Annotated in this window: 56 protein-coding genes and 3 tRNA genes (1 of these 59 running past the window's edge); 27 read left to right on the top strand and 32 right to left on the bottom strand. The window is 72.0% G+C overall.

From position 1 onward, the window contains the following. The 3 genes from ABZU46_RS13790 to ABZU46_RS13780 form a co-directional block, all read right to left on the bottom strand. Nucleotides 1–619: the 5' end (the start) of a cation acetate symporter gene (locus tag ABZU46_RS13790; protein WP_354857360.1), read on the bottom strand. It extends 1,073 nt beyond the left edge of the window; 619 of the gene's 1,692 nt are visible here — the first part of the coding sequence; it begins with the start codon at nt 617–619; the stop codon falls past the left edge of the window. After that, complete coding sequence (locus tag ABZU46_RS13785; RefSeq protein ID WP_234582629.1) at nt 597–962, bottom strand: DUF485 domain-containing protein; 366 nt, start codon at nt 960–962, stop codon at nt 597–599. The genes ABZU46_RS13790 and ABZU46_RS13785 overlap by 23 nt, the downstream gene beginning before the upstream one ends. 177 nt (nt 963–1,139) lie before the next feature. Beyond that, on the bottom strand, nt 1,140–1,892 hold the full coding sequence (locus ABZU46_RS13780; RefSeq protein WP_354857369.1) for a flavin reductase family protein: 753 nt from the start codon (nt 1,890–1,892) through the stop codon (nt 1,140–1,142). Nucleotides 1,893–2,354: 462 nt separating this feature from the next. Between ABZU46_RS13780 and ABZU46_RS13775 the strand changes: the two genes are divergently transcribed. Both ABZU46_RS13775 and ABZU46_RS13770 read left to right on the top strand, forming a co-directional pair. Then, complete coding sequence (locus ABZU46_RS13775; protein WP_354857357.1) at nt 2,355–3,140, top strand: helix-turn-helix transcriptional regulator; 786 nt, start codon at nt 2,355–2,357, stop codon at nt 3,138–3,140. After that, the gene (locus tag ABZU46_RS13770; RefSeq protein WP_354857355.1) at nt 3,137–3,352 is read left to right on the top strand and encodes a DUF397 domain-containing protein; all 216 of its coding nucleotides are present in this window, start codon (nt 3,137–3,139) and stop codon (nt 3,350–3,352) included. The genes ABZU46_RS13775 and ABZU46_RS13770 overlap by 4 nt, the downstream gene beginning before the upstream one ends. Here ABZU46_RS13770 and ABZU46_RS13765 read toward each other — a convergent pair. From ABZU46_RS13765 to ABZU46_RS13745, 5 genes are all read right to left on the bottom strand, one after another. Next, a complete protein-coding gene (locus ABZU46_RS13765) occupies nt 3,349–5,052 on the bottom strand; it encodes an ABC transporter permease (protein ID WP_354857353.1) in 1,704 nt (567 codons plus the stop codon). The genes ABZU46_RS13770 and ABZU46_RS13765 overlap by 4 nt on opposite strands. Then, on the bottom strand, nt 5,037–5,801 hold the full coding sequence (locus tag ABZU46_RS13760) for an ABC transporter ATP-binding protein (RefSeq protein WP_266247300.1): 765 nt from the start codon (nt 5,799–5,801) through the stop codon (nt 5,037–5,039). Before ABZU46_RS13760 ends, ABZU46_RS13765 begins: the two co-directional genes overlap by 16 nt. Nucleotides 5,802–6,008: 207 nt before the next feature. Continuing rightward, complete coding sequence (locus tag ABZU46_RS13755) at nt 6,009–7,649, bottom strand: cation acetate symporter (protein ID WP_354857351.1); 1,641 nt, start codon at nt 7,647–7,649, stop codon at nt 6,009–6,011. 1 nt (nt 7,650) lies between these two features. Then, nucleotides 7,651–8,064, bottom strand: coding sequence for a hypothetical protein (locus tag ABZU46_RS13750; protein WP_354857349.1), 414 nt, complete (start codon nt 8,062–8,064; stop codon nt 7,651–7,653). Between the two features lie 44 nt (nt 8,065–8,108). Continuing rightward, nucleotides 8,109–9,452, bottom strand: a complete 1,344-nt coding sequence (locus tag ABZU46_RS13745; protein WP_354857346.1) for a DUF4173 domain-containing protein — start codon at nt 9,450–9,452, stop codon at nt 8,109–8,111. Nucleotides 9,453–9,534: 82 nt separating this feature from the next. Between ABZU46_RS13745 and ABZU46_RS13740 the strand changes: the two genes are divergently transcribed. Continuing rightward, a complete protein-coding gene (locus ABZU46_RS13740) occupies nt 9,535–10,161 on the top strand; it encodes a hypothetical protein (RefSeq protein ID WP_354857343.1) in 627 nt (208 codons plus the stop codon). A gap of 91 nt (nt 10,162–10,252) precedes the next feature. Here the strand turns inward: ABZU46_RS13740 and ABZU46_RS13735 are convergent, their stop codons facing one another. From ABZU46_RS13735 to ABZU46_RS13705, 7 genes are all read right to left on the bottom strand, one after another. Beyond that, entirely contained in the window at nt 10,253–11,329 is a 1,077-nt protein-coding gene (locus tag ABZU46_RS13735; RefSeq protein ID WP_354857341.1) for a HAMP domain-containing sensor histidine kinase, read from the bottom strand. Further along, complete coding sequence (locus ABZU46_RS13730; RefSeq protein WP_266247291.1) at nt 11,326–12,003, bottom strand: response regulator transcription factor; 678 nt, start codon at nt 12,001–12,003, stop codon at nt 11,326–11,328. The genes ABZU46_RS13735 and ABZU46_RS13730 overlap by 4 nt, the downstream gene beginning before the upstream one ends. 172 nt (nt 12,004–12,175) lie before the next feature. Further along, complete coding sequence (locus tag ABZU46_RS13725; protein WP_354857339.1) at nt 12,176–12,838, bottom strand: DUF5701 family protein; 663 nt, start codon at nt 12,836–12,838, stop codon at nt 12,176–12,178. A 65-nt stretch (nt 12,839–12,903) separates the two neighbouring features. Beyond that, nucleotides 12,904–13,662, bottom strand: a complete 759-nt coding sequence (locus ABZU46_RS13720; protein ID WP_053651534.1) for a LytTR family DNA-binding domain-containing protein — start codon at nt 13,660–13,662, stop codon at nt 12,904–12,906. Further along, the gene (locus ABZU46_RS13715; protein WP_354857335.1) at nt 13,659–14,885 is read right to left on the bottom strand and encodes a histidine kinase; all 1,227 of its coding nucleotides are present in this window, start codon (nt 14,883–14,885) and stop codon (nt 13,659–13,661) included. Before ABZU46_RS13715 ends, ABZU46_RS13720 begins: the two co-directional genes overlap by 4 nt. Before the next feature lie 32 nt (nt 14,886–14,917). After that, nucleotides 14,918–16,489, bottom strand: coding sequence for a sugar transferase (locus ABZU46_RS13710; protein ID WP_354857367.1), 1,572 nt, complete (start codon nt 16,487–16,489; stop codon nt 14,918–14,920). Between the two features lie 264 nt (nt 16,490–16,753). Continuing rightward, the gene (locus tag ABZU46_RS13705) at nt 16,754–17,614 is read right to left on the bottom strand and encodes a DNA-formamidopyrimidine glycosylase family protein (RefSeq protein ID WP_354857333.1); all 861 of its coding nucleotides are present in this window, start codon (nt 17,612–17,614) and stop codon (nt 16,754–16,756) included. A 24-nt stretch (nt 17,615–17,638) separates the two neighbouring features. On the opposite strand from ABZU46_RS13705, the gene ABZU46_RS13700 reads away from it, so the two are divergent. Beyond that, the gene (locus ABZU46_RS13700) at nt 17,639–18,904 is read left to right on the top strand and encodes a glycosyltransferase (protein ID WP_354857330.1); all 1,266 of its coding nucleotides are present in this window, start codon (nt 17,639–17,641) and stop codon (nt 18,902–18,904) included. Between the two features lie 169 nt (nt 18,905–19,073). Here ABZU46_RS13700 and ABZU46_RS13695 read toward each other — a convergent pair whose 3' ends face one another. From ABZU46_RS13695 to ABZU46_RS13675, 5 genes are all read right to left on the bottom strand, one after another. After that, entirely contained in the window at nt 19,074–19,796 is a 723-nt protein-coding gene (locus ABZU46_RS13695; protein ID WP_354857328.1) for a CDP-alcohol phosphatidyltransferase family protein, read from the bottom strand. After that, on the bottom strand, nt 19,771–20,838 hold the full coding sequence (locus tag ABZU46_RS13690) for an iron-containing alcohol dehydrogenase family protein (RefSeq protein ID WP_354857326.1): 1,068 nt from the start codon (nt 20,836–20,838) through the stop codon (nt 19,771–19,773). Before ABZU46_RS13690 ends, ABZU46_RS13695 begins: the two co-directional genes overlap by 26 nt. Further along, nucleotides 20,826–21,557 (bottom strand): phosphocholine cytidylyltransferase family protein, encoded by a 732-nt coding sequence (locus tag ABZU46_RS13685; protein ID WP_007453659.1) that lies wholly within the window; start codon nt 21,555–21,557, stop codon nt 20,826–20,828. The genes ABZU46_RS13690 and ABZU46_RS13685 overlap by 13 nt, the downstream gene beginning before the upstream one ends. 79 nt (nt 21,558–21,636) lie before the next feature. Then, complete coding sequence (locus tag ABZU46_RS13680; RefSeq protein WP_354857323.1) at nt 21,637–22,404, bottom strand: hypothetical protein; 768 nt, start codon at nt 22,402–22,404, stop codon at nt 21,637–21,639. Next, entirely contained in the window at nt 22,401–22,850 is a 450-nt protein-coding gene (locus tag ABZU46_RS13675) for an NUDIX domain-containing protein (protein WP_354857320.1), read from the bottom strand. Before ABZU46_RS13675 ends, ABZU46_RS13680 begins: the two co-directional genes overlap by 4 nt. 114 nt (nt 22,851–22,964) lie before the next feature. On the opposite strand from ABZU46_RS13675, the gene ABZU46_RS13670 reads away from it, so the two are divergent. From ABZU46_RS13670 to corA, 4 genes are all read left to right on the top strand, one after another. Continuing rightward, on the top strand, nt 22,965–23,357 hold the full coding sequence (locus tag ABZU46_RS13670; RefSeq protein ID WP_354857317.1) for a CBS domain-containing protein: 393 nt from the start codon (nt 22,965–22,967) through the stop codon (nt 23,355–23,357). Nucleotides 23,358–23,440: 83 nt separating this feature from the next. Beyond that, a complete protein-coding gene (locus tag ABZU46_RS13665; protein WP_354857315.1) occupies nt 23,441–23,899 on the top strand; it encodes an ester cyclase in 459 nt (152 codons plus the stop codon). Between the two features lie 106 nt (nt 23,900–24,005). Continuing rightward, the gene (locus ABZU46_RS13660; RefSeq protein ID WP_354857312.1) at nt 24,006–25,100 is read left to right on the top strand and encodes a PLP-dependent aminotransferase family protein; all 1,095 of its coding nucleotides are present in this window, start codon (nt 24,006–24,008) and stop codon (nt 25,098–25,100) included. Nucleotides 25,101–25,403: 303 nt separating this feature from the next. Beyond that, a complete protein-coding gene (corA, locus tag ABZU46_RS13655; RefSeq protein ID WP_354857309.1) occupies nt 25,404–26,552 on the top strand; it encodes a magnesium/cobalt transporter CorA in 1,149 nt (382 codons plus the stop codon). 102 nt (nt 26,553–26,654) lie between these two features. Here corA and ABZU46_RS13650 read toward each other — a convergent pair whose 3' ends face one another. After that, nucleotides 26,655–27,431, bottom strand: a complete 777-nt coding sequence (locus ABZU46_RS13650) for a hypothetical protein (RefSeq protein WP_354857307.1) — start codon at nt 27,429–27,431, stop codon at nt 26,655–26,657. Nucleotides 27,432–27,515: 84 nt separating this feature from the next. Between ABZU46_RS13650 and ABZU46_RS13645 the strand changes: the two genes are divergently transcribed. Continuing rightward, on the top strand, nt 27,516–28,046 hold the full coding sequence (locus tag ABZU46_RS13645; RefSeq protein ID WP_354857306.1) for a peptidylprolyl isomerase: 531 nt from the start codon (nt 27,516–27,518) through the stop codon (nt 28,044–28,046). Between the two features lie 100 nt (nt 28,047–28,146). Beyond that, a complete protein-coding gene (locus ABZU46_RS13640) occupies nt 28,147–29,058 on the top strand; it encodes a rhomboid family intramembrane serine protease (RefSeq protein ID WP_354857304.1) in 912 nt (303 codons plus the stop codon). Between the two features lie 4 nt (nt 29,059–29,062). Here ABZU46_RS13640 and ABZU46_RS13635 read toward each other — a convergent pair whose 3' ends face one another. Continuing rightward, nucleotides 29,063–29,491: a PH domain-containing protein gene (locus ABZU46_RS13635; RefSeq protein WP_354857302.1), complete on the bottom strand. Its 429-nt coding sequence runs from the start codon at nt 29,489–29,491 to the stop codon at nt 29,063–29,065. A 118-nt stretch (nt 29,492–29,609) separates the two neighbouring features. Here ABZU46_RS13635 and ABZU46_RS13630 point away from each other — a divergent pair, with 118 nt between their 5' ends. The 6 genes from ABZU46_RS13630 (at nt 29,610) to ABZU46_RS13605 (ending at nt 35,402) form a co-directional block, all read left to right on the top strand. Continuing rightward, complete coding sequence (locus tag ABZU46_RS13630; RefSeq protein ID WP_354857300.1) at nt 29,610–30,782, top strand: acetyl-CoA C-acyltransferase; 1,173 nt, start codon at nt 29,610–29,612, stop codon at nt 30,780–30,782. 80 nt (nt 30,783–30,862) lie between these two features. After that, nucleotides 30,863–31,876, top strand: a complete 1,014-nt coding sequence (locus ABZU46_RS13625) for an aminoglycoside phosphotransferase family protein (protein ID WP_354857298.1) — start codon at nt 30,863–30,865, stop codon at nt 31,874–31,876. A gap of 112 nt (nt 31,877–31,988) precedes the next feature. Further along, nucleotides 31,989–32,501: a hypothetical protein gene (locus ABZU46_RS13620; protein ID WP_354857365.1), complete on the top strand. Its 513-nt coding sequence runs from the start codon at nt 31,989–31,991 to the stop codon at nt 32,499–32,501. Nucleotides 32,502–32,594: 93 nt separating this feature from the next. After that, entirely contained in the window at nt 32,595–33,287 is a 693-nt protein-coding gene (locus ABZU46_RS13615; protein ID WP_354857295.1) for a response regulator transcription factor, read from the top strand. Next, a complete protein-coding gene (locus ABZU46_RS13610; RefSeq protein ID WP_354857293.1) occupies nt 33,280–34,746 on the top strand; it encodes a histidine kinase dimerization/phospho-acceptor domain-containing protein in 1,467 nt (488 codons plus the stop codon). The genes ABZU46_RS13615 and ABZU46_RS13610 overlap by 8 nt, the downstream gene beginning before the upstream one ends. Nucleotides 34,747–34,802: 56 nt before the next feature. Next, entirely contained in the window at nt 34,803–35,402 is a 600-nt protein-coding gene (locus ABZU46_RS13605) for a hypothetical protein (protein ID WP_354857291.1), read from the top strand. A gap of 42 nt (nt 35,403–35,444) precedes the next feature. On the opposite strand, the gene ABZU46_RS13600 is transcribed toward ABZU46_RS13605, so the two are convergent. Next, a complete protein-coding gene (locus tag ABZU46_RS13600; protein WP_354857289.1) occupies nt 35,445–37,046 on the bottom strand; it encodes a ricin-type beta-trefoil lectin domain protein in 1,602 nt (533 codons plus the stop codon). A gap of 201 nt (nt 37,047–37,247) precedes the next feature. Beyond that, nucleotides 37,248–39,434: a glycosyltransferase family 39 protein gene (locus ABZU46_RS13595; protein ID WP_354857287.1), complete on the bottom strand. Its 2,187-nt coding sequence runs from the start codon at nt 39,432–39,434 to the stop codon at nt 37,248–37,250. 124 nt (nt 39,435–39,558) lie between these two features. Between ABZU46_RS13595 and ABZU46_RS13590 the strand changes: the two genes are divergently transcribed. Together ABZU46_RS13590 and soxR are read left to right on the top strand one after the other, a co-directional pair. Continuing rightward, nucleotides 39,559–40,263 carry a glycosyltransferase family 2 protein gene (locus ABZU46_RS13590; protein WP_354857285.1) on the top strand — a complete coding sequence of 235 codons (705 nt, stop codon included), beginning with the start codon at nt 39,559–39,561 and terminating at the stop codon, nt 40,261–40,263. A 59-nt stretch (nt 40,264–40,322) separates the two neighbouring features. After that, the gene (soxR, locus tag ABZU46_RS13585; protein WP_354857283.1) at nt 40,323–40,778 is read left to right on the top strand and encodes a redox-sensitive transcriptional activator SoxR; all 456 of its coding nucleotides are present in this window, start codon (nt 40,323–40,325) and stop codon (nt 40,776–40,778) included. Here soxR and ABZU46_RS13580 read toward each other — a convergent pair. Beyond that, on the bottom strand, nt 40,761–41,738 hold the full coding sequence (locus ABZU46_RS13580; protein WP_354857280.1) for an NAD(P)H-quinone oxidoreductase: 978 nt from the start codon (nt 41,736–41,738) through the stop codon (nt 40,761–40,763). The genes soxR and ABZU46_RS13580 overlap by 18 nt on opposite strands. A gap of 301 nt (nt 41,739–42,039) precedes the next feature. On the opposite strand from ABZU46_RS13580, the gene ABZU46_RS13575 reads away from it, so the two are divergent. Beyond that, a tRNA-Ser gene (locus tag ABZU46_RS13575) sits at nt 42,040–42,126 on the top strand. 29 nt (nt 42,127–42,155) lie between these two features. On the opposite strand, the gene ABZU46_RS13570 is transcribed toward ABZU46_RS13575, so the two are convergent. Both ABZU46_RS13570 and ABZU46_RS13565 read right to left on the bottom strand, forming a co-directional pair. Further along, nucleotides 42,156–42,329 carry a hypothetical protein gene (locus tag ABZU46_RS13570; RefSeq protein ID WP_354857278.1) on the bottom strand — a complete coding sequence of 58 codons (174 nt, stop codon included), beginning with the start codon at nt 42,327–42,329 and terminating at the stop codon, nt 42,156–42,158. 119 nt (nt 42,330–42,448) lie between these two features. Further along, nucleotides 42,449–42,955 carry a helix-turn-helix domain-containing protein gene (locus ABZU46_RS13565; protein WP_354857276.1) on the bottom strand — a complete coding sequence of 169 codons (507 nt, stop codon included), beginning with the start codon at nt 42,953–42,955 and terminating at the stop codon, nt 42,449–42,451. Nucleotides 42,956–43,248: 293 nt separating this feature from the next. Between ABZU46_RS13565 and ABZU46_RS13560 the strand changes: the two genes are divergently transcribed. After that, on the top strand, nt 43,249–44,460 hold the full coding sequence (locus ABZU46_RS13560; protein WP_354857274.1) for a helix-turn-helix transcriptional regulator: 1,212 nt from the start codon (nt 43,249–43,251) through the stop codon (nt 44,458–44,460). Nucleotides 44,461–44,800: 340 nt separating this feature from the next. Next, nucleotides 44,801–45,106 carry a hypothetical protein gene (locus tag ABZU46_RS13555; RefSeq protein ID WP_354857271.1) on the top strand — a complete coding sequence of 102 codons (306 nt, stop codon included), beginning with the start codon at nt 44,801–44,803 and terminating at the stop codon, nt 45,104–45,106. 10 nt (nt 45,107–45,116) lie between these two features. Here ABZU46_RS13555 and ABZU46_RS13550 read toward each other — a convergent pair whose 3' ends face one another. Continuing rightward, nucleotides 45,117–45,272 carry a hypothetical protein gene (locus tag ABZU46_RS13550; RefSeq protein WP_354857269.1) on the bottom strand — a complete coding sequence of 52 codons (156 nt, stop codon included), beginning with the start codon at nt 45,270–45,272 and terminating at the stop codon, nt 45,117–45,119. 143 nt (nt 45,273–45,415) lie between these two features. On the opposite strand from ABZU46_RS13550, the gene ABZU46_RS13545 reads away from it, so the two are divergent. Further along, complete coding sequence (locus ABZU46_RS13545) at nt 45,416–45,958, top strand: YbhB/YbcL family Raf kinase inhibitor-like protein (protein ID WP_354857267.1); 543 nt, start codon at nt 45,416–45,418, stop codon at nt 45,956–45,958. Nucleotides 45,959–46,022: 64 nt separating this feature from the next. On the opposite strand, the gene ABZU46_RS13540 is transcribed toward ABZU46_RS13545, so the two are convergent. Further along, complete coding sequence (locus tag ABZU46_RS13540) at nt 46,023–46,733, bottom strand: class I SAM-dependent methyltransferase (protein ID WP_354857265.1); 711 nt, start codon at nt 46,731–46,733, stop codon at nt 46,023–46,025. Between the two features lie 211 nt (nt 46,734–46,944). Here ABZU46_RS13540 and ABZU46_RS13535 point away from each other — a divergent pair, with 211 nt between their 5' ends. After that, complete coding sequence (locus ABZU46_RS13535) at nt 46,945–48,774, top strand: hypothetical protein (RefSeq protein WP_354857262.1); 1,830 nt, start codon at nt 46,945–46,947, stop codon at nt 48,772–48,774. A gap of 32 nt (nt 48,775–48,806) precedes the next feature. Here ABZU46_RS13535 and ABZU46_RS13530 read toward each other — a convergent pair whose 3' ends face one another. Then, nucleotides 48,807–49,589, bottom strand: a complete 783-nt coding sequence (locus tag ABZU46_RS13530) for an IucA/IucC family C-terminal-domain containing protein (RefSeq protein ID WP_354857362.1) — start codon at nt 49,587–49,589, stop codon at nt 48,807–48,809. Between the two features lie 330 nt (nt 49,590–49,919). Between ABZU46_RS13530 and ABZU46_RS13525 the strand changes: the two genes are divergently transcribed. Next, a complete protein-coding gene (locus ABZU46_RS13525; protein ID WP_354857261.1) occupies nt 49,920–51,449 on the top strand; it encodes a peptide deformylase in 1,530 nt (509 codons plus the stop codon). A 69-nt stretch (nt 51,450–51,518) separates the two neighbouring features. On the opposite strand, the gene ABZU46_RS13520 is transcribed toward ABZU46_RS13525, so the two are convergent. Continuing rightward, nucleotides 51,519–52,634, bottom strand: a complete 1,116-nt coding sequence (locus ABZU46_RS13520; protein ID WP_354857260.1) for a globin domain-containing protein — start codon at nt 52,632–52,634, stop codon at nt 51,519–51,521. A gap of 144 nt (nt 52,635–52,778) precedes the next feature. Here ABZU46_RS13520 and ABZU46_RS13515 point away from each other — a divergent pair, with 144 nt between their 5' ends. Next, a complete protein-coding gene (locus ABZU46_RS13515; protein ID WP_354857257.1) occupies nt 52,779–53,549 on the top strand; it encodes a CPBP family intramembrane glutamic endopeptidase in 771 nt (256 codons plus the stop codon). Between the two features lie 3 nt (nt 53,550–53,552). On the opposite strand, the gene ABZU46_RS13510 is transcribed toward ABZU46_RS13515, so the two are convergent. After that, complete coding sequence (locus ABZU46_RS13510; RefSeq protein WP_354857254.1) at nt 53,553–54,929, bottom strand: hypothetical protein; 1,377 nt, start codon at nt 54,927–54,929, stop codon at nt 53,553–53,555. 134 nt (nt 54,930–55,063) lie between these two features. Here ABZU46_RS13510 and ABZU46_RS13505 point away from each other — a divergent pair. Together ABZU46_RS13505 and ABZU46_RS13500 are read left to right on the top strand one after the other, a co-directional pair. After that, nucleotides 55,064–55,154 (top strand) — tRNA-Ser (locus ABZU46_RS13505). Between the two features lie 35 nt (nt 55,155–55,189). Continuing rightward, nucleotides 55,190–55,262, top strand: a tRNA-Arg gene (locus tag ABZU46_RS13500). The last annotated feature ends 252 nt before the right edge of the window (nt 55,263–55,514 follow it).

The raw sequence follows: 55,514 nt of genomic DNA, 5'->3' as shown, positions 1-55,514 counted from the left end.
TGGTGCCCTTCATGCCACCCACGGTCACGTAGATGATCATCAGAGCGCCGACCATGATGATGGTCGCCACCTTGGCGGTGGCCGCGTCCATGCCGAGGAAGGTCGTTCCCGGCTTGATGCCGAGCAGCAGCGCGACCAGCGCGCCGGCGCCCACCATCTGGGCCAGCAGGTAGAAGATCGACACCGTGATGGTGGAGACCGCCGCCGCCGTCCGCACCGGACGCTGACGCATCCGGAAGGCCAGCACGTCGGCCATCGTGTACCGGCCGGAGTTGCGCAGCAGTTCGGCGACCAGCAGGAGCGCCACCAGCCAGGCGACCAGGAAGCCGATCGAGTAGAGGAAGCCGTCGTAGCCGTAGAGGGCGATGATGCCGGCGATGCCGAGGAACGAGGCGGCGGACATGTAGTCGCCGCCGATCGCCATGCCGTTCTGGAAGCCGGAGAAGGAACGACCGCCCGCGTAGAAGTCGGTCGCCGTCTTCGTCTGCCGGCTGGCCCAGATGGTGATGCCCAGGGTCACCGCCACGAACACCAGGAACAACGTGATCGTCAGGTTGCGGGCCGTGTGGTTGCCGGCCTCGGCCGCGAGGAGCGGATTAGCCACGAGGACCGTCTTCATGGGTCACCTCCCCGATCTCGGCACGGATCCGGTCGGCGACCGGGTCGATCTTCCGGTCCGCGTACCGGGAGTAGAGCCAGGCGATCACGAACGTGGAGACGAACTGGAGCAGGCCGAAGACCAGCGCGACATTGATGTTGCTGCCGAACAGCTTCGTGCCCATGAAGTCCCGGGCGTACGCGGAGAGAATGACGTAGAGCGCATACCACAGGAAGAACGCGACGGTCATCGGGAAGACGAAGCCGCGTAGCGCGCGGCGCAGCCCGGCGAACTCGTCCGACCGTTGCACGGCCAGGTACTTGTCCGGCTGGGAAGCGGTCGGCGCGGGTGTGTCCGTGGACATCTGTGGATCACCACCTTCACAGGCGTCGGGGGTAGTTTCGCGCACCGTAGAGAGCACGCTCCCCGACGGGGAAGGCCGAGATCGACCCTGGTCGTCGAGTGCGCCGAGCGGTTGGCTGGCTGCGCCGAGTGACCCAGGTCACTCCGGTGACCGGTCGGTCCGGATGAGCCGCTCAGGTCAGCCCGGCAGCTCGTGGTAGCGCCCCCGGTAGTGCAGCAGCGGCGTGGCCTCCTCGGCCAGGTCGACGACCTCGATGGTGGCCTCCACCAGCAGACCCCAGCCGTACTCTCGGGCGGTGTCCAGGCGGCAGCCCACCCAGCCGCCGGCGTCGGTCGGCACCGGCCCGTAGGGCGTCTCGGTCCACGTGCCGGTGGCGAACAGCCCACCCGGGGCGGGAAAGAGGCCGGCGAACCGGTCGGCGAGCTGGCGGTGCGCCGGGCCGAGCGGCGCGACCGCGAACCGTCCCGCCTCCTCGACAGCGGCCCAGAGGTCGGACTCGGCGTCGATCAACCCGAGCAGCCGGTCCGGCTCCCCCTCGGCGACCAGGGTGGACGAGACGGTCAGGCCCGCCGGGCCGGGCGCCGTCCAGAGGGTCACCGGCGCGGCGAGCCGGCCCCGCAGCCGGCGGACCGGCGACCGCTGCCCGGTCGGCACCGCGAACGGGTCGGTGTGGTGGATCTCGGCACCCGGCTCATGATTCACGTGAAACATTGTGCCGCCCCGGCCCCGCGCCCAACCCAGGAAGCGCTCGTGCAGGTCGGCGGGTCGCCCGTTGAGCCGGGCCAGCTGATCGCCCGCCTCCACCATCAGAGTGCCCAGGTAGACCAGCAGCGCGGTGCGGTCGTACCGGTAGTCGGCGAGCAGCGCCAGCCGCGCCGGCTGGCACGGCCAAGGCGCGCCGCAGCCCCGACACCGCCACAGCGGCCGCATCGGCACGTGCGGCCGACTCACCACGGCCCTCCGTTCGCCAGCACCGGCAGCACCCGCCGGCCTTCGCGCGCTCTGGGCGGAGGACGGCTCGCTGTGGTGTCCGGCGTCGGGGCGCGACATGCCGCGCCCCGGCCCGCGCCGCCCCGGGCGCCGCCCGTCGGCCGCGCGCCCGCCGGTGGCCGATCCGGCACGGCCGTCGACACCACGGCCTTCCTCCTGAAGTACGACCACCGCGCCCCGTTCCCACCGAGGACTGACCCGATCATGAGCGATCCCCTCCCAGTCGACGAGGGCCGCCCCGATCGGGGGATGACCGGGGCGGCCCGACGCAGGACCGACCGCCGGGACGTCGCCTCCACCGGCCGGGCCGCGCGTTCTCCACCCTGGACTCCCGGCTGCGGGCAGGGGAGGATTCCAGGGCTTACTACGCAGCGCGGTCACGTACTTACCGGGAAGGTAAGGATGAACATCGAGATGTGGGTACGGGCGTTGAAGGCCGCCCGGGCGGGTGCCGAGGTTTCCCAGGAAGCACTGGCGACCGTGATCAGGTGGAGTCCGTCCACGGTGGCCGCCATCGAGACCGGCCGACGCCGGCCGACCATGGAGTTCGCGGTCGCCGCGGACGACGCTCTCGCCACCGGCGGCCTCCTCGCCGAACTCCTCAGGGCCGCCGACCAGGAACGCGGTCCGTCCTGGTTCGCGCAGTGGCGCGAATACGAGCAGCGAGCCCTGCGCTTGCGCGCCTTCGAGGCGTGCCTGGTCCCCGGACTGCTCCAGACCGAGGCGTATGCCCGCGCCGTTATCTCGGCGGGTGGACTACATCCGCCGAACATGGTCGACGAGCTTGTTGCAGTCCGGCTGGAACGTCAGAAGCTGCTGGTCCGGGAGGTGCCGCCGCACTGCGTCTTCCTGGTGGACGAGACGGGCCTTCGTCGCCCCGTCGGTGGGCCTGCGGTGCTCGACGCCCAGCTCGGTCGACTGCAGGAAGTGGCAGACCTGCCATTCGTCCGGCTGCACGTCATTCCACTGGCGGTGGGCGAGCATGTCGGGCTCGGTGGTGGCTTTGTGCTCGCCGATCTGCCGGACCGGGACAGGGCGCTCTACCTGGAGAATGCCGTCCGGGGACACGTCATGGACGACCCGGAAATGATCGCCTTGATCGATCGCAAGTGGGATAGCCTGCTCGGCGAAGCACTGTCCACCGGCGCCTCGCTGGATTTGATCCGGAAGCTGAAGGTGACGCAATGACGATGAGCGAGCCAGGCTGGCGCACGTCGACCCGGTCGACCGACTCCGGCGGCAACTGCGTCGAGGTGGCGGACAATCTGCCCGGAGTCGTGCTGGTCCGGGACAGCAAGGATCGCTCCGGTCCGGCGCTCACCTTCGCTCCGGCCGCCTGGCGTGACTTCGTCGCCCAGGCCGCCCAGAGGGCCCACGGCACCGGTCGAAACGCCGGTTAACGACGCGGGGTGACCATGGCCAGCAGTTCCGGCTGACGGCGGTCCAGCACGTCACCGGCCAGGTACGCGCCCAGCAGCGCCGCCCCCAGCCCGTACGCCGCGCCGACCGGGAGGGCCAGCCAGAGCCAGGCGTCGCCGAGCAGCGCGGCGGCCACCACCATCGGCACCGCGACCACCGCCGTGGTGATCATGGACAGCAGGGTGAGCAGGCCCTTCGCCACGCCCGCGCCACTGTTCATCGCGAACGGGTTGCTCGTCTCCGGCAGCGCGTACGCCGCGAGCACCGAGACGAAACTGTTCACCGCCAACCCGACACCGTAGGTGGCGGCCAGGCTGCCCACCATCAGCCCGATCCATGCCGGTCGAGCGAGCAGCGCCGACAGCACCACCGCGACGACCGCCAGCATCGGCAGGACGTACAGCGAGAACGCGGTCATCCGCGCGCGCAGCTCGACCCGGCCGGGCACGCCGGCCACGACGTTCGCCGCGTACGCGTTGCCGTCGAAGCCGAACTGGTTGGCCAGGGTGACCGACGCGAGCACGCCGACGAAGAGCAGCGAGATGGTGACCACGACCGGCGAGCTGTCGCTGGTGGCCGCCGTGAACCCCGCGCCGTCCTCGGCCGCGAAGTCCCCGCCCGTGACATTGATCAACACGGGTACGAAGATGCCGACCACCGCGATCGTGATCAGGCTGGCCCGGCGACGGGCGTCCCGCCACCAGTAACGGGCCTCCCGGGCGACCAGCGCGCCGAACCGGTCCCGTCGGGCCCAGCCCGCGGCCCGGGGAAACAGTTGGGCGACCGCCCCACCGGTGACGCCGCGCTGGGCGGGGGCCTTGCCGGTGCTCGCCGTGCCCACCATCGCCGACTCCAGCGAGCGGGACCACCAGGCCAGCAGGGCGACGATCGCCGCCACCGTGATCAGCAGCTTGAGCGGGGCGGCCCACACCCGTCCCTGCGCCACGTCGATGCCGGCGGTCCAGGGTGCCCCGAACGGCGTCCACCCGAGCACCGTCGCGGCACCGGTCAGCCGGGTCCAGTCCGTCTCGCGCAGCGCCGCCAGGCCGAAGACCTGCAACGGACCGAGCAGCGCGGCGGCCACCGCCAGCAGCACGGCCGCCAGATCCCGCACCCGGCGGGACCGCAACATACTGGCGAATGCGCTGGTCACCGCCCGGCTGGCGGCCACGCAGAGCAACAACCCGGCGAGTACGCCGACCAGGGCCACCAGGCCGGCGGACCAGCCGCCCAACGCCCACGCGGTTAGCACCAACCCCAGCACGGCGACCGACATCGCCAGCACCGGCACGCTGACCAGCGCGGCGGCGAACAGGCCGGTGACCAGCGTGCGGCGCGGCAGCGGCAGCAGCGCGAACCGGGCCGGGTCCAGGGTCTCGTCCACGCCGAAGAAGACCAGGGGCAGCAGCAGCCAACCGAGCACCAGCAGGCCACCGCCGGCGGCCGCGACCAGCACCGCGTACCTGCCGTTGCCGGCCAGGCCCGGCGCGGCGAAGAGGAAGAAGGCGCTGGCCGCGAACCACAGCCCGACCAGCGCGCCACCGATGAACAGCGCGATCCGCCAGCCCTGACCCCGGAAGTTGTTGCCCATCACCCGCAGCTTGAGCCGCACGAAGTGCCGGGCGGAGACCGTCCGCGCCGGACCGGCGGGCGCGGCGGCGACGTTCACCGGGAGAGCCATGACAGCTCGTCACCGGTCGCGGTGCGCCCGCCGACCACCTCGACGAAGACCTGCTCCAGCGACCGGCCGCCGCGGACGTCAGCGATCGTGCCGACCCGCTTGATGGCCCCCTGGGCGAGGATAGCCACGTGCGAGCACAGCCGCTCGACGACCTCCATCACGTGACTGGAGAAGATCACCGTGCCACCGCCGGCCGCGTACCGGGTGAGGATGTCGCGGATCAGCGCCGCCGACACCGGGTCGACCGCCTCGAACGGCTCGTCCAGCACCAGCACCCGGGGGCCGTGCAGCAGCGCGCAGGCCAGGCCGATCTTCTTCTTCATGCCCGCCGAGTAGTCCACCACCAGCGTCCGGCCGGCGTCGCCGAGCGCCAGCACGTCGAGCAGTTCCGCAGCCCGCTGGTCGACCACGGCCGGGTCCATCCCCCGCAGCAGTCCGTGGTACGCCAGCAGCTCCGCACCGGTCAGCCGGTCGAACAGCCGTACCCCGTCGGGCATCACGCCGAGCAGCCGCTTGGCCGCGACCGGATCGCGCCAGACGTCCTGGCCGAGCACCCACGCCGAACCGGCGTCCGGCCGCAACAGCCCGACCGCCATCGACAGGGTGGTGGTCTTGCCGGCGCCGTTCGGGCCGAGCAGACCGTAGAAGGAGCCGGCCGGTACGTCCAGATCGACGCCCGCCACCGCGATCGTGCCGTCGAACCGCTTCGCCAGGCCACGCAGCGCGAGCGCGGGGTGCTCACCAGTCATGGGCCCGACGTTATCCGTCGATCGCCAGTTCCGCCGTCCGGCGGCGGATGGACCCGGGGTCATCCCCGAGTCGGAGTTCGTAGCCTTACAGCGCCGCCACCCCGCCCCGGTGAGCGTTGCCGTCGCCATATCGCCGAGGTGGGGCTGTGCAGACGTCCGGATGCCCCCACCTCGCCGATCTGGAGTGGATCAACTAGGCGCGCTGCCTCACAGGCGCAACGCTTCGGGGGTGTGCAGGCGCAGCATGGTGGCGGCGACGTCGGCCGGCGCCCGTCGGCGGGTCGCCATGGACACCGCGACCATCACGGTGAACGCCAGCGGCACCGTCCAGGCGGCAGGCTGCGCGGTGAGCGTGGCGGGCCAGCCCGACAGCGGCGGGCCGAGCACGGTGACCAGCACCGCCCCGATCGCCGCCCCGCCGCCGGCCAGCACACCGGCGGCGGCGCCCAGGTCGGTCAGCCCTCGCCACCAGATGCCGAGCACCAGCAGCGGGCAGAAGCTCGACGCGGCGACCGCGAAGGCCAACCCGACCACCTGGGACACGTCCAGCCCGGAGACGTGCAGGGCCAGCGCCGTCGGCACGCCCCCGGCGATGATGGTGGCCAGCCGGAAGCCGCGCACCGAGCCCCGGCCGAGCACGTCCGTCGAGATCACCCCGGCGACGCTGGTCAGCAGCCCCGACGAGGTGGAGAGGAAAGCCGCGAACGCTCCCGCCGCGACCAGCGCGGCGAGCAGCCGCCCGACCAGCCCGTCACCGAGGGCCGCGCCGGGCAGCAACACCACCACCGCGTCGGTCTGCCCGCTGACGAGCAGCTGCGGTGTGTAGATCCGGCCCAGCACCCCGTACAGGGTGGGCAGCAGATAGAAGGCACCGACCAGGGCCAGGACCACAAGCGTCGTCCGCCGCGCCGCCGCGCCGTCGGGGTTGGTGTAGAAACGGACCAGCACATGCGGCAGGCCCATCGTGCCGAGGAACGTGGCCAGGATCAGGGAGTACGTCCCGAACAGGCCCCGGTCGTCGTCGCCGGCCGCGCTGGGCAGCAACCAGTCCCCCGCGTCGGTGGCCACCCCGGACACCTCCGGCACCGGGTCACCGGCGGCGAAGGACAGCTCGTCGCCGGGGCGTACCTCTCGGATGTCGCCGTCGGCCAGGGTGAGGGTCGCGCGGTGCTCGACCACGACTGTGGTCGCGGCCCGGAACGTCGGCCCGTCGGGCGGCGTCACCGCCGGGCGGCCGTCGGCCTGCCACTGCAACGCCAGGAAGATCACCGGTACGGCGAGAGCGGTCAACTTGAGCCAGTACTGGAACGCCTGGACGAAGGTGATCGCCCGCATCCCGCCGAGCGCCACGTTCGCGGTGACCACGGCGGCCACCAGAAGGGCGCCCACGGGGTACGGGGAGCCGGCCACCGTGGCCAGGGTGAGCCCGGCGCCCTGCAACTGCGGCACCAGGTAGAGCCAGCCGATGAAGATCACGAAAGCCGTGGCGAGGATGCGCAGGCGACGGGACCCCAGCCGCAGCTCGCAGAAGTCGGGCAGCGTGAACGCGCCGGAGCGGCGCAGCGGCGCGGCCACGAACAGCAGCAGGGCCAGGTAGCCGGCGGCGAACCCAACCGGATACCAGAGGACGTCCACGCCGTACTTGAGGACGAGGCCGGCGATGCCGAGGAAGCTCGCGGCCGACAGGTACTCCCCGCCGATGGCGGCGGCGTTCCAGGTCGGACTGATCGCCCGGGACGCGACCAGGAAGTCGGACGTGGTCCGTGCCAGCCGCAGCCCGTAGAAGCCGATCCCGACGGTGACCAGCGTGACCGCGACGATGGCCGGAACCACGTAGTCGTTGCCCACGTCAGCGCTCCGGCCGCTGCACCAGGTCGGTGAAGTCCTGCTCGTTGCGCTCGGCCAGCCGCACGTACGCCCAACCCACGGCGATCAGGAACGGGAACGAGACCAAGCCGAGCAGCAGCCAGGGCAGGTTGACGCCGGCCACGGTGGTCCGGCCGAGCGACGGTGCGATGGCGAACAGCCAGGGCAGCCCGCCCAGCCCGATGACGACCACCAGCGACAGCCGCAACGCCAGCGCGAGCTGGGCACGGACCAGGCCGCGAACCAGCGCCTCGCCGACCTGGGTCTGCTGGGCCAACTCGGCGCGGGTCCGCTCGGAGCGGGTGTCCCGCCGGGTGATGTCGGCCAACACGATCCGGGCGCGCCGGGGCGGCGGTACCGCACCGCCCGACCCCACGTCAGACAGTTGCTCGGCCACCCCGGCAGTCTTGCCCGCCCAGCGCGATTGTCAAGCGTTCGCGCTCACCAGCGCAGCTGAGCGGCACAGTTCGCCGCGCTGCTGGTCACCTGGGTCGCGTCCAGGACGGACCGGGCCCGTTCCCGGCCGAGGTTCGTCGCCCAAAAGCCGTCCTCGGGCAGCTCGAAGGCGATCCCCCGAAGCGCGCACGTCCGCATCGGCTCGGGCAGCCGGGCCAGGGCCGGTACGGCATCGGCCGACAGCCCGGAGAGGTAGGTGAGGTCGAGGCGGCCGGTTTCGAGGTACCTGTCGACGTTCCGGTCCGCGATCAGTCGGTCCGGGTTGACCAGGGCCAACCCCAGCAGCGCCAGCACCGCGGTGCCGATCACCAGTCGGGGCAGCCAGTCGGCCCGTAGCCGCGCCACCGCCACGCCGACCAGGACGAAGAGCACTCCGAGCGACAGCTCGACGGTCGCCACGAAGAGCCGCAGACGGGTGGCGCCGTACGCGTCGGCATAGACCTGCATGCGGTAGAGCGACGAGGCGACGACGACCAGGCTGAGTGCCGTGAGCACACCGAGCAGCACCCGGACCAGCAGCCGGTCGGCACCGGTGGCCTTCGGTGCCCGGCGGGCCGCGACGGCGATCACCAGCAGGGTGAGCGCGGTGACGGCGAGCAGTTGCCAGAACCCGCTCCGGGCGTACTCGGCGTAGGTGAGGCCGGCCGTACGCAACACGTGCCCCGCGCCTCCGAAGAACACGGTCAACTGCACCAGTACGAAGGCGGCGAACAGGGCGTCGAGCAGCACCAGCGGCAGGGCCCACTCCAGCCGGTGCACCGGCCGGCCCGGCTTCGCGCGCAGACTGTCCAGGTCGGGCGGCCGGCTGACCAGGTACGCGCCGCCGAGCAGGCCCAGGCCGATCAGCCCGAGGCGTACCACCCAGCCGACCACACCGCCCGGCGAGATGTCCGGCAGGAGGCCCGCCAGCAGATCGGCGAAGACCGCGTCGGCGGAGGAGAACAGCAGGCCGAACAGTGTCAGCAGACCGACCGAGATCGCCAGGCTGGTCACGATCCGCCCGATCCCGGGCCCGGACGAGCGGGTGCGGTGCAGCCCGCGTACCGCCCAGGGGAGCGCTCGGACCGTCGCGGCCGGCGGCAGCGTCACGGCCAGCAGCATCCCGAACGGGGTCCGGCCACCGGTCACCGCGAGCGTCGCGGTCACCGCGGCGGCGAGCAGGCAGAGCACGAAGAGCCAACCGGCGGCCCGGACCGTGCCGACGGCGATCAGCGCGACCGTCGCGGCAGCCCAGGCGACCTGCGCCGCCCGCCCCGGTGCCCCCGTGGCACCGGGACGGACGGTGGTCGCGGCCCCTGACGAAGCCGCCGCCGGGGTCGGACCCGGCACGGCGGTTGGAGCCGCCGGAGCGGTTGGACCCGGTGCAGCGGTTGCAGCCGGCACGGCGGTTGCAGCCGGTGCAGCGGTTGGCGTGGCCGCGGAGGGAGTCGGCGCAGCCGTCGCGGCTGGCGGGGCCGGCGTGGCCGCCGGTGGCCGTGCGGCGCTGGTGGCGGCAGTCGTGGCGGCGTCCGGAGTCGACGCGAGGGTGGTGGCTCCCGCAGTTGCGGCTGGCGTGCCGGCGGAGGTCGACTCGGCGGTGGCCGCAGCGGGCGCAGTGGTCAGCGGCGGTGCGCCCGGTGCGCTGGGCGGCAGTCCCGGTCGGGGATCCGGTGCAGGGGACGCGGCGCGTTCGGTCAGGTCGGTTGCGGCGGACGGCGTGCCGGACCGGACGACGACTTTGGCGGTGGCGAGCGCGGCGGTGGCCGCCAATGCGGCGACCAGCCAGCCCAATCCGGGCCGGACCACAGTCAGCACCGAGGCGCCGACGACCGCCGCCGCCGTCAACACGCCCAGGAGCAGCGGATGGGCGGTGCCGGTCGGCCCCGGCCAGCACCGCGCGAGCAGCGACGGTGGCCGTGGTCGGACGGGCTGGGCCGGCCAGGGTTGCGGTGGCCAGGGTTGGGGCCGGCCGGCCGTCGGCGGAGGCGTCGGCCCGGGGCCGACCCAGGCCTGGCCGGGCTGGGCGGCCTGGCCGGGCTGGGCGGCCTGGCCGGGCTGAGCGGGCTGGCCGGGCTGGGAGGCCTGGGCGGGCGGGGTGGGCTGCGGTCCGGTCGGTCCGGTGGCCGGTGCGGACGTGCTGCCGGGGCTGGTCATGCGGCCTCTTCTCGGTGTGGCCCGTTGCTCGGGATGGTGACCCGGATGCGGCAACCGGGCTGGGAGTTTCTGGCGGCTCCGGTCGGGTCGAGGACCCCGATCTGACCGCCGTGCAGTTCGACGACCCAGCGGGCGATGGCCAGGCCCAGGCCGGTCCCACCGCCGGCCGCCCGGTCGCCGCGGGTGAACCGCTCGAACACCCGGGAACGCTCGGCCGTTGGAATGCCCTGCCCCTCGTCGCTCACCTCGACGTGGAGTTGGCCGGCGTGTTCCTCGGCGCTCACCCGCACGGTGCCGCCGGGTGGGCTGTGCCGCGCCGCGTTGTCCAGCAGGTTCGCGAACACCTGGTGCAGCCGCCACGGGTCCGCGCGCACGGTCAGCGGCACCGCCAACTCGCGGAGTCGGAAGTCCACGTCGAGCCCCGCTCCGGCGGCGCTGGCGGTGGCGTGCTCCACCGCCTCGTCCAGGAAGTCCCCCACGTCAATGCGGACCCGGCGCAGCGGCACCACCCCGGCGTCGAGACGGGACAGGTCGAGCAGGTCGGCGACGAGATGGCCGAGCCGTTCGGTCTGGGACAGCGCCGCGCGCAGGGCCGCCGGCTCCGGCTCGGCCACCCCGTCCACCATGTTCTCCAGTACGCCCTGCAAGGCGGTGATCGGCGTACGCAGCTCGTGGGAGACGTTGGCGATCAGCTCGCGCCGGCGCTGGTCCGCCGCGTGCAGGTCCTCGGCCATCTTGTTGAACGCCTGGGCCAGCTCACCCACCTCGTCGCGGGAGGTGGCGCGCACCCGACGGGTGTAGTCGCCGCGGGCCATCGCCCCGGCGGCCGCCGTCATCTCGCGCAGCGGCGAGGTCATCCCGTGGGCGAGCACCTGCGAGGTGACCAGCGCGATGCAGATGACGGTGATCGACGTGCCCGGCGGGAGCCAGCCGATGCCGTACCAGAAGTAGCCGATGGCCACCGCCCAGGAGGCGACCAGCAGGACGCCGAGCTTCATCTTGATCGAGCGGACCGGGTCCAGCGGGCGAGGCAGCGCCCGGTCCAGCCAGTCCACCACCCGGTGGTTGGTCACGCGGGCACCTCCAGGGCGTACCCGACGCCGTGCACGGTCCGGATGAGATCGGCGCCGAGCTTGCGCCGCAGGGCCTTGACGTGGCTGTCCACGGTGCGGGTGCCGGTGCCTTCGGCCCAGCCCCACACGTCGGCGAGCAGCCGCTCCCGGGGAAGCACGGTGCGGGGCCGACCGGCGAGGTGGATCAGGAGGTCGAACTCGGTCGGTGTGAGGTGCACGTCCGCGCCGGAGCGCCGAACCCGCCGCTCGGCCTCGTTGATTTCGATGTCGCCGAGCCGGATGGCGGGTGGCGCGGGGGTCGCGGCCCGTTCCATCCGGCGCAGCAGCACGTGTACGCGGGCAGCCAGCTCGCGCATCGAGAACGGCTTGGTGAGGTAGTCGTCCGCGCCGACCGCGAGCCCGACCAGCAGATCGGTCTCGTCGTCGCGGGCGGTGAGCATCAGCACCGGCACCGGCCGGACGGCCTGGATCCGCCGGCACACCTCCAGGCCGTCGAAGCCGGGCAGCATCACGTCGAGGACGACGAGGTCCGGCTGGCCGGTCCGGAACCGCTCGACCGCGCTGGGGCCGTCCGTGGCGATCTCCACGGCGAAACCCTCGGCGCGGAGTCGGGCGGCGACCGACTCGGCGATGGTGCGTTCGTCCTCGACGACCAGGACCCGGCGTTCCTTCATGGGGTCTGACTGTAGGGAGCCACCGTGGAGATCAGTGGGTGGCATTGTGAATAACCTGTGGAGAACGGTTCACCCCTGTGGATAACCCGAGGGCCATGACAGGTGGCCTCGGCGAACCCCCGAGCCTCCTTGTGGACGACCGAGCGAGCCGTCGGGGTGGCCCGTGCGCCGGTTACTCCAGGCCGACGCGTACCGGGCGGGCCGAGGCGGAGCCGAGCCAGGTGTGCGGATTGCCGTACCAGCACCAGCCCAGCTTCGGGGCGCCCTGGCTGATCCACAGGGCGGGCACCCGCTTGTCACCGCACCGGGAGCCGACCAGCGAGAAGCACCTGTTGCTGGCCAGCGCCTCCGGATGAAGCGTGATGAAGGCGAGCCCCTCGTCGATGGTGAGCGGCAGCCGATCCTGGGCGGTCATGCCCTCCATCGCCGCGGCCGGGGCGAGGTTGCGGAACTCCTCGCCCCGGTCGACGTCGAAGAGCAGGTACGCCGGCCCGGCGGGCACCTCCAGCTCCTTGATCGGGTCGAAGCGCGGCAGGTCGCCCTCGGCGTAGTGCCGGTCGAGGAAGCCGGGCTTGCGCTTGCCGGCCAGGGTGGTGAGCGCGAGCCGGGGCTCCACCCCGACCAGGTCCCGCGTGACGACCAGCAGGAACGGCACCTGGGCGTCGGTGGGCGCGGGCAGGCCGGCGGCGCCGTCGACCGCGCGGGCCCGCAGCGGCGCGACCAGGTCACGGAAGGCGCTCTCGGGCATCCCGGCCAGGGCCGGATAGCCCAGTCGCACCAGGTGGTCGAGTTGGCGGTCGAACTCGGTCTCGGCGTCGAACGGAGTCTCGTGCACGGCGGCCTCCCGGTTGTCGTATCGGCTATCGTACAACGTACGGGAGGGCCGGGAGCTTTCCCGCCTCAGCGACTCCAGTCCTGCTTCGCCGCCCTGACCAGCTTGTCCTTCAGCTCCCGGGTGTGCCGTCGGCTCACCGGCAGCTCGGTGGAGTCGACCACCACCACGTACCCGGAGTTCACCAGGCGCAGCTCCGCGATCAACTTCAACTGCACCAGGTACGACCGGTGCACCCGGACGAAACCGGCGTCCGCCCACCGCTCGGCGAGCGTGGCCAGCGAAACCCGCACCAGGTGCGACCCCTCGGCGGTGTGCAGCCGGGCGTAATCGCCCTGCGCCTCCACCCAGCGCACCGCCGAGCGCGGCAGCATCCGGGTGGTGCCGGCCAACTCGATCGGGATGGTCGGGTCCTCCTCGGCCCGGGCCAGCGCCGCCGGATGCGACGGCACCACCCGCGAGCCGATCACCCGGCGCAGCGACTCGGCCAGCCGTTCGGCGCGTACCGGTTTGCGCACGTAGTCCGTGGCACCCAGGTCGAACGCGTCCACCGCCCCGTCGTCGTACGCGGTCACGAACACGATCGCCGGCGGCCGGGCGAACCGGCGCAGCACCCGGGCCAGCTCCATGCCGTCCAGGCCGGGCATCCGGATGTCCAGGAAGACCACGTCCACGTCACCGTCGCGTAGCAGCCGCAGCGCCTCGGTGGCGTCCCCGGCGGTGTGCAGGCGGGCCACCCGGGGGTCGGCCCGCAGGTGGTACGCCAACTCGTCGAGCGCGGGCGGCTCGTCGTCCACCGCCAGCACCCGCAGGAAGCCGGTGGTCACGAGCCGGCCCGTACGCCCGGGTGGAACTTCGGCACCCGCATGCTCACCCGGGTGCCCGAGCCCAGCCCGGTCTCGACGACCAGACCGAAGCGGTCCCCGAAGACCGACCGCAGTCGCTCGTCGACGTTGGAGAGGCCGACGTGCTGACCCGGGTCGTCCCCCGGGTCGCCGGTGCTGCGGGCCAGCTCGGCGATGCCGGCGGTAAGCGTGGTCGGATCCATTCCCACCCCGTCGTCCTCCACCGTGATGTGGCATTCGGCGCCCGCGTCCCGGGCCTCGATGCTCACCATGCCCGTGCCCGGCTTGCGGGACAACCCGTGCCGGACGGCGTTCTCCACCAGCGGCTGAAGGCAGAGGAACGGGAGCGTCACCGGCAGCACCTCCGGGGCGATCTGCAACCGCACCTGCAACCGGTCCCCGAACCGGGCCCGCTCGATCGTCAGGTACCGGTCGATCGACCGCAGCTCCTCGGCCAGCGTGGTGAACTCCCCGTGCGCCCGGAACGAGTACCTGGTGAACTCCGCGAACTCCAGGATCAACTCCCGGGCCCGCTCCGGGTCGGTGCGGACGAACGAGCCGATCGCGGTCAACGCGTTGTAGATGAAGTGCGGGCTGATCTGCGCCCGCAACGCCCGGACCTCCGCTCTCGCCAGCCGCTCCCGTGACGAGTCCAGCTCGGCCAGGGCGAGCTGGTTGCCCGCCCAGTGCGCCGTCTCCAGGGTGGCCTGGACCAGTCCCGGCGCCGGCACGCCGTCGGCGATCGCCACCAGTGCGCCGACCACGCGGGCGTCCGCCCCGTGCAGGGGCGCGACCACCGCCCCGCGGATCGGGCAGTCGACCCGGTCGCACCGCAGGTCGGACTCCCCGAGCACCGTCGAGCGCCCGGTGGCCACCGAGCGTTGGGCCGCCGCGAGCAGTTGCTCACCGTGGTGCGTGCCGCGCCCGTCGAGGGCGAGCACCTCGTCGGCGTCGGTGAGCGCCAGCCCGACCGCGCCCACCAGGGCCCGCAGATGGCGTACGGCCTTCGTCGCGCCCGCCGCGCTCAGCCCCGCCCGCAACGGCTCGGCGGCCAGCCCGGCGGTGTGCAGCACCTCGTAGGTGGCCCGTTGGGTGGCGGTGGCGATGCCGCGCCGGGCGCGCAGCCGCAGCACCGCCAGCAGGGCCGCGGTGAGCGCGGTGACCAGCGAGACGACGCCGACGACGGCGGAGAGGTTGCCACCCACGCAGCGATCCTGACGGCTCGCGGCCCTCCGCGCTAGTACGCGCCCTTGCGGGCGAGCACCACCCCGACGGTGCGCCACAGGATGCTCAGGTCGTACGCCAGCGACCAGTTGTCGACGTAGTAGAGGTCCAGCCGGACGGCCTCGTCCCAAGACAGGTCGGAGCGGCCGGAGACCTGCCAGAGACCGGTCATGCCGGGGCGGACCAGCAGGCGACGCCGCACGTCGCCCAGGAAGTCGCCGTCGTCGGCCGGCAGCGGGCGGGGCCCGACCAGCGACATCTCACCCCAGAGCACGTTGATCAACTGCGGCAGCTCGTCCAGCGACGAGGCCCGCAGGAAGCGACCCACCGGGAAGACCCGGGGATCCTGCTTCATCTTGAACAGCATGCCGTCGGTCTCGTTCTGGTCAGTGAGGCTGGCCAGCCGGTCCTCGGCGTCGACGTACATGGTCCGGAACTTCCACACCCGGAAGGTGCGCCCCTCGTGCCCCACCCGGGGCTGGCGGAAGAACACCGGCCCGGGGTCGGAGATGCGGATCGCCACGGCGATGGCGACGAAGAGGGGGATCAACAGCAGCAGGCCCAGGCCGGCGGCGACCCGGTCCATCAGGTTCTTGGCCAGCAGCGCCGGCCCGGAGAGGGTCGGCTCCTCGACGTGCAGCAGCGGCAGACCCTCGATCGGCCGGATGTGCACCCGAGGGCCGGCGATGTCGGTCAACTGCGGTGCGACCACCAGGTCGACGCCGGAGCCCTCCAACTGCCAGGCCAGCCGGCGCAGTTCGCCCGGCTCGGCGCTGGCCGACCCGCAGACGGCGATGGTGTCCCCACCGACCTCGCGGACCAGGGCGAGGACGTCGCGGCCGGCGTGCACCGGCACCGGGGTCGGCACCCCGCGGGCCGCCGCGTACCCGTCGGTGATGTGGATCGCGACCGGGACCAGCCCGGCGTTCGGGCTGCGGGTGACCGCCGCGTAGACCTCCAGGCACTCCGGCAGGGTGCCGACCAGCACCATCCGGTGTGCCGCCTGGCCGGCCCGCCGGCGGATGTAGTGCAGCGCCCAGCGGGCGACGAAGCGGCCCCACAGGATCAGCAGGAGCGCCCCGAGCAGTGCCGTGCCGACCGTCCAGCGAGACAGCGCGGTCTTGGTGGCGAACGCGAGGAAGGAGACGCTGGCCGCGACCGTGACGGCGGCCCGGATGACCCGCTTGAACTCGTCCGGCCCGAGCCCCAGATAGCGCCGGTCGTACGCCCGGTTGCTCCAGAGGATGACCACCCAGCCGAGCGGCAACAGCAGGTAGGAGACGGTGTGGAACCAGGTCGGATCCTGGTTGGTGCCGGAGAAGCCGGAGGCGGCCTGGTCGAAGAGCTGGATCGCGATCCAACTGGCGAACGCCGCCGCGCCGAAGTCGAGCAGCAGCAGGATGGCGGTGTAGGGGCGGTGCCAGCGGGAGACACGGCGTCGCGCCCTGGCCCACGCCGACCGAGGGACGCCGTTGTGTGACGGCGGCGTCGGCGGCTGGATCTCGAAGCTGTCGACGTGCCGCACGAGTCTGCTCCGGCCTTCGTTGGATACCGGGCGCTGGAGGCTTGCCGTCACCTCACCCATGTCCTCCCGCATGACACGGGCCGCTCACTCGGCGTGAGGGCCCGGGTCGCCCACCGTCCCAGTCTCCCACGCGGGCTCCGACCGGTCGTCGCCCCGAAGGAGATTGGCGACCGATGGTGCCGGCGGGATCTGGCCGGCTCCGCACCATTTCAGAAGCCGGGGACCGGGCCACTATACCGATGGATGCGCGTGTGGCGAGAACGGTGGACGGGAGCTTCGGCTCAGTCTGGCCGATTCCGCTCCGTAGTCGCCGAGTGCAATTACTCACCGTACAAGTCGGGACAACCTTCGGTCAGCGAGCGGCTTGCCGCCCGTCTGGCACGTCGCGCAGTACTGCAGGCTCGAATCGGCGAACGACACATCGCGCACGGTGTCCCCGCAGACCGGGCAGGGCAGCCCGGTGCGGGCGTGCACCTTCAACCCGGACCGCTTCTCACCCTTCAGCTCGGCGGCACGCTGGCCGAGGGACCGCTCGACCGCGTCACCGAGCACCTGGCGGGTCGCCGCGTGCAGGGTGGCGAGTTGGGTGTCCGTGAGCCGGTCGGTGATCGCGAACGGGGACAGCTTCGCGGCGTGCAGGATCTCGTCCGAGTACGCGTTGCCCACCCCGGACAGCACCGACTGGTCGGTCAACACCCCCTTGACCTGTCCGCGCCGACTGCGCAGCCGCTCCGCGAAGGTGGGCAGGTCGGCGGCGAGCGCGTCCGGGCCCAGCTTGGCCACCCCCGGCACTGCGGCCGGGTCGGTGACCAGGTACGCGGCCAGCTTCTTCTGGGTGCCGGCCTCGGTGAGGTCGAAGCCGGAGCTGTCGTCGAGGCGGACGCGCACCGCGATCGGGCCCTTGCCGGGTCGCAGCGGCGTCGTGGCGGGAAACGCCTCCCGGTAGTGCAGCCAGCCCGCCCGGGCCAGGTGCACCACGAGGTGCAGATCACCCTCGACTACCACGTCGAGGAACTTGCCGTGCCGGCGGGCGTCGACCACCGCCCGACCAGCGACCGCGGCGGGTGCCGGGTCGTACGTCTTCAGGGCGCTGATCGCGGCGATCTCCAGCCGGTCGACACGCCGCCCCACCGCGCGCTGCCGCAGGTAACCCGCGAGCGCCTCAACCTCCGGTAGTTCGGGCACCAGCCAACGGTAGCCTTCTTTCCCGTGAGAATCGTGGTGGCGCACAACCGGTACCGGGAAGCTCAGCCCTCCGGCGAGAACACGATGGTCGACTCGGAGATCGCTCAGCTCACCGCTGCCGGCGTCGAGGTGCTGCCCTTCATCCGCAGCTCGGACGAGATCCCGTCGATGTCGAAGGCGGCCAAGGCGCTGCTGCCGATCTCGCCGATCTGGGCGCCGCGTGCCCAGCAGGACCTGAGCCGGCTGATCACCGAGCACCGCCCGGACGTCCTGCACCTGCACAACCCGTACCCTCTGATCTCGCCGTGGGTGGTGCGGACCGCGCACCGGCACGGCGTGCCGGTGGTGCAGACGGTGCACAACTACCGGCAGGTCTGCTCGTCGGGGATCTACTTCCGGGACGGGGTGATCTGCCAGGACTGCAAGGGTCGGGCGCTGGGCGTGCCGGCGATCAAGCACCGGTGTTACCGCGACTCGACGGCGCAGAGCGCGCTGATGGCGACCACCCTGGCCGTGCACCGGGGCACCTGGCGCTCGGTGGACCGGTTCATCGCGCTCACCACGGCGATCGCCGACCACCTCCACGATTACGGCATTCCGGACGACCGGATCGTCGTGAAGCCGAATGCCGTACCCGATCCGGGCCGGCCGGCCCCGCTGGGTGACGGCTTCCTCTACATGGCCCGGCTCTCGCCCGAGAAGGGTGTCGACCTGCTGCTGGACGCCTGGCGTCGCCATCCGGTGGGCACCCTGGGCACGCTGCGCGTGGCCGGTGACGGCGAGCTGCGCCCGCTGGTGGAGGCCGCCGCCGCCGAGCGACCCGACGTGGTCTACCTCGGTCAGCTCGACCGCGCCGGGGTACGCGCCGCGGTCGAGGCGAGCGCCGTGGTGATCGCGGCCTCGATGTGGCACGACGTACTGCCGACCGTGATCATCGAGGCGCTGGCCAGCGGTCGGCCGGTGCTCGGCACCGCGTTGGGCGGCATTCCATACCTCGTCGGAGCGGACGCCCCGCACGAGCCCGCCGGCACCGGCCCGGCCGAGACCGCCTCGGCGGTCGCCGGGGGCGGCGGGCCGGTCATGCCGGCCGGGATCGGCCTCGGCGAGGCCGGCTGGGTGGTGGCTCCGGAGCCGGCCGCGCTGGCGGCAGCCCTGCCGGTGGCCCGGGCCGGCGCGTCCGGGCTCACCCTGGCCGCCCGCGCCCGCTACGAGCGGACCTTCCACCCGGACGTGGTCACCAAGCAGCTCATCGACATCTACGCGGGGATGGCCCACGCCGTAACGCCGTAACTCCGGAGCGCGGGAGGAGAGCACCTACTGTTCGCTCCCTTTGCTCTGCTTCAGCGGAGGAAACACCCGGTGTCCGGATATCGGACGCCACGTGTTTCCTGGGCTGAAGCAGAGCAAAGGAGGACTCGAACACCCTTGGCACCGGTCTGGGAGTGGCGCGGGCGGGAGGTCAGCGCAGCGAGGCGCGGGCGGAGAAGGCGATGCTGGCGAGCAGGAAGCCACCGTTGACGATCGTGAACGCGATGATCACCCACAGGACCAGCGCGGGGGCCACGGCCAGCACCAGGGCCGCCACGAAGACCACCGCGCCGTAGTCGCGCACCAGCTTCACGAGGCGTACCGGCAGCGAGGTCGAGGTGACCATGCTGGCCGCGTTCGGGCCGGCCTGCATCACCGACGTCACCAGGTTGACCATCCAGGTGCCGGCGAAGGTCGCCACCAGCCAGGTCGGCGTCGACGGCTCCTGTGCCACGGCGGTGGCGGCCAGGGCGGCCACCAGGGCGATCTGCGCGGCCACGTCGCAGAGCACGTCGACGCGGGCGCCGGCCGCGCTGCCCTGGCCGGTCACCCGGGCGAGCTGCCCGTCGGCGCAGTCCAGGGAGTACGCGACCTGCCAGCCGACCAGGGCGAGCAGGCCGACCACCCAGGCCGGTACGTCCCCGTCGGCGACCGGCCCGGCGAGCGCCACCACGGTGACGGAGGTGGCCAGCCCGAGCACCAGGTTGGTGATGGTCAGCGCGGTCGGGCGCAGCCCGAGGCGTTGCGCGACCAGTGCGAAGACGGCCCCCAGCCACTGGCTGATCGACTCGCTGAACAGGCCGCCGCCCCGGTTCACCCGGTGGAAGTCGGCGACGGTGGGACGGGGGTCAGCCAAGCTGGTCGCGGATTGCACCGGCGTAGTCTGCCAGCCGCTCCCGCGTCTCGGTAGGCGACAGGGCCAGGTGCTCGAGGATCGTGTACCGGTCCGGTCGGGTACGCGGAGCGAACTGCACCGCCTCGACGAACTGGTCGTCGGTGAGCGTCACCTCGGCGGGGAGTCGGGGCAGGCCGTGCCGGGCGAGGCAGGCCGACATCTCCCCGAAGCGGCGCAGGTCTCCGCGCAGCCAGGTGCAGAACAGCGCACCCAGCCCGGCCAGCTCACCGTGCGAGGCGGTGCCGGGAAAGAGCGAGTCGACCGCGTGCATGATCTCGTGGCAGCCGCCGCTGGCCGGTCGGCTGCTGCCGCAGACCGCCATCGCCAGGCCGCTGGAGATCAGCGCCTCGGCCAGCACGGTGACGAAGGCGTCGTCGGTCATGTCGCCCGGGTGGTTGAGCACCGCCTCGGCGCCCGCCCGGGCCAGCGAGGCGGCCAGCCCGTCGACCGGCTCACCGCGTACCTGCCGGGCCAGTTCCCAGTCGGCCAGGGCGCTGATGTTGCTGATCACGTCGCCGATGCCGGCCCGGTTGTGCCGGTCCGGGCCGCTCTCCACGAAGTCCAGGTCGACGATCACCGCGATGGGGATGTGCACTCCGTAGGAGCCCTTGATCCCTTCGGTGATGAGACTGGCCACCGGGGAGGCGATCCCGTCGTTGGCGAGGCTGGTCGCCACCGACACCATCGGCAGCCCTCGGCGGGTGGCCGCGTACTTGGCCACGTCGATGGTCTTGCCGCCGCCGATCCCGACCACCGCGTCGTACGACCGGGCGCGAAGTTTGCCGCCGAGGTCGTCGGCGGCGTCCAGGGTCGCCCCGGCGACCGTGAACACGTCGGCGGTCCGCAGGGACGGTCGGATCAGCTCCGCGATCTGCGCGCCCTGACCCGGACCGACCACCACCGCGACGTCGCCCCCGGAGGAGATCCGCCCGTCGGCCAGGATCGCGCCCAGGTCGGCGACCGCCCCGCGTCGCACGTCGATGTGCAGCGGGGTGAGGACGCTCCGAGCTAGTAGCGGCACGCGATCTCCCGCGCGCGGGCCAGGTCGGCATGGTTGTCGACCTCGACCCAGGGGACGTCGCCGATCGGCGCCGCCCGCACCTCCCCGCCCCGGTCGGCGAACTCCTGGTAGCCGTCCTCGTAGTAGAGGTTCGGGTCCCGCCGCCAGGTCGCCTCCAGCGCGTCCGCGAGCGCGTCGGCGACCTGCGGCTCGATCAGCGTCGCGCCGATGTACTCCCCGTACGCCTCGCCCGGATCCATGATCTTGGTGATCCGGGTGAGCTGGCCGGCGGCGTCGAAGGTGGTCTTCATCTCCTCCTCGGCCAGCGGCTTGAGGGTGTCCACCGCGAGCAGGATGCCCGGGCCGCGCTCGGCCAGCAGGGTCTTCTCGATGCTCACCGGGTGCACGGTGTCCCCGTTGACCAGCAGCACCCCGCGTGCGAAGTACTCCCGGGCCAGCCAAAGGGAGTAGGCGTTGTTCCACTCCTCGGCCTTGTCGTTGTGCACCAGGGTGAGCGTGACCCCGTACTTCTTCTCCAGGTCGGCCTGCCGCTCGCGGACCGCGTCCGCCGCGTAGCCGACCACGATCACGATGTCGGTGAGCCCGACCTCGGCCAGGTTGCCCAGCGCGATGTCCAGGATCGTCGTCTCGCCGTCCACCGGCACCAACGCCTTGGGCAGGGTGTCGGTGTACGGGCGCAGCCGTCGTCCCGCTCCGGCCGCGAGCACCATTCCGATCATCGCGACATCCTCCCTCGTCCTGCTCCCCGTCACCGGTGGAGGATAGCGCCGGCCGGCCGTGCCGCTCCGGCCAACCGGGTCAGCCGGGCAGCGCCGCCAGGTCGGCGAGCATGGTCAGCCGCTCCTGGGCGTCGAGCGCGGCGTACGGGCCGGCGGCCCGGCGGTCGGTCTCCAGCTCGATGGCGAGCCGCTCGGGGCCGGCGGGCAGGGCGGCGACGCTGGACGCGGTGTGTCCGGCGGCCGTCCAGGCGGCGGCGTGCGCGTCGGCCCGGTGGTAGCGCAGCGTGCCGAGCCGGTTGAGCAGCAGCACGCCGGGCGGGGTGCCGTCCGGCTCGTGCGGGGGCGCCAGCGCCGCGAACGCCGACCCGTTCCGGTCGCCGTCGGTGTCGGCCAGCACCAGGGCGTACGTCAGCAGCCGGCCGAGCGCCGCCACGAGCCGGGTGACCCGTTCGTCGTGCCCGGCCCACAGCTCTTCGGTGACCTCGGCGTGCACCTGGTACAGCTCGGTGAGGAAGGCGGTGCCCCGCTCGGTGGCGGAGAGCGCCCCGTCCGGGCGGCGGTGGAGCATGCCGTACGCCACCTGCTTGTCCACGGCCCGGCGGACCGTGACCGGGTCGGCGTAGCGGGTGATCGCCGCGAAACCCGGCCCGTCGACGGTGCCGCCCGGCGCGGCGAGCCGGGTGCGCAGGTCCACCAGGAAGCCGTTCGCCGTCGGCCCGCCGTACCGCTGGCTCAGCTCGGCCCCGCCACCGTCGCGGCCGGCCAGCATGCCGGCGCGGAACGTCCGGTCCACGGCCGGGGCGAGCAGCCCGGCGATCCGGTGCGGCGCCAGCTCGACGGTGTTCACCGATCGATCGACCGCAGGACGGCGAAGCCCTCCTCCGCGATCCGCCGGATCAGACCGTCGTTGACGTCGCGGTTCTCGTCCAGCACGGTCACTTCGTGCTCGGCCAGCCAGCGGTACTCGGTGTGCTTGCCCGCCTCCAGCGTCGGGTGGTCGAGGTCGCCGTCCACCCGGACCAGGAAGTCGTACTCGATGCGGGTCAGGCCGTCGTCGCCGACGTAGTGGTATTCGCCGACCTGGCCGAGGACGTCGGAGACGAGCCACCCGGTCTCCTCGGTGACCTCCCGGCGTAGCGCCTCGTCGATCTCCTCGCCCGGTTCCAGATGGCCGCCGACGACGTCCCAGCAATTGGGAAACAGGCGTCGCTGGGGTGAGCGGCGCTGGAAGAAGATTCGGCCGTCGTGGTCGACGATCAGCGCGCCGGCGCAGCGCAGGGGCTCGGTGGACACGCTTCGACAGTAGCGAGCGGCCCGGCATCGCGACGATGCCCGGTCTTGTCCCGGAAACATCCACCGACGACCATGTGCGTACCGAATGCCACCGTCCCAAAGGGGTGATGTGTGATGCAGGTACGGGAAGCGATGTCCAGCCAGGTCCTCGTCGTCGGTCCGGAGCACACGCTGCGTCAGGCGGCCCGGATGATGTCGGCCCGCGGTGTCGGGTCGGCGGTCGTGATCGACCCGGACTCCGAGGGCGTGGGGATCATGACCGAACGCGACGTGTTGAAGGCCATCGGCGCGGGCCTCGACTGCGACACCGAACGCACCGGCGCCCACCTGACCTGGGACGTGGTCTACGCGGGGCCGGAGTGGACGGTTGCCGAGGCCGCCGCCGCGATGGCCCGGGGCGGCTTCCGGCACCTGGTGGTGCTCGACGGCCGGGAGGTGGCCGGGGTGATCTCGGTCCGGGACATCATGCGGGTCTGGGCGGAGAGTCAGGTGGCCGCCACGACCTGACCCGCGCAGGTGTGCCAGGCCGGATCGACGGGTAAGGATCCCTCGCGGGCGCGGAGATGCCGTGGCCCGCGGGGGAGGGCCCGATGCGTGACGCGGAGCGCCTGATCGAGCAGCAGTACGCGATGCTTCTGCGGCGGGACGTGGCCCGGCTGCCGGACCTGTACGCCCCGGAGGCGTTCTACGCCATGCCGGGTGTCACGGTCCGGCCGATCGAGCTGCCCGCGCTGCTGCGCACCTGGACGGGCGCTTTCGCCGACCTGCGGGTCGACCCGTTGGGCGTGGTGCGCACGTCCGGCGGCGCGGCCGTGGAGCTGCGCCTCACCGGCACCCACACCGGCACGCTGCACTCGCCGTACGGCACCGTCGCTCCGACCGGCCGTTCGGTGAGCTGGGAGGTTGCCGACGTGGTCCGGGCACGCCGGGGTCGGATCGTCGCGTGGCGCTCCTACTTCGACTGGAGCCAGCTCCTCGACGCGCTCGGCGTGCAGTTTGAGGGCCTTTCCCGGGCAACGCAGCACGACTCGCTCGCACTTCCGGTCTGATCTGACGGCGACCGGCCGACCCGGGTCACCCGTCCCGGTGGCTCAGGATGCGGACATCGCCGTGCCGTCCGCGCGTCCCCCGCCGCCGCCCGTACGCTCAATATCCATGACCGCCGAGCAGCTGATCTCCTTTGCCCGTGGGGCGCCCTCGCTGGACATCGTCGATGTCGAGGGGCTCAAGGCCGCCGCCGTACGCGCCTTCGACGCCGACCCCGCGGGGGTCACGGCCTACGGCACATCCGTCGGTTACCTTCCGCTGCGGAAGTGGATCGCCGAGAAGCACGGGGTGGAAGCCAACCAGGTGTTGGTCACCAACGGCTCGCTCCAGGCCGACGCCTTCCTCTTCGACCACCTGGTCCGTCCCGGCGACGCGGTGGTGGTCGAGCGTCCGACGTACGACCGCACGCTGCTCAACCTTCAGCGGATGGGCAGTGAGCTGCACGGCATCTCGGTCCAGCCGGACGGTCTGGACACCGCCGAGCTGCGCAAGCTGCTGGAGTCCGGGGTCCGCCCCCGGCTCGCGCACGTCATCCCCAACTACCAGAACCCGGCCGGCATGACCCTGTCGCTGGAGAAGCGCCGCGAACTGCTCGACCTGGCCGCCGAGTACGAGTTCACGATCTTCGAGGACGACCCGTACGCGGACATCCGCTTCCGCGGCGAGGCGCTGCCGTCGATGCTCTCGCTGGACACCCGCAACGTGGTCGTGCACGCGTCGAGCTTCACCAAGACCGTCTGCCCGGGCGTGCGGGTCGGCTATCTGGTCGGTCCGGCGGATCTGATCGCCGACATCGCCAAGAACGCGACGAGCCTCTACATCTCGCCCGGCATGGTGTCGCAGGCGATCGTGCACCAGTTCTGCGTCTCCGGCGACATCGACCGCTCGATCGAGACCGTTCGGGCGGCGCTGGGCGAACGCGCCCGGGTGCTGGCCGAGTCGCTGCGCCGGCACCTGCCGCAGGCGCGGTTCGTGGAGCCCGACGGCGGCTACTTCCTGTGGGTGGAGTTCCCCGAGGACGTGCTGGTGGACCGGCTCGCCCCGGCGGCGGCTGAGCGTGGTGTCGCGGTGGTCAAGGGCAGCGACTTCGTTCTCGACAGTGGGCGGCACGCCCTGCGGCTGGCCTTCTCGGCCGTGACGGCCGACAAGATCGACGAGGGTGTCCGGCGGCTCGCGGCGGCCGTCGAGGCTGTCCGGAGCTGATTTCTGTCGGGTTCCCGACAGAACGACAATGCCGGCCGTCCCGGGGCTCCCCAGCGGGCGGCCGGCGGCTCACAATGCTGCGAGCGTCACCCGTCAGGTGTAGCGGGGGTCACCCCGCCGCCACCTCGGGCCACGCGTGCAGCACAACCCCCGCCCCCACGGGCGCCGGGTGGGCCGTGTCGTCCTTCACCCCCCGATGCGGCCCGGCCCGCCCGGCGCCGCACCCGCGACCGCCGTCACACCTGCCGGTGGCGACCATCGGCGTAGCCTGCAAGCCGCAGGCGAGCGCGGGGAGGTGTCGCGATGACGGATCGGGCAGAGCGGGGCCGGACGGTCCCGCTGAACACGTCCCGGGTGCTGCGACCCCGGGCCTGGCCGTCCCCGGTCCGGGCGGTGACCAGGATGCTCAACGCCGACGGATCGCCGCCCACTCCGGCCCCCACCGGCGCCGGCCGCAGCGGGGTGGTCGACTGCGCGCTCTACATCGACGGCAAGCGGCAGCCCGGCGACTGGAACTACGCGGACGCGTTGGAGGCGGCACGCCGGGAGGAGCACGGCTTCGTCTGGATCGGGCTGCACCAGCCGGAGCTGGCCGAGATGTCCGCCATCGCGGAGACGTACGGCCTGCACGAGCTGGCCGTCGAGGACGCGGTGAAGGCCGAGCAGCGGCCCAAGCTGGAGCGGTTCAACGACGTCAGCTTCCTGGCGCTGCGCACCGCCCGGTACTGCGAGCACACCGAGTTGACCGAGACCTCCGAGGTCGTGGAGACCGGTCAGGTGATGCTCTTCATCGGCCCGAACTTCCTGATCAGCGTCCGGCACGGGGACGCCTGCCGGCTCTCCCCGGTCCGCGCCGACCTGGAGACCAAGCAGGAGTTGCTGCTCCAGGGCCCGTGGGCGGTGGCGTACGGCGTGACCGACCGGGTGGTCGACCTCTATCTGGAGGTGGCCGAGCAGCTTGAGGACGACCTGGATCAGCTTGAGGCCGAGGTCTTCGACCGCAACAGCCACGGCCGGATTCAGCGGATCTACCAGATGAAGCGGGAGCTGGTGGAGTTCAAGCGGGCGGTGATCCCGTTGCAGCGGCCGCTGATGAACCTGACCTCCCAGGTCAACCGCGATGTGCCCAAGGAGATCCGGCGGTACTTCCGGGACGTGCAGGACCACCTGAGCCGCACCGTCGAGCAGGTGAACTCGTACGACGACCTGCTGAACTCGATCCTGCAGGCGCGGCTGGCCCAGGTCACCGTCGACCAAAACAACGACATGCGCAAGATCGCCGCGTGGGCGGCCATCGCCGCGGTCTGGACCTCCATCGCCGGCGTCGAGGGCATGAACTTCGACAACATGCCCGAGCTGAAGATGACGTACGGCTATCCGGTGGCCCTGGCTCTGATGCTCGCTGTCTCCCTGGCCCTCTACCGCTGGTTCCGCCGCAACGGCTGGCTCTGACCCGCGACGGCGCGGGCCGGCGCGAAAGGCTCTGAGACGCGAAAGCGCCGGCGAGCGGGGAAACCCGCGTCGCCGGCGCTCGCTGCGCTGCTGTGTCCGGGGTCAGCGGCGGCCGTTGGTGCGGGCGGTGTCCTTGCCCAGGGCCTTGGTGAGGTCGTCGGTCGGTCGCCCGGAGACGTCCGTGGCGCCCTCGGCGACCGACGGGACCTTGCCGGTCGGGCGGACACTGGTCGGCGTGGCCGTGCCGGTGGTGCTGGCGCTGTCGCCGCCGGCCACCGCCGAGCTGCCGGCGCCGGTCATCCCGGCCATGGCGGACCCGTCGGTCCCCTTGGTCGCGCCCGGCGCGGCCGGCGTCTGCACCTCGATCGACTCGACCTCGTCGCGCATCGGCTCCAGGGTGCGGGTCGGGTCGTACTCCGCCCACTCCTGCTGCTCCCGGCGGCGACGCAGGGCGACCGCACCGGCCAGGCCGGCGATGGCGCCCGCGGCCAGCAGGCCGGTCATCATCGAGCCGCGACGGCGCGGCTGCTTCTTCTTACCGGTGATCCGCATGGTCTTCGACTTGGCCTTCCTGGTCAGCGGCCCTGCCTGCGTGGCGCCGTCCCGGGCCGCCGCCGCCAGCGGTGCCAGCGTGGTGAGTGTGGTTCCCCAGCCGGTCGACGCGCGGTCGCGCACCTTCACCGCGGCCGGCCCGACGTAGCCCCGGGCCACCTGGACCCGCGGACCGACGGTCGCGCCCGCGCCCTTGGCCGCGTGGTTGGCTGCCTGCATCAGGTGGCTGATGCTCTGGTTCAGCTCTGCCTTGGCGAGCTGGCCCTGGGACTGACGCCGCCCGAATCCAAACACGGTCCTACCTCCTGGGAGTTGTTCCTTCGTCATCCTCCACCTTCGGATGCCTCCGCACTGCCAGATCGGGCACATGGGAGGATCCGCATGGAACTGACCAACGAGTGAGGAGTACCCGTGGCCGAGGCTGTCTACGCCACCCTGCACACCAACGCTGGCCCGATCCGGCTGGAGCTCTTCGGAAACCACGCTCCGAAGACGGTCCGCAACTTCGTCGACCTGGCCGAGGGCAACCGGGAGTACACCGACCCGCGCACCGGTCAGCCGGGCAGCGGGCCGTACTACGACGGCACCATTTCGCACCGCGTGATCAGCGGTTTCATGGTTCAGATGGGCGACCCGACCGGCACCGGCCGGGGTGGGCCGGGCTACAAGTTCGCCGACGAGTTCCACCCGGAGCTGCGCTTCGACCGGCCGTACCTGCTGGCGATGGCGAACGCCGGACCGGGCACCAACGGTTCGCAGTTCTTCATCACGGTGTCCCCGACGCCGCACCTCAACAACCGGCACACCATCTTCGGCCAGGTCGCCGACGAGGAGTCGGTGAAGGTCGTCGACTCGATCGCGAACACCCCGACCGGCCCGAGCGACCGTCCGCTGCAGGACGTCGTCATCGAGCGGGTCGAGATCGAGCGGTCTGCCGCCTGACGAACCCGCGAGGTACCTTTGCTCGCATGATTGAGCGCTCCGGAGCACCGCGCCGGCCAGCGTCGGTGAGCCGCGCGATGGCGGACGGAGGATCGGCCCGGTGAGCGAGTCCCCGCCGACCACCCCGGTCTGCTACCGGCACCCTGGTCGGGAGACCTACGTCCGGTGCACCCGCTGCGACCGGCCGATCTGTCCGGACTGCATGCGGGAGGCGTCCGTCGGGCACCAGTGCCCGGAGTGCGTCAACGAGGGGCGTCGTAGCGTCCGGCCGGCGCGTACCGCCTTCGGTGGCGGTGCCGCCGGCCGGCACGGCTACGTCACCAAGGCGCTGATCGCGCTGAATGTGCTGCTCATGCTGCTGTCCATCGCCTCCGCCCGGAGTGGGAACGCGGTGGTGGGCGGGTCCGGCCTCGGCGGGCTGATGGGTGACGGCACCCCGCTTACCAACTGGGGTTCGGTGCTCGGGCTGGCGGTCCTCCCCGACGGCACGCTCGGCGGCATCGCCGAGGGCCAGTGGTATCGGCTGGTCACCGCGATGTTCCTGCACTACGGCGTGATCCACCTGTTGCTCAACATGTGGGTGCTGTGGGTGCTGGGCCGGTCGCTGGAGGCCAACCTCGGGCCGCTGCGCTTCGGCGCGCTCTACCTACTCGCGGGCCTCGGTGGCAACGTGGCCGCCTACCTGTTCAGCGCCCAGAACGCGCCCACCGCCGGTGCGTCGACCGCCGTCTACGGTCTCTTCGCCGCGCTGCTCATCATCGAGCGCAAGCTGGGCCGGGACATCTCCCGGATCATCCCCATCCTGGTGATCAACCTGGTGTTCACGTTGACCGTGCCGGGCATCTCCATCCCCGGGCACCTCGGCGGCCTGGTGGTCGGCGGGGCGATGGCGGCGGTGCTCGCGTACGCGCCACGTGGTCGGCGCACGCTGGTGCAGGCCGTGGGCGGCGCGATCATCCTGCTGATCCTGCTCGGCCTGGTCCTGTTCCGCACCGCGCAACTGCTGAGCTGACGGCTCAGGGGTGCCGCCGGGCGGCGAGCAGCTCGGCGGCCACCTCCTCCGGGGTGGTCCCCAGGTCGTACCTGCCGAACAGGTGCAGCGACTCGCCCGCGTCGATCTCCAGGACCTCGCCGCTCACCCCCCACCGCTGCCGGCGGTCCACGGTGATCGCCTCGACCGTCGGCCAGGGCAGCAGCCGCCGGCCGGCGAAGCCGTGGATGACTGTGAGCCCCGCCGGATCGACCGCCAACCGGACCGGCGCCACCAGGTCCCGGACCGCCCAGGCGGCCAGCGCGACGGCGGCCACACCGGCCACGACCAGCCGGATCGGATCGCCGTCGGCGAAGAGCAGACCGAGGGCGACCAGCAGCACCGCGCCGGCCAGCTTCGCCACCGGCAGGTTCGTCGGCACCCGCCACTGCCGCACCGGGGAGGTCTCGTCCACCCGCCCAGCATGCCAGCGGTCCGCGGCTATTGGGAGTCGCGGCAGCTCGCCCCGCGGGCGGACGAGGGGTCCACGCACGACGTAGGATCGGGGCAGCCCAAGTTACCGGGGAGTAAACATGAGTGACGCGGTCATCGTCGGCGCGGTGCGGACCCCGGTCGGGCGGCGCAAGGGCAGCCTCGCCGGCGTCCACCCGGTCGACCTGTCGGCGCACGTGCTGCGCGCTCTCGCCGAGCGCACCGGCCTGGACCCGGCGCAGGTCGACGACGTCTTCTGGGGCTGCGTGTCCCAGGTCGGCGAGCAGTCCTGGAACATCGCCCGCAACGCGGTGCTCGCCGCCGGCTGGCCCGAGACGGTGCCCGGCACCACGCTGGACCGGCAGTGCGGCTCCAGCCAGCAGGCCCTGCACTTCGCCGCCGCGACAGTCCTCTCCGGCCAGGCAGACCTGGTGGTCGCCGGCGGGGTGGAGTCGATGACCCGGGTGCCGATGGGCTCCAGTGTGGCGGGCGGCATGCCGTTCAGCGATCAGCTCCGCGCCCGCTACCGGGGCGTCGAGGGCTTCGCCGACGACGCACCGCTGCCGTTCAACCAGGGCGTCGGGGCCGAGCTGATCGCCCGCCGGTGGCGCCTCTCGCGTACGCAGCTCGACGAGTTCGCGCTGGCCAGCCACGAGAAGGCAGCCGCCGCGCAGGACGCCGGTGCGTTCGACCCGGAGCTGACCCCGGTGCCCCTCGCCGATGGTGGCAAGTTCACGGCCGACGAGGGCATCCGCCGGGACACCTCACTGGACAAGCTCGGCGAACTGCCCACCCCGTTCCGCGCCGACGGCGTGGTCACCGCCGGGTCTGCGTCCCAGATCTCCGACGGCGCCGCCGCGCTCGCGGTGACCACGTCCGAGTGGGCCAGCCGGCACGGTCTGCGCCCGCTGGCCCGCATCCACACCGCAGTGGTCGCGGCCGACGACCCGGTCACCATGCTCACCGCGCCCATCCCGGCCACCGCGAAGGCGCTGCGCCGCGCGGGGCTGGGCATCGAGGAGATCGGGGTGTACGAGGTGAACGAGGCGTTCGCCCCGGTGCCGCTGGCCTGGCTCGCGGAGACCGAGGCCGACCCGGAGCGGCTCAACCCGCGCGGTGGCGCGATCGCCCTCGGGCACCCGCTCGGCGGCTCCGGCGCCCGGATCATGACCACGATGCTTCAGCACATGCGGGACAACGGGCTCCGCTACGGCCTGCAGACCATGTGCGAGGGCGGCGGCATGGCCAACGCCACGATCGTCGAGCTGGTCTGACCTCGCCGCTCGCGGCCAGCCGAGGAGCACCTCGGGAAATGGTCTCGCCCCGCGTCGGGCACGCCGCCTAGGGTGCCATCGTGACGACGATTCCCGACGAGCGCGCCCCCGACTGGTCCAGCGTGCAGTGGCAGGAGCAGGCCCGATCCTGGGTGGACGAGCAGCTGAGTCGGGCTGGCCGGCGGGTCACCGGGCCGGTGGAGCCCCGCGTCCGGCCGTGGTCGCTGGTCTGGCGGGTGCCGACCGACGGCGGGCCGGTCTGGTTCAAGGCCAACAACCGGGGCACGACCCACGAGGCGGTCCTGATCGCGACGCTGGCCGGGCTGGCGCCCGAGCGGGTGCTGGCCCCGATCGGGGTGGACCGGGAGCGGGGCTGGGCGCTGCTTCCCGACGGCGGCGAGTCACTGCGTGACGTGCTGGGCCGCGACCCCGACCTGGCGCACTGGGAGCGGGCGCTGCCCGGGTACGCGGCACTCCAACTCGCCACCGCGCCACGCGCCGACGAACTGGTCGCCCTCGGCGTACCGGACCACCGCCCGGAGGTGCTGCCCGGACTGCTCGCCGAACTACTCGACGATCGCGAGTCCCTGCGCGTCGGCGCGGAGGGCGGGCTCGCCGTCCCGACGTACGAGCGGCTGCGGGCGGAGCTTCCGGCGTACGCGCAGCGGTGTCGCCGGCTCGCGGACATCGGCATCCCGGCCACCGTGCAGCACGACGACCTGCACGACGGAAACGTCTTCGCCGGCCCGGCCGGGTACCGCTACTTCGACTGGGGCGACGCCTCGGTGGCGCACCCGTTCGGCACGCTGCTGGTGACCCTGCGCTCCATCCGGTACGCCACCGCGTTGTCGGCGGACGACGCCAGCCTGGCCCGGCTGCGCGACGGTTACCTGGAGGCGTGGACCGATCGTTATGACCGCCGTACCCTCGTCGAGGCCGCCGACCTGGCCATGAACCTGGGCGCGGTGAGCCGGTCGCTCTCCTGGCGGCGGGCCCTGGACACGGCCGACCCGGCCCGCGCGGAGTACGCCGAGGCGGTGCCCGGATGGCTCGCCGAGCTGTTCGCCGCCACCCCACTTCAGCCCGAACACTGACCGACATCCGTCCAGGTCGGAAGTCGGACAGGCGGTGCGACGTGCCGCGTGGAACTTCCAAAATTCCGACGTGACCCACATCACCGGTGCCGGGGAGGTCGTTGGGCAGGTCATGGACGTCTTCTCCCGAACGTTCCTCCCGGCCGCCACCGAGGCCGGCCTGGCCGTACAGACTGTGAGTCGGCACATGCCGGTCTTCCGCCGCTGCGTCGGCTCGGGTGACGCCACCATCCTGGTCACCCGTTGCAGCCGCCCCGACCGCCCGGTCACCGGCGACTACCTGTTGCTGCTCACCCACCGCCGACTGGTGGTGACCCAGCAGACGAGGCTCCTGCACCGGCTGCGCCTGCACCTCAACACCGAGCTGCGCGAGCTGAGCAACGTCACCTGGAGCCCGGACCCCCGGCTGGGGTCGGTCGAGCTGGCCGCCACCGCGATCGACGGGATCCGCGAGCGGTTCCTCATCCGCACCAGCCACCCGAAGCAGGTGTGGCAGCTCGACGCGCTGCTCAACCACGCGTTCCGGACCCGTCTGCGGGCACCCCGCGAGCGGATCGTCGCCACCATCGGTGACACGCCGGCCGCCGTCCGACCCAGCGTGTTCCGCCCCGCCGTGGCGCGCTGACGCCCGGCGGGCCGGTCGCCCTTCACGTCTCCTTTACCGAACTCGAACACGCACCGATCGCGCCGAGCCGACCGGGTCGGCAATCATGGGCCGGTGACCCTCGAACCCCCGCACCGCGGGCTCGTCCTCGTGGTCGAGGACGAGCCGGCCATCGCCGACCTGGTCCGGCTCTACCTCACCCGCGACGGGTTCGGCGTTCACCTCGAACGCGACGGCGAGGCCGGCCTGAGCGCCGCCCGCCGGCTGCGCCCGGTCGCCTGCGTCCTGGACATCGCCCTGCCCGGTCTCCCCGGCACCGAGATCTGCCGCCGGTTGCGCGAGGCCGGTGACTGGACGCCGGTCATCTTCCTCACTGCCCGCGACGACGAGGTGGACCGGATCGTCGGCCTGGAGCTGGGCGCCGACGACTACGTCACGAAGCCGTTCAGCCCGCGCGAGTTGGTCGCCCGGGTACGCGCGGTGCTGCGCCGCGCCGCCGGTGGCCCCGAGGGCGCGGAACGACCGCGCATCGTCGGCCCGGTGACCCTCGACCCGGCCCGACGGACGGTCACCGCCGCCGGCGTACCGGTGCAGCTCACCTCCACCGAGTTCGACCTGCTGGCGCATCTCATGGCCCGGCCCGGCCGGGTCTTCACCCGGGAGGAGCTGCTGGCCGGCGTCTGGGGCTACGCCGCGCACGCGGGAACCCGCACGGTGGACGTGCACGTCGCCCAGGTGCGGGCGAAGCTCGGCCCGGCAAGCGTCATCCGTACCCACCGGGGCGTGGGGTACGCGGTCGATGCCTGAGCAGCCCGTGCGCTCCGAGTCGCCGACCATGGCGCTGCCGGTGGTCGGCGCCCGCCCGCCGGCCGCACCCCGGCGCAGGCGGCTCGGCCGGACGCTGACCGCCCGCGCGGTTCTGGTCACCTGCGCGGTGGCACTGGTGTCGGTGCTCGTCACGGCCATCGTCGCGGTGCCACTGGCGATCCGCGGCGCGGAGCGACGCGACCAGCAGGCGCTCGCCGCGCAGGCCCGACTCGCCGCCGAGGTGTTGCGCACCCGACTGGACCGGGGTCGCACCGCCGACGAGGAGCGGCTCATCCAGCAACTGCGCGACCAGGGCATCGACGCGTACCTGATCCGGCGCGGGACCGTCGACCGGTCGGGCCTGCCGGCCCGCGTGGTGCAGCGGATCGGGCAGGGCCGCAACGTGTCGGCCCGCCGTCCGGTCAACGGCCACCGTGCCCTGGTGGAGGGCCGGGCGCTGCCCGGCGGCAACGGGGTGGTGCTGTCCCGCGCCACGTCGAACGGCCTGTGGGCGCAGGTGCTGCTCAGCCTCTGGTTGCCGCTGCTGGCCGGGTTGGCCGCCGGCGTGGTGGCCGGCCTCCTGCTGGCCCGCCGCCTGGCCCGACCGATCCGCGTCGCGGCCACCGCCGCCGCCCGACTGCGCGCCGGGGACCGTGCCGTCCGGGTGCCGGTCGAACCGCCGGACGAGGTCGCCGACCTGGCCGAGGCGCTGAACGGCCTGGCCGCGGCCCTGACCACCAGCGAGGGCCGGCAGCGGGAGTTCCTGCTCTCCGTCTCGCACGAGCTGCGGACCCCGCTGACCGCGATCCGGGGGTACGCCGAGGCGCTGGCCGACGGCGTCATCGACGCGGACGACGCCGCCGGCACCGGCCGGACCATGCTGGCCGAGGCCCAGCACCTGGACCGGCTGATCGGCGATCTGCTGGCGCTGGCCCGGCTGGAGGCCGCCGACTTTCCGCTGGAACCGGTGCCGGTCGACCTGACCCGGCTGGCCGCCGAGGCCGAGCCGACCTGGTCGGGTCGGTGCGCTGCGGTGGGTGTGTCGTTCCGCGTGGAGACGCCCGGTCAGCCGGTGTCCGCGTACACCGATCCGGGTCGGATCCGACAGGTGCTGGACGGGTTGCTGGAGAACGCGCTGCGGGTCGTACCCCCGGGGGCGCCGGTGGTGCTCGCGGTCCGGCCGGTCGGTGCGGACCCGGCGGCCGGCGGTGTGCTGGAGGTCCGCGACGGCGGACCCGGCTTCACCGACGACGACCTGGCGGTGGCGTTCGAGCGGGGGGCGTTGCACGAGCGCTACCGGGGGGTGCGCAAGGTGGGCAGCGGGCTGGGGCTGGCACTCGCCGCCGGGCTGGTCCGCCGGCTGGGCGGCGAGATCGTCGCGGGTCACGCGCCCGAGGGCGGCGCCGCCTTCACGGTCCGGCTGCCCGGTGATCCTTACCTGACCCGAACATCGGCCTGACGGTCCGCTCGTGGACGCGGGGAAGGCTGAGGGCTCCACGGACGAGAGGGAGAGTCATGCCACGTTGGGGATTCGTCACCGGCACCACGGCGCTGCTCGCGGCGGTCGCGCTCGGCGTCAGCGGCTGCGGCGCGGCCGAGGTGGCCAGCCAGCCCGCGCGGGACGCCGCGGTCGAGGTCGCCGCCGCGATGGGTGTGGAGGGCCAGGCGCTGACCGCGATGGGCTTCGACGCCACCGACCTGGACGTGCAGACCGTCGCCGCCCCGGCCACCCCGACGCCGGGCGCCTCCCCGACGGCTCGGGACAAGGACCGGCAGAAGCGCGGCGAGGAGTGGCGCAAGCGCCACCAGGCCCGCGTGCAGCTGCGCAAGAACACCCTGCACGGCGAGGCGGTGGTGCAGACCAAGGACAACGGTACGCAGACGGTCGCCGTGCAGCGCGGCGAGGTGACCGCCATCGACGGCGACTCGATGACCGTCAAGTCCACCGACGGTTTCACGATGACCTGGACCTTCGGCGACGACCTGCGGGTCGTCGAGCGGCGCGCGACGGTGCAGCCGAGCGAGGTCAAGGTCGGCGCGAAGCTCGGCGTCGCCGGTGCGAAGGACGGCGACAAGGGAGTCGCCCGGCTCATCCTCATCCCGCGCGACAAGTGAGCGACGGGCCCCCGGGTGTACGCCCGGGGGCCCGTCACTGTCTCAGTAGACGCGGGAGCCGATGAAGTCGTCGTGACCGTAGCCGACCGGGTTGGCGAAGCTGCGCGACTCGTACGACCACTGCTGGCGGGTGCTGCTGGAGCAGGTGGCCAACCGCAACCGGGGGGTGCCCAGCCACGGGTTGTCGAACGCCACGCAGAGGTTGCTGGCGCTCGCCGGCTTGAGCTGGTTGCCGGCGAACACGAACTGCTGGGCGGCGGTGCCGTTGCAGTCGTAGACGTTGACCGCGGTGCCGGCGGTCATCGAGCTGTTGGAGACGTCCAGGCACCGGTCGTGGGACAGCTCCGAGTGCAGCGAGCGCCGGGCGGAGTCGTACCAAAAGCCCTGGTTACGACCGCCGTGACAGGTGTACGGCTGCTGGGGGGTGCCGTTGCGGGAGTCGTACCCCTTGCCGTCGACGCAGGTGCCGGTGGCGAGGTTGCGCAGTTGCTTGAACTCCAGCAGGCCCGGGTAGAGCACACCACTGCCGGTGCTGGCCGGGTCGACGCAGCTGGCCCGCTGCTGCCCGGAGTTCCAGAACTGCGTGATGCACTGGGCGAACATGCCGTGCCCGCGGGCGTTGGGGTGGAACGACTGCCGGGCGGCGTTCTCGTCCCAGATTCCCACCTCGATGTAGAGCCCGCGAACCGAGGTGTTGTCGGTGCACGCCTCGTGGCCGTGGAAGAGCCGGCTCGCGTCGAGGTAGCGGGTGCCGGTGTTCGCCGCGGCGGTTCGCAGCGCCGACTCGAACAGCGGCACCGCCTTGTTCCGGGCGAACGCGGCGTCGGCGAGGTAGAGCAGGCAACCGCCGGAGTACCAGCCGGGGAAGTTCGGGTTGTCCTCGACGTCGGGGCTGCCCGGGCTCGGGTAGGACATCAGCACCAGCTCGTAGTCCGAGCGCAGGTAGCCGGCGTTGGTCATGGTCTGCCGGATGTCGTTGAGCGCGTCGGTCACGGCCTGGCGGCTGCCGTCGGTGCGGATCGTCCACTGGTCGGTGTAGGTGGGGTAGCAGGCGCCCTGGAAGAAGACCCGGCGTATGGCGCAGTCGGTGGCGACCGGCCCGAACTGGATGGTGCCGTCGCCGTTCGCGCCGACCACCACCCAGATCAGCTTGACGTGCGTGTTGCGCGCCTTGATCCCGAGGTAGTCGCCCTGGTTCAGCTCGTTGTGCTGCGTCGGGCCACCGGCGATGAGGTTCCACGGCGTGGCGCCGGAGCAGGCGAGGTTGTACTGGGCGTCCGACGGGATGCCGGTGCGGAACACCGCCTGGTCGTATGAGCGGTCGCACCAGTTGTCGGCCTGATGGGTGCCGGGGACATAGTTGCCGACGCCCTCGCCGGAGATCTCGCTGTCGCCCATGGTGATCAGTGCGGTGCGGCGTTGCTCGATCGGGCGGATCGCGGGGCTGCCGTAGAGGGCGGTCGCCTCGGCGGCCCGGATGGCCTCCAGGTTGGCCGGGAGTGGTGCAACGGCGGGTCGGTCGGCGGCGGTGGCGGGGGCGGCCGGTCCGGCGAGCATCGGCAGGACGAGAGCGGCGACGGCGACGGCGACGGTGGTGGCCCGTCGTCGGGTCGCGCGTTTTGGCCTGGCGGGGGTGGCAGGCATCGACACACTCCTTTCGGCTCAATCGTGGGAGGTCGATTGAGTTACCAGACGGTAACGTGCGGATCAACAGATGTGAATGCGCCTCGGATCCTTGCGCGCGGGATGCAGAACCGCCCGGATCGGACGATCCGGGCGCTCGGCTCGGCTCGGCTCGGCTCGGCTCGGCTCGGACCGGCTCGGCTCGGCCCGAGCATCCGGCGGTCAGCGGGCGGGCGGCAGGGCGTAGCCCACGTAGCCGCGGAACTCCAACCGCCAGCCGGCCGGAACCAGCTTGGCGCAGGCGGGCTGACTGCCGGTGCAGACGATCGCGTCCACCGAGGCCGGGTCGGCCGGCGGCCGTTCCGGCAGAACCGACTGCAACGACACCAGCTCCGGCGAGCCGCCGTCCGGCTGGCGCAGCAGCAGCCACCACGGGTACTCCCAGTTGTCGTTCTGCTCCACCAGCCCGATCCGCCGGGCGCCGCTGTCGCGGACCGCCGCCGCTGCCCAGCGGAACTCGTCGGCCCACTGCGGCCGGCGCAGGAACCGGGTGTCCCAGTCCGAGGTGGTGAAGACCGAGCCGGAGCCGACGAGCCGGCGCGGGAAGCCGTACGACAGCGCCAGCACCCCGGCCAGCGCCGAGGTGGCCAACACGGCGACGGTCGCCACGGTGGCCACCGACCGCCGCCCTGCCGTCACCCCGGGCTCCGGGCTCGCGTGGCGGCGCAGGAGCGCGTCCAGCCACAAACCGGCGAGCGGCACGGCGAGGACCAGGGCGTAGAGCAGCAGCCGGTTACCCCACGGCTGCCACTTGAGCATCGCGGTGTGCAGCAGCACGGTGGTCAGCACCACCACGGCGTACGAGCGCAGCGGCCCCACCTGCCCGGGATCGAGCCGGCGTGGGCGGACGAGCGCGGCCAGCGCGCCGAGCAACGCGAGTGCCCCGGCGATCGGGAACGCCACCCGGTCCTCGTCCGGATACCAGGCGGGCACCGGGAAGACCTCCCGACCGAAGGTGATCGCCCGGTCCTGAGGGTCGACACCGATCACGTCCGCGCCCTCGATGATCGCGTCCGCGCTGGCGCTGCGCAGCGGCGCCAGCGGCGTGTCGAACGCCGTGTGCCCGATCCGCAACGCGTTGACCAGGATCGACGCCGGATCGTGCCGTTCCATCGGGATCGACTCCCGCAGCCGCGGGGGGCCCAGCGGATGCCCGAACTCGGCGGTCACCCGGGTCAGGAACGGGCCGACCACCAGCGCCGCCACCACCAGGATCAGCGCCGAGCCACCGACGACGCGGGCCACCGGAGCGACCGGCCGAACCCGACGGGCGGCCGGTGCCCGGTCGGCCAGGGCCAGCCGGAGCTGGGCCAGTCCCCACAGCACCAGCAGCGGACCCACCGCGATCAGGCCACTGGTCTTGGTCACCGCCGTCAACCCGGTGGCCGCGCCCAGGCCCAGCAGCGTCCCCCAACCGGTCCGCCGACGCAGCCCGTCCAGGACGAGGGTCGCCGCGCACGCCACCCAGGCCGCGCAGACCAGGTCGGTCTGCGTACTGGTCGCCTGGAGCACCACCATCGGGGTGCTGGCCAGCACGAATGCGGTGATCAACTGAGCCCGCCGGCCGCCGCCGAGCTGCGCGGTGATCCGTGCGGCCACCAGCAGGCAGAGCACCCCGGCGGCCCACTGCACCAGGTTGTGCAGCGCGTCTCCGCCGGTGAGCAGGCGCAGGTGCAGGAGCAGGTACTCCGCGCCGGGTGGGATGGTCACCTGCCGGTGGATGGCGGTGGGCCAGAAGTCCAGGTCACCCTGGGCCACCCAGTGCTCGACCTTGGGCAGGTGGTAGGTCTGCGAGTCGAAGTTGTTCGGCTCGGCCAGCAGCGCGACCAGCAACTCCAGCAGCACCAGTCCCCCGATGCCGCCGGCGAGCAGCCGCTCGCCCCGACTCGCCGTACGCCAGATCTCGGCTGCCCTGCGCAGGCCGGCGCGTACCTCACCGATCGGGACCGGCGTGGCGTCGCGCCCGCCGGCCGGGCCGCGGTCGGCGAGCGGGACGGACGTCTCCGGGCCGCCGCCGGCGGTCACCGCCGCGCCGACCGGCACCCGCCGGGACGTCGCGGCGGGCACCTCGGCGGCCGGCGTCTCCCGGCGCCAGCGCAGGCCCACCGCCGTCGCGGTGGCGAGCAGGAAGAGCAGCCAGGCGGCGACGAACGCCGGCCGGGTCAGCGCGTGCAGCGCGCCGAGCACCTCGACGACGAGCACGGCGTACGCCCCGGCGACCAGGGCCGCGCGCACCGCGGCGAGCCGTGACGGCGACACCGCGTCGACCCCGCGGGGCTTCGTCGCGACCGTGAGCAGGAGCACCGAGGCGGCGGGGAGCACCGCGAGCAGGGAGCCGGCAGCCGACATGGCGGGAAGTAAACACCATCGCGCTGAACCCGCCACGCCGACTGTCCGACGGTGGCGGCCACCGTCGGGCTGACCAGCCAGGCTAGGCTAGGCCCGACGTGTTGTCGCCACCGTGGAGATTCCCGTGAAGCTCTCGATCCTCATGCCGGTCTACAACGAGGAAGAACGCATCGCGGATGCCCTCAAGCAGGCGTTGGCGGTTGACTACCCCTGCGAGATCGAGCTGGTCGTCGTCGACGACGGCAGCCGGGACGGCACCGGCGAGGTCCTCGACCGCGCCGACGACGCCCGCCTACGGGTGATCACCCACCAGCGCAACGCGGGCAAGGGCGCGGCCATCAAGACGGCGGTCGACAGCGCCGAGGGCGAATACATGGTCATCCTCGACGCCGACCTGGAGTACGACCCGCAGGACATCCCCAAGCTGCTCGCCCCGGTGCTCGACGGGCGGGCCACGGTGGTCTACGGCAATCGCACCTTCGGCAGCCACAGCGCCTACAGCTTCTGGTACGTGATGGGCAACAAGGGCGTCACGATGGCGGCCAACGTGCTCTTCAACTCGTACATCGGCGACCTGGAGACCTGCTTCAAGCTGATGCCGGTGGAGCTCTACCGGTCGCTGGAGGTGCGCTCGCGCGGCTTCGGCATGGAGGCCGAGGTGACCGGCAAGCTGCTGCGCCGCCGGATCCGCCCGTACGAGGTGCCGATCAGCTACCGGGCGCGGGGCCGCGAAGAGGGCAAGAAGATCACCTGGAAGGACGGCGTCGAGGCGATCTGGATCCTCGGTCGCGAGCGCGCACGCCGCCGTCCCGCCGCCGCGACCCGCTGAGCGCTCATCCGTTCGGGCTAGCCTTGAGTTGAAGTCCACTTCAACTCAAGGACCCGGTGATGCAGGACTCGTTGACGATCGGCGAGCTGTCCGTCCGCTCCGGCGTCGCGCCGTCGGCGCTGCGCTACTACGAGCGGCTCGGTCTGATCCGCGCCAATCGCACCGGCGGAAACCAGCGCCGCTACGCCCGCACGGAACTGCGGCGGGTCGCCTTCATCCGGATCTCCCAGCAGGTCGGCGTCTCGCTGGACGAGATCCGCGAGGCGTTGCAATCGCTGCCCGGCGGCCGTACCCCCAGCCCGCAGGACTGGGAGCGGCTCTCCGCGAGCTGGCGCGGCCGGCTGGACGAGAAGATCCGGCTGCTCACCAAACTCCGCGACGACCTGGACGGCTGCATCGGCTGCGGCTGCCTGTCCCTGCAACGCTGCACGCTCTACAACCCGGGGGACGCGCTGGCCGGCGAGGGCCCCGGCGCACGGCTCATGTTGCCCCGCGCCTCATCCGATGGTGAGTAGCACCTTCCCGACGTGGTCGTTCGACTCGACCAGCCGGTGCGCCTCGGCAGCCTCGGCCATCGGCAGCCGCCGGTCCACCACCGGGCGGACCGCGCCGGCCTCGACCAACGGCCACACCTCATCGCGTACGCCCCGGACGATCTCCGCCTTCTCGGCCAGCGGTCGGGAGCGCAGCGTGGTCGCCGCGACGCTGGCCCGCTTGGTCAGCAGCGCACCGAGATCCAGCTCGGCCTTGCGACCACCCTGCAGCCCGATCACCACGAGCCGGCCGCCGGTCGCCAGCGCGGCGACGTTCCGGCCCAGGTAGGACGCGCCCATGATGTCGAGGATGACGTCCGCGCCGTGGCCGTCGGTGGCCTTGCGGACCTCCTCGACAAAGTCCTGCTCCCGGTAGTCGATCGTGTCCGCCGCGCCCAGTTCGCGCAGGCGGGGGTGCTTGGCCGCGCGGGCGGTCGCCAGGACCGTGGCGCCGAGGGCCGCCCCGAACTGGATCGCGAACGTGCCGATCCCGCTGCCCCCGCCGTGCACCAGCAGCGTGTCACCCGAGCCGAGCCGGCCCACCCCCACCAGGTTCGACCAGACCGTGCAGGCCACCTCCGGCAGCGCCGCGGCGTCGACCAGGTCGACGCCGGCCGGCACCGGCAGCAGCTGCCCGGCGGGCACGGCGACGCGCTCGGCGTACCCGCCGCCGGCCAGCAGCGCACAGACCTCCTGGCCGACGGCCCAACCGGTCACCTCCGGCCCGATCGCGTCGATAACCCCGGAGCACTCCAACCCGAGGTACGGGGGCGCACCCGGCGGCGGCGGATACTGCCCCTGCCGTTGCAGCAGGTCAGCGCGGTTCACCGCGCTGGCCCGCACCGCGACGATCACCTCGCCCGGACCGGGCTCCGGGTCGGGGACCTCGGCCCAGACCAGCGCGTCGGGTCCACCGGGCTGCGGAACGGTGATGGCTCGCATGGCCTCAGTCTTACCCGATGCCCCCGGGGGACGCAGGCGCACCCCGGGCGCGCGCGCCGGTCGTCGGTGCTCGGCCCGGGTTCCAGGAAGGCGGGGTATCCATGACGATCTGATGCCCCGCTTTCCTGGAACGCGAGTTGATCAGGACGCTGCACGCCCCGATGCCCATGAGTGACTCCGGTCCGCGCCACAGTGGACGCAGCGGCGCCCGCCTGACCGGCGCTTGCGGGAGGGACGCCGAGCCGTCCGGCGGGTGGCGTGGCAGACTGTTCACGGCCGCGCACCCACGGGTGGCGGTCCGGGAGGGTTCGCCTAGTGGCCGATGGCGCTGGTCTTGAAAACCGGTAAGGCAGCGATGTCTTCGTGGGTTCGAATCCCACACCCTCCGCCGACGAGCAGCAGAGTGCCGCGTAGCCGTCAGGTTGCCGGCAGGCAGAGGCCGATCCAGTCCCTCAGCCGTTTCCGCACCAGCGGATGGACGTCGACCATCTCGATCCGCTCCGCGATCACCGCTGGGTCGACGAGCCCGGCCCGGAGAAGTGCGCCGGCGAAGGCGTGGTCCTTCTCCCGGCCAGCTACCAGCTTTGACACGACGCAGTCGTGCGGTTCGAGCGTGTACCCGCGCCCCGGCTGGGTGCTCTGGGACTCCACCAGTAATCAGCCGATCCCGCCACCCCTCGGGCAGCCAGGACGTGCTCCAGTTGCTCGCGTCACCCCGCTCGCTCCCAGCCATTGCGGGTGAAGGACTCAAGCACCCTCTTGCGCTGTGGCTGCGACAGGACTGCAGCGAAGGGCGAGTTCTGTCGTAGCTCCACAGCCTCCGGATCATCCGAGGTCAGCGTCCTCAGGACGGCGTTGACACCCTCGTTGATCTTGTCTTGCCAGCGCTTCAGCCACACCTCGGTCATCGTTCCTCGGTGCTGCCGCAGGAGTCGGTCGAGATTTCCCCGGGCCTTGCCCATTACCGCGTCCGGGTCGGTGACCAAACTGCCCGCTACCGCCTGGTGCAGCCACAGCGACTTGAGCTGATCACGAGTCAGTTCCGGCTTCGGGCGCATCAGCGCCTCAACCTGGTGCCGCCTGATCCTCCGATGCGCGCCGACCTTCACGAACGGCAGTTCTCCACGCTCGCACAGGTTGACGACCTGCTGGCGCGAAGATCCAAGTAGCTTGGCAACCTGACCGGTGGTCAGAAGTTCCTCACCCGTCGTCACCATGATTCGAGCATGGGGCCACAAACGCTATAAACACAACTTGTCGGAGCGCATTTCTGCTACGCCGACACGAGGATTAGCAGAGATCGTCGAACTGGTTGGCGGCCGGTCTTCATGTCGTCAGTCATGCGCATCCCGTATCACCAGGTCAGGTCCGTGAACTCGTTGGTCTTGAAAAGACCGACGCCAGCGATGTCTTCGTGGGCCGAATCCCGCGCCCCTCAGCACATCGACGGGTGCCTCCTCGCGGCGTACGGTCGGGGTACGCGATGTACCCGATGCTGCGAGGTGCCTCCATGTCCGATCAGCAACCCACTCCCGGTCAGCGCGTCGAGCGGCTTCGTCGAGCCGCCGGCCTGTCTCGCGAGCAGCTCGCCGGCCTTGCCGGGCTCTCTCCGACCACCGTCAAGTTCGTGGAGAACGGACGTCGAAGCTTGACGTTGCGGGCCGCCCAGCAGCTAGCTCCGCACCTTGGTGTACGTGACCTCGGCGATCTGTTCGGGCCGCAGGTGACGCTGTCATTGGACGGACGACCCAGTCATCCAGCCATCGGCGACGTTCGTCGCGCACTGACCGCTTGGCAGATCACCGTCTCCGGTACGCCAGATTCCCCCGACTATCTGCGAGGTGCCGTGGACGCCGCATGGCAGACCTGGCACACCTCTCGGCATCAGCGCACCGAGGTGAGCGTCATCCTGCCCGGTCTGCTCGACGCTACCCAGCGAGCGGCCCGGCTTCACTCGGGCGACGACCGACGTGCAAGCCTCGCTCTGCTTGCTCAGGCGCATCACCTCGCACAGGCATACCTTGCTTGGCACGGTGATCGTGAGCTGTGCTGGCTGACCGTCGACCGAGGCATGGCTGCGGCCCTTGATGCCGATGACCCTCTCGCCATCGCCCAATCCACCTGGTACGCGGCGCACCTGCTGCGAGCGGTCGGCCGCGGTGACGAAGCGCTGGAGCGGTTGCGCGAGGCTCGGGCTCTGATCGAACCCCGAGTCGCCGATGGGGGCAGTGAGTGGGCCGAGATGTTGGCTGACCTGTATCTCTGTACCGCGTTGACGAGGGCCCGCACCGGTGACCAGGGCGCGTGGTCGGACTGGGATGCCGCTCGTCGGGTGGTCGAGCAGGCTCTACCAGCGGAGTTCGTCGGCCTTCGCACCCGAGTGTCGCGGCCGTTGGTCGACGTATACGCCGTGATGTGCGCGGTGGACCTAGGAGATCCTGACGAGGCCCAGAGGCGTGCGCATTCGCTCGATCCGGCGTCGATCCCGTCGACCGAGCGGCGCGGCCGACACTACGTCGAGCTTGCCCGCTCCGCCGACCTTGAGGGGGCGCGGGAGGCGACGCTTCATCTGCTGAACCTCGCCGAGACCACGTCTCCGGAGACCGTCCGATACTCGCCAGCCGCCCAGGAGTTGGCGGGGCGGCTGGCCCGGGAGGCGCCAGCGGCGATCCGCGCGGAGGCGATTCAGTTGGAGACCCGGATCGCGGTGCCGGAACTCTAGGGGTACGGCCTGTCGCTGGGTACGTCGCGTACCCTTTGCGGCCCTTCCAACTCCTTAGCGTGTCCTCACGATTGCAGTGGGTGTTGCGGGCGGCCATCTGACCCGGCGAGGGACAGCGGGCAGGCCGCCACGCCCTGAGGCGGGAGGACGCCGCGATGATCTGGCCTTTCAGTTTGCTGCGCCGGAGATCCCGGTGGCTGTCGCTCGCCGTACCACCCACGGCTATCGGTCCGGCGATCCAACGGGCAGAGCAGGAAGCAGCGCGGGCGCGGTTGCTGGCCCAGGCTCGTCATCAATCCGCCGATCGGCGGGAAACCGGTGCGGGCCGATGATTGGGGAGGTGCCCACTACCGCCAAGGCAGCTGCACGAGCCCGAGCGGCACAGGGCGAGCGGGCCGTCGCCGCACTGGATGGCCGGCTCGCTGATTTCCACGTGCCGCGCCGCCCGGAATGGACCTGCCGTAGCTGTGAGCAGGACACGCCGTGGCCGTGCGCACCGGCCCGAGTCCGTTTGGCTGAGGCCTACGGGCGGGACCGGATCGGCCTGTCCATGTACGTGGGCAGCCTGCACGCGGTGGCTGTGATGGAGCTGCCCGCCATCCCAGCGGGCGAACTGTACGAGCGCTTCGTTTCCTGGGCCCGTTGACCGCCGGCGACTATTTCCCCTCGGGCGCGTCCCGTCGGGTCTCGCGGATCGTTTCGTCGGCCAGTCGCTCGATCGCGCGGCGGCGTTCCTCGGCGAGCGCCTGCTCGTCCGGCTTGCGCAGCGCGGTGACGACGGCGACCACGAAATCGCGCCAGATCCCTAGCAAGTATTCCCCCCGTGGAAAGTTGCAGGCTGCCAACCATAGCGTCCGGCTGGTGCTGCCGGACAACCGACGCAGCCGGTCGTTCGTTGGCCCGGAACGGGGTATGAAGGGCAGGTATCTACCCAGACCGGAAGGACGCCGTCCCGATGACCCTCGAACGACCGATCGCCCCGGACCCGTACGAGCTGCTGCCGACCGTGCCCTCGTTCACCCTGACGAGTGACGACGTGCAGAATGGCGAGCCGATGGACTCCCGGCACGCGCATGGCAGCACCGGTGGTGAGAACGTCTCCCCGCAGCTGACCTGGTCGGACTTCCCCGCCGAGACCAAGAGCTTCGCCGTGACCTGCTACGACCCCGACGCCCCGACCGGCAGTGGCTTCTGGCACTGGGTGCTGGTGAACGTGCCGGTTGACGTCACGCAGTTGCCCACCGGCGCGGGCGCCGCGGCGGGCACCGACCTCGGCGGGGCCTTCTCGGTCCGCAACGACTACGGCGAGCAGGGCTACGGCGGGGCGGCGCCGCCGCCCGGTGACCGCCCGCACCGGTACGTCTTCGCGGTGCACGCCCTGGACGTCGACCGCCTGGACCTCACCCCGGACGCGAGCCCGGCCTACGTCGGCTTCAACCTGACCTTCCACACCCTCGCGAGAGCGGTGATCCGCCCCACGCACCAGATCAAGGAATGATCCGTACCCCGCGATCTTGCACGGTCCGTTCACGGTCGAGTGCAAGATCGCGGGGCGGGGTGAGTCAGGCGGGGACGCGGGCCACGGCGAAGACGGACTGGCCGAACGGGGGTCGGACGACCTGCTCGGCGGCCTTCGTGGCGGGGAGGACGAGGGTGTCGTACACCTTGACCATCGGCCCCTCCTTCGGCATCAGCCGGAAGACCTTGGTGGCCATGAAGTAGCCGATCAGCCCGAGCGCGTTGGCGTAGTGGATCTTCTCCACCGTCAGGCCGGCCTCGGTCATCGCCGCACCGAGCGTCTTCTTGGTGTACCGGCGGACGTGGCCGGTGGCGATGTCCGCCGGGCTCATGGCGAACTGGAACGCCGGCACGATGATGATCACCGCGCCGCCGGGGCGGACCAGGTCGCGCATGCTGCGCAGCGCGCCCACGTGGTCCTCGATGTGCTCCAGGACGTTGTACGAGACCGCGGCGCTGTAGTCCCCCCGGTCGTTGTGCGGGAGCAGCATCTGCCGGACGTCGATGCCGGGCTGGGCGGCGAGGCGCTCCTTGAGCTGCACCAGCCGGTCGGGGTCGGCCTCCGTGGCGGTGAACCGGGGCAGCCGCTGCGACCATTCCAGCGCGTAGTCACCGAGGCCGCTGCCGATCTCGATCGGGTCGTCACCGAGGTACGGCACCGCCAGCTCGACGAACCAGCGGCGGTGGTTGACGGCCGTTGCCAGGCCCTCCAGCACCTCGGACTGGACGCGCTGATCCCCAGTGATTTCTGCCATGCGTCGATTCCTCACGATATGAACTCGAACCGTGCCTGGACCGACAGAGTGAATCATCCGCTTGGATGGCAGAAGAATCGGGGGAGCGGTTGGCCGAATTGCGGTCGGGGGGTGGGCACGTGATCGGCGGTCGGCGAACCCGGCACATAGTACGGCAGTACCCCGAAACATGTCACGGCACCGCCATACGCTGACTACCCTATGAATTGTCATGACTACTCCCGAACCGGACGCGCCCGGCGACGGCCCGGCCACCGCGTCGCCGGTGGAGGAGGCCGGCGGCGGCGATCGGTTGCGCCGTAACGGGAAGTGGGCCGATCTGGCCGCCGTGCTGAGCTTCGTGGTGCTCGGCTTCTGGGTCACCGGGCGTCTCTGGTGGGACCCGGGCAGCGGAGTGCGAGACAACCGCTCCGACCAGTCACAGTTCGAATGGATGATGGCGCACGGTGCGCGAGTGGTCACGCATTTTGCGTACCCGTTCCAATCCGATCAGATGAACGTGCCGGACGGCGTCAACCTCATGGCAAATACGTCCGTATTATCCATTTCATTGCCAATGACGCCGGTCACCCTGCTGTTCGGGCCACGTGCGGCATTCCTGCTCTTTCTCACCCTCGGAATGATCGCCACCGCCACCGCCTGGTACTTCCTGCTCTCCCGCGTCCTGGTCGGCGCCCGGGGGCCGGCCTGGCTGGGCGCGGGCTTCTGCGCGTTCGCGCCGGCCATGGTGTCGCACGCCAACGGGCACCCGAACATCGTGTCGCAGTTCGTCGTCCCATTGATCATCTGGCGTACGCTGCGGCTCGCCGAACCCGGCCGCTGGCTGCGCAACGGGGTGCTGCTCGCTCTGGTGATCGTCTGGCAGGCGTTTCTCAACCTGGAGATCCTGCTGATGACCGCGATCGGGCTCGGCGTGATCGTCGGCGCGCTGGCCCTCGGCCGCCCCGCCCTGCGGTCACGGGCCCGGTCCTTCTTCGCGGGCCTGGCCGTCGCCGCGGTGGTCGCGGGTCTGCTGCTGGCGTACCCCTTGTACGTGCAGTTCTTCGGGCCCGGCGCCTACTCCGGGCTGTCCAGCCTGATCCGCGGCTACTCCAGCGACCTGGCCTCGTTCGTCGCGTACTCCCGGGAATCGCTGGCCGGCAGCCCGCGCACCTCCGCCGGGCTGGCCAAGAACCCGACCGAGGAGAACAGCTTCTTCGGCTGGTCGCTGCTCGTGCTGGTGGTCGCCCTGGTCTGGTGGCTGCGGCGGTCGGTGGTGGTGCTCGCGCTGGCCGGGCTCGGGCTGCTCTTCGCGGTGCTCTCGCTCGGGCGGGAGATCCGCTTCGCCGGTCACGGCACCGGCGTGCCGGGCCCCTGGGCCGCGCTGGAGAATCTGCCGATCCTGCACTCGGTGGTGCCGACCCGGTGGGCGCTGGCGATCACCCCGATCGTCGGCGTGCTGCTCGCCTACGGCGTCGAACGCGCCCGCGAACTGGCCCGTACGCATCCGGCCGCTCGGCCGCAGATCCGCTTCGCCACCGCGACCGTGCTGACGATGGCCCTGCTGCCGATCCTGCCCACCCCGCTGCCCGTGGTGAAGCTGGACCCGGTCCCCACCTTCGTGACCAGCGGGGCGTGGCGGCCGTACGTGGCTGGTGGGCGCAGCGTGGTGACGTTGCCGCTGCCGGACACGAACTACGCGGAGCCGCTGCGCTGGTCCGCCGCGACCCGGCTGGACATGCCGCTGGCCCGGGGCTACTTCCTCGGACCGGACACCCGCCCGAGCGCGGAGCCGCCGAAGGTCGCGCTGTTCACCGCGCCGCCCCGGCCCACCAGCAGTTTCTTCGCCACCATCCGACGGACCGGCGCGGTGCCGCCGATCACCCCGCAGGATCGGGTCAAGGCGGTCGACGACCTGCGCTACTGGCGGGCCGGCGTGGTGATCCTCGGGCCGCACGAGCACGAGATGGAACTGCGTCGCGGAATGACCGAGCTGACCGGGATCCAACCGGTCTTCACCGGCGGCGTCTGGGTGTGGGACGTCCGGCCGCTGACCGACTGAGCGGGGCCGGCCCGGGAGTTGGACTCGCGGGATCAGCCCTGCCGGACGCAGCAGCCCTGGCAGACCTTCGGGCTGGGCAGCGTGAAGGCCAGGCAGCAGGTGCGTCGCTGCACGCTCGGCTCACCGGTCGGGCCGGGCACCAGCTCGACCAGGTCAGCCAGGTCGAGCGCGCCGAGCAGGGTGTCGATGCTCTGCACCGTCGAGCCCGGCAGCGCGTCCGCGGCCCGGAGGATGCCGTGCGCGATGCCGGAGGCGACCGAGCCGAGCAGCGTCCGGGTGCCCACCCGCACCTCCGCCTGGATCGCCGCGATCAGCGGCGCCAGGTGGGCGTCGAGCAGGGAGGCACGCAGCTCGGCCAGCAACTCGGCCTCGCCGGCGACGACGCGCACCTCCGGCAGGCCGGAGAGCGCCAGCGGGTCGCTCGGCAGCACGGCCACGGTGGTGCCGTGGCGCAGGCCCAGCGTGAGCAGGGGCCGGTGGTCCTCGAAGTGGATCAGCACGTCGGACGGGTCGAGCAGCGGCACCCGGCGGGCCGAGGCCCAGCCGAGCACGACCGGCAGCGCCGTCCAGTAGCTGTACGACTTCCAGGCCAGCGCGGCGCAGGCGTGCGGGGTGCCACCCCAGCGGACGCTGGCCGCGTGCAGCAGCTCCGGCAGGCGGGTGCCGTCGATCAGGGTGGTGGCGGGCGTCCAACCGAACTCGTCGTCGACCAGCAGGCCCCGGGCGAGACCGGGAAGGTCGTCGGTGCCGAACATGGCCCGCAGCGCCGCGGTGACGGGGGCGAGCGGCGTGGCGGTCACGTCCCGCCTCGGCATCACCGCTGTCACCGTGTCATCCCCCGTCCGCGTGACCGGGAGCGTGCCCCGGCGGACGAGCACGTCGTCCTGAGCTAAGGCTAGCCTAACCACGCCTGCCGGTCTAAGGGAAGCCTTGCCTCGGTCGGATCGGGAGGTCCGGGTCACTTCGGCTCCCGGCGGGAGCAGCGCTCCGCGCCCCGGCGTACTACCCGCGCCCGGCCTCCGAAAACGCCGCCGCAGGATCGATCACCGTCGGTGGATTGTCAAGCGTTGTGTCGACAAGGTGGCAGATGCGTGTGCGCTTCGCCACGGAACGTGAAACTAATACTCCCGGCCACGAGGAAGCCGATGACGACGTCACCCCTCGAACGGGCTGCCGACTCCTTCGCGGCCGAGCTTGCCCGCCATCGCGCCGGGCGAGGCCTGTCCAAGAAGCAACTGGCCATCCTGATGGGGTTCGACCCGTCCTACGTCAGCCACGTCGAGGGGCGCCGACACCGCCCGACCGAGGACTTCGCCCGCCGTGCCGAGGCCGTCCTGGAGGCCAGCGGCGCGATCTGGCAGCGCTTCCGGGAGTACGACGACCTCCGGCACGCCCGGTCCGGCCAACCGCACCGCGAACCCCCGCTGCCCGGCCAGTGGCTGCCCCCCGGCACCGGCCTCGTCGTGGAGCGGGAACTGGCCACCCTCACCCACACCGACGACGCCTACCGGTGCGTCATCCGCCGCGAGCTCTACAACGCCGGCACCGAGCCGGTCACCCGCTACCTCGTCCGCGTCGCGGTGGACCGCTACCCGAACGACCCCGGTCGCTCCAACCGGCACCACCGGGAACACCCGCTCACCTTCGCCGAGCTGCAACTGCAGGCCCGCCGCGACGACGGCGCCGGCGACCCGGAGCCGATGCACTGGCGGGCGAAACACGACCGGGACGCGTTCAAGGAGATCTGGCTGCTCTTCGAGAACGGCGAACGGCGTTTCCCGCTCTACCCCGGCGACCGGGCCATCATCGAGTACGCGTACAGCGTCGGGCACGAGAAGTGGGGCCCCTGGTTCCAGCGGGCCGTCCGGCTGCCCACGCGGCACCTCGCCGTACGCCTGGATTTGCCGGTGGCCCTCGACCCGCAGGTCTGGGGCGTGGAAACCTCGCTCTCCGCGGAGGAGGGCCCGCTGCGGACGGCGCCGCAGCGTCGCGACGAGGGCGACCGGGCGATCTACGACTGGCAGACCGACGCCCCGCCGCTCAACGCCCGCTACCGGATGCAGTGGCGCTTCCGGGCTCGGCCGGAAGCCGACCCGGACGTCGGTCCCGGCGGCACCCGGGTCCGCCCCAGCGAGCGGATGCGCGGGATCGGCATCGTCCAGCGTGGGGCCGACCTCCTCCGCCAGCAGGTCCGGCAGTTCGACCTGCCCGGCGAGGAACCTGTGGCCCGGGACGTCGTGGACCGACTCACCATGGCGCTGTCCCGGCTCGACGAGCTGCACCCGTTCAACAAGGGAGTGGGCATCGCCGCACCGCAGCTCGGCGTCGGCCGCGCCGCCGCCGTGGTCCGACCCCCCGACCGGACGGCGGAACCGGTCGTCCTGCTCAACCCCCGGGTGGTCGACGCCGACCCGGAGACCGACGAGCAGTACGAGGGGTGCCTCTCCTTCTTCGACCACCGCGGTCTGGTGCCCCGACCGCTGCGACTCGACGTGGAACACGCCCAGTACGACGGCAGCCGGATCATCACCTCGTTCGAGTTCGGCATGGCCCGGCTCGTCGCGCACGAGATCGACCACCTGGAGGGGCGGCTCTACGTCGACCGGATGGCGCCCGGCGTGCCGCTGGTGCCGGTGGAGGAATACCGGGAGACGGGGCAACCCTGGCGCTACTGAGCAGGGCGGGGACCGGGGCGCGTGCCCCAGGGGGCAGGGGCACGCGCCCCGGTGTGGGGGGAGGAACGTCTAGAGATCGCCGAACGTGTCGTAGCGGATGTTCGGCGGCGGCACCTCGTCCGCGGCCAGCACCCGCAGCGTCGACCGGACCATCTGCGCCGACCCGGAGACGTAGCAGTCGTGCGTCGTCCACGGGCCGTACCGAGCCACCACGTCCGGGATGTCGCCCAACTCGCCGTCGAAGTCAGGGTCGTCGCTGCACGCCGCGGTGACCGACAACCACGGGTGCGCGGCCACCAACTCCTGCAGGCGGGCCAGCCCGTACAGGTCCGTCGCGTGCCGGGCGCCGTAGAAGACATGCACCCAGCGCGTCCGGTTGTAGCTGGCCAGCTCCTCCACCAGCGCCTTGATCGGCGCCAGCCCGACGCCGCCGGCCACGCAGAGGATGTCCCGCTCCGAGGTGCGGTCCAGGGTCATCGAGCCCATCGGCGCCGCCAAGCGCAGCAGGTGCCCGGGCTGCACGCGGCGGACCAGCGCCCCGGACACCCACCCCGCGCCGGGGCTCCGCACGTGGAACTCCAGCACGTTGTCGTCGTTCGGGGCGTTCGCCACCGAGTAGTTCCGCCACACCCGCGGGTGAAAGCGGGGCAGCTCCAGGCTGACGTACTGGCCCGCCCGCCAGGACAGCGGATGTTGCAGGGCCCGGCAGGTCAGCACGGCGAGGTCCGAGCCGTGCCGCTCGTGGGTCAGCACCTCGGCGTGCCAGAACGGCGGGTTGTCGTCGTCGGCCGCCCCGGCCACCATCTTCGCCGCGATCGCCGCGTACGCGTCCCGCCACGCCTGGTCGTACTCCAGGTTCCAGCCGTCGCCGGAGGTGCTGCGCAGCGCATCGAGCAGCGCGACGCCCATCGTGGCGTAGTGCCGGTCGTCGACGTGGTACTTGCGGTGGTCCCGGCCCAGCGCTCGCAGGAACTCGTCGAAGCTCTCCGGGTCGTCCACGGTGTGGATCGCCGTGATGATCGCTTCCAGCAGGCGGTCACCCTGGCCGGTCATCTGCACCGGGAAGAGCTGCCGCAGGGCGGGGTCGAGCAGGAACAGTCGGGCGTAGAAGTGCCCGCTCAGCCGCTCCCGGTCCTCCTCGACGAGGGTCCAGCTCTCCTTCAGCAACCGTGCGACGTTGTCCACCGGTGCTCCTTCTCCAGACGGCAGCGGATCGGGCGCTCATAGAATCTCCACGGAGCGTGCTCACCGGTCGCACAGAATGTGCGATCGGTTCACGCCGGCCGATCGGCCGTGTCCGCCGTGCCGTCCGTCGGGCAGAGTGGTGCGGTGACCGTTGAGCTGACCCGCCCGGTGTCCCGCCGAGTACTGGGGACCGAGACGCTGCTGGTCCTCGGTCTCTCTCTCGGCCAGTCCGCGGTCTACGCGGTGGTCTCGATCATCGCGAAGCTGACCGCCGAGGGGCCGCTCTCCAAGCAGACCGCGTCACTGAACACCTCGGCGTCGGCCCGACCCTGGCTGGACCTGACGTACCAGCTCCTCGGCATCGTCTTCGCGCTGTTGCCCGTGCTGCTCGCCGTACACCTGCTCAGCCGTGACCCCGGCGACCCGGTGCGGACCCTCGGCCTGGACGCGCGGCGGCCCGGCCAGGACCTGGCCCGGGGTGCCGGCCTGGCCGCGCTGATCGGCCTGCCCGGGCTGGCCCTGTTCTGGGCGGCGGCACAGCTCGGCATCAACGCCACGCTGGTGCCGGCGGCCCTGCCGCACGTCTGGTGGGCGGTTCCGGTGCTGATCCTCTCCGCCGTGCAGAACGCCGTGCTGGAGGAGGTGATCGTGGTCGGCTACCTGGTCACCCGGCTGCGCCAGCTCCAGTGGCGGCTCGCCGCGATCATCGCGGCCAGTGCGCTGCTGCGCGGGAGCTACCACCTCTACCAGGGCTTCGGCGCGTTCGTCGGCAACGCGATCATGGGCGTCGTGTTCAGCCTTTTCTACCTGCGAACCCGCCGGGTGCTGCCGCTGATCATCGCGCACACCCTGCTCGACGTGGTCGCCTTCGTCGGCTACGCGCTGCTGCCCCGCGACTGGTTCACCTGGCTCTGACCCTCAGCGCCGGCCCGGCCGGTAGGCCGCCACCGCACGGGCGGCCAACCGATCGGCCGCCGCCGCGTCACCCAACGTGGCGGCGACCACCGCCGCACCCGGCAACAGGCGGGACGCCAACCGCAACGCCACCCACCCGCCCGCCTGGGCGGTGAGCGGCGCCGCCAGCCGCCACGCGGCCTCCGCCGCCCTCGGCCAGGCGCCCTCGACCGGATCGCCAGTCGTCTGTGCCGCGAGCAGGGCCTCCTGCGCGCTCGTCGCGTCCGGATGCACAAGGGTGAGCACCAGCAGGTCGGCGGCCCGGTCAGGGTGCGTCGGATCCTTGCCGTACACCGCAGCCAGTCGCAACACCAGGTTCGACTGGGTCCAGAGCACCGAGGCCAGCTCGGCGAGCGGCGCGAAGAGCCCAGCCAGCGCGGCCGCCGCCCCTCCCGCGCCCGCCGCCCGCACGTACCGCCGGGTCGCCAGCCGCGCCAGGCCGTCCGCCGGCGCGTCCGGATACCGGGCCCGCAGCCGCTGCGCCCACTCGGCGGCGCCCGGACCGAGCGCCCGGACCGCCTCCAGCGCCAGCAACTCCGGCGCGAAGCCCGGGTGGTCGCGCAGGCGGGCGATCACCGCCCGCACATCCGATTCCGGGGTACGCCCCGAAGCCGGCACCGGGTCGTGCTCTGCTCCGGCCATGGCGGTCGAGGGCTGCGGCGCCGAGGTGGCTTGCGCGGGCGTGGCGTTGCGCTTGATCGCCGGGGCGGCCTTCCTGGCTCGGGTGACCTTCCTGGCTGGGGTGATCTCGTCGGCCGGGGCGGTTTGCCTGGCTGGGGTGGCCCGCTGGGTGGGGGTGGCTTTCTTGGCCGGGAGGGCCTTCTCGGCTGAGGTGGCCTTCTTGCTGGGGGTGGCCTTGGGGGTCGCCCGCTTGTTGCCCGGCTGGTCCATTTCCGCTGCCGGGGTGCCGTCGGAGGGGCTGGCCTGGTCGGTGGCTGGGGCGGTCTCCGGCAGGCTGGCCTGCTCATCGGCCGGGGTGTTCACCGACGGGCCGGCCTGGTCGCGGGCTGGGGTGTCATTCGGTGGGCCGGCCTGGCCCGCCGGTGAGGCGTCAGGTGGCGGGCTGGCCTGGTCGGCGGCGGGTGGGACGCTCGATGCCGGAGACGAGCGGCGCGGCTGGCGGGGCAGGGGGCGCTCGGGGTCCGGTGGCTGGAACAGCACGGCCGGGGCAGCCTTGGCCCGTCGAGGACGCGGGCTCGCCGGAGCGGCTGCCGGCGGCGCAGTCGTCTCGTCGGGCTGCTCGGCGGCGGTCGGCGGCGTGAAGGTGGGCCGCGGAGAGCGTCGACGCGCTCTTTCAGCAGGCTCTCGACGGGTCGGCTCGCTCGGCGGCTGCTCCTGCATATCGATGGAGCGTAGTCCCGATCACGCCGCCGCACAGGGGTGAAACACGGGGACCGGGCCGTACCCCGGAAGTCGTTTTGCTCCCGGTGGGTGGCGACCTGTATCCTCGGGCGCGGTGGTCTGCGGATCACCAGGGAGACTTCGCCTAGTCTGGTCTATGGCGCCGCACTGCTAATGCGGTTGGGGTCTTAAAGCCCCTCCCGGGTTCGAATCCCGGAGTCTCCGCGCGAAAGCCGGGTGTGTACACTGGCTGAGCACAAGCGCCCGTAGCTCAATGGATAGAGCATCTGACTACGGATCAGAAGGTTAGGGGTTCGAGTCCCTTCGGGCGCACATACAGCCCCCTAGCAGGCCCAACGGCCGCTAGGGGGCTTCTTCTTGTCTAGCCAGGACTGTGAAGACCTTCTTACTCTCCGCGCATGGCCAAGATCAACTTGCTCCACCTCAACGCCGACGAGCGTGACCGTGGCGACCTGTTCGCCGTTGACGCGTTCCCCGGGGATCGGGCCACCGCCCGGGGGTGCCACGTCAAGCGGACCCTGACTGCGGACGGCGGCGTGGGCGAGCCGTCTTCGGACGGCTCGC

The sequence above is a fragment of the Micromonospora sp. NPDC005197 genome (genome assembly GCF_040608295.1).
In the GTDB taxonomy this organism is placed as follows: Bacteria; Actinomycetota; Actinomycetes; order Mycobacteriales; family Micromonosporaceae; genus Micromonospora.
The sequence above is the reverse complement of the archived record's forward strand: the minus strand, read 5'-3'. Positions and strand labels throughout refer to the sequence as shown.

What these genes read in the sequence shown, in the direction of transcription:
- ABZU46_RS13785 (WP_234582629.1), bottom strand. Translation starts at nt 962, where the DNA reads ATGTCCACGGACACACCCGCGCCGACCGCTTCCCAGCCGGACAAGTAC.
- ABZU46_RS13780 (WP_354857369.1), bottom strand. Translation starts at nt 1,892, where the DNA reads ATGCGGCCGCTGTGGCGGTGTCGGGGCTGCGGCGCGCCTTGGCCGTGC.
- ABZU46_RS13775 (WP_354857357.1), top strand. Translation starts at nt 2,355, where the DNA reads ATGAACATCGAGATGTGGGTACGGGCGTTGAAGGCCGCCCGGGCGGGT.
- ABZU46_RS13770 (WP_354857355.1), top strand. Translation starts at nt 3,137, where the DNA reads ATGACGATGAGCGAGCCAGGCTGGCGCACGTCGACCCGGTCGACCGAC.
- ABZU46_RS13765 (WP_354857353.1), bottom strand. Translation starts at nt 5,052, where the DNA reads ATGGCTCTCCCGGTGAACGTCGCCGCCGCGCCCGCCGGTCCGGCGCGG.
- ABZU46_RS13760 (WP_266247300.1), bottom strand. Translation starts at nt 5,801, where the DNA reads ATGACTGGTGAGCACCCCGCGCTCGCGCTGCGTGGCCTGGCGAAGCGG.
- ABZU46_RS13730 (WP_266247291.1), bottom strand. Translation starts at nt 12,003, where the DNA reads ATGAAGGAACGCCGGGTCCTGGTCGTCGAGGACGAACGCACCATCGCC.
- ABZU46_RS13710 (WP_354857367.1), bottom strand. Translation starts at nt 16,489, where the DNA reads ATGGGTGAGGTGACGGCAAGCCTCCAGCGCCCGGTATCCAACGAAGGC.
- ABZU46_RS13685 (WP_007453659.1), bottom strand. Translation starts at nt 21,557, where the DNA reads ATGATCGGAATGGTGCTCGCGGCCGGAGCGGGACGACGGCTGCGCCCG.
- ABZU46_RS13670 (WP_354857317.1), top strand. Translation starts at nt 22,965, where the DNA reads ATGCAGGTACGGGAAGCGATGTCCAGCCAGGTCCTCGTCGTCGGTCCG.
- ABZU46_RS13665 (WP_354857315.1), top strand. Translation starts at nt 23,441, where the DNA reads ATGCGTGACGCGGAGCGCCTGATCGAGCAGCAGTACGCGATGCTTCTG.
- ABZU46_RS13660 (WP_354857312.1), top strand. Translation starts at nt 24,006, where the DNA reads ATGACCGCCGAGCAGCTGATCTCCTTTGCCCGTGGGGCGCCCTCGCTG.
- corA (WP_354857309.1), top strand. Translation starts at nt 25,404, where the DNA reads ATGACGGATCGGGCAGAGCGGGGCCGGACGGTCCCGCTGAACACGTCC.
- ABZU46_RS13650 (WP_354857307.1), bottom strand. Translation starts at nt 27,431, where the DNA reads ATGACGAAGGAACAACTCCCAGGAGGTAGGACCGTGTTTGGATTCGGG.
- ABZU46_RS13630 (WP_354857300.1), top strand. Translation starts at nt 29,610, where the DNA reads ATGAGTGACGCGGTCATCGTCGGCGCGGTGCGGACCCCGGTCGGGCGG.
- ABZU46_RS13620 (WP_354857365.1), top strand. Translation starts at nt 31,989, where the DNA reads ATGGACGTCTTCTCCCGAACGTTCCTCCCGGCCGCCACCGAGGCCGGC.
- ABZU46_RS13610 (WP_354857293.1), top strand. Translation starts at nt 33,280, where the DNA reads ATGCCTGAGCAGCCCGTGCGCTCCGAGTCGCCGACCATGGCGCTGCCG.
- ABZU46_RS13605 (WP_354857291.1), top strand. Translation starts at nt 34,803, where the DNA reads ATGCCACGTTGGGGATTCGTCACCGGCACCACGGCGCTGCTCGCGGCG.
- ABZU46_RS13600 (WP_354857289.1), bottom strand. Translation starts at nt 37,046, where the DNA reads ATGCCTGCCACCCCCGCCAGGCCAAAACGCGCGACCCGACGACGGGCC.
- ABZU46_RS13595 (WP_354857287.1), bottom strand. Translation starts at nt 39,434, where the DNA reads ATGTCGGCTGCCGGCTCCCTGCTCGCGGTGCTCCCCGCCGCCTCGGTG.
- soxR (WP_354857283.1), top strand. Translation starts at nt 40,323, where the DNA reads ATGCAGGACTCGTTGACGATCGGCGAGCTGTCCGTCCGCTCCGGCGTC.
- ABZU46_RS13580 (WP_354857280.1), bottom strand. Translation starts at nt 41,738, where the DNA reads ATGCGAGCCATCACCGTTCCGCAGCCCGGTGGACCCGACGCGCTGGTC.
- ABZU46_RS13565 (WP_354857276.1), bottom strand. Translation starts at nt 42,955, where the DNA reads ATGGTGACGACGGGTGAGGAACTTCTGACCACCGGTCAGGTTGCCAAG.
- ABZU46_RS13560 (WP_354857274.1), top strand. Translation starts at nt 43,249, where the DNA reads ATGTCCGATCAGCAACCCACTCCCGGTCAGCGCGTCGAGCGGCTTCGT.
- ABZU46_RS13545 (WP_354857267.1), top strand. Translation starts at nt 45,416, where the DNA reads ATGACCCTCGAACGACCGATCGCCCCGGACCCGTACGAGCTGCTGCCG.
- ABZU46_RS13540 (WP_354857265.1), bottom strand. Translation starts at nt 46,733, where the DNA reads ATGGCAGAAATCACTGGGGATCAGCGCGTCCAGTCCGAGGTGCTGGAG.
- ABZU46_RS13535 (WP_354857262.1), top strand. Translation starts at nt 46,945, where the DNA reads ATGACTACTCCCGAACCGGACGCGCCCGGCGACGGCCCGGCCACCGCG.
- ABZU46_RS13530 (WP_354857362.1), bottom strand. Translation starts at nt 49,589, where the DNA reads ATGCCGAGGCGGGACGTGACCGCCACGCCGCTCGCCCCCGTCACCGCG.
- ABZU46_RS13525 (WP_354857261.1), top strand. Translation starts at nt 49,920, where the DNA reads ATGACGACGTCACCCCTCGAACGGGCTGCCGACTCCTTCGCGGCCGAG.
- ABZU46_RS13510 (WP_354857254.1), bottom strand. Translation starts at nt 54,929, where the DNA reads ATGCAGGAGCAGCCGCCGAGCGAGCCGACCCGTCGAGAGCCTGCTGAA.